Annotated in this window: 48 protein-coding genes and 1 pseudogene (1 of these 49 running past the window's edge); 34 read left to right on the forward strand and 15 right to left on the reverse strand. The window is 71.8% G+C overall.

What is annotated here, in order from left to right; all coding sequences use genetic code 11:
• The first annotated feature begins 277 nt into the window (after positions 1-277).
• Both AB0B33_RS27630 and AB0B33_RS27635 read left to right on the forward strand, forming a co-directional pair.
• Positions 278-1,075 (forward strand): alpha/beta fold hydrolase, encoded by a 798-nt coding sequence (locus AB0B33_RS27630; protein ID WP_360776996.1) that lies wholly within the window; start codon positions 278-280, stop codon positions 1,073-1,075.
• Entirely contained in the window at positions 1,072-1,830 is a 759-nt protein-coding gene (locus AB0B33_RS27635) for an SDR family oxidoreductase (protein ID WP_360776998.1), read from the forward strand. Before AB0B33_RS27630 ends, AB0B33_RS27635 begins: the two co-directional genes overlap by 4 nt.
• On the opposite strand, the gene AB0B33_RS27640 is transcribed toward AB0B33_RS27635, so the two are convergent.
• Positions 1,815-3,350 (reverse strand): transposase, encoded by a 1,536-nt coding sequence (locus AB0B33_RS27640; protein WP_360777352.1) that lies wholly within the window; start codon positions 3,348-3,350, stop codon positions 1,815-1,817. The two genes, AB0B33_RS27635 and AB0B33_RS27640, sit on opposite strands and share 16 nt — an antisense overlap.
• A gap of 153 nt (positions 3,351-3,503) precedes the next feature.
• Between AB0B33_RS27640 and AB0B33_RS27645 the strand changes: the two genes are divergently transcribed.
• The 5 genes from AB0B33_RS27645 (at position 3,504) to AB0B33_RS27665 (ending at position 10,246) form a co-directional block, all read left to right on the forward strand.
• Positions 3,504-6,101 carry a bifunctional FO biosynthesis protein CofGH gene (locus AB0B33_RS27645; protein WP_360777000.1) on the forward strand — a complete coding sequence of 866 codons (2,598 nt, stop codon included), beginning with the start codon at positions 3,504-3,506 and terminating at the stop codon, positions 6,099-6,101.
• A 44-nt stretch (positions 6,102-6,145) separates the two neighbouring features.
• Positions 6,146-6,679, forward strand: coding sequence for a DUF4232 domain-containing protein (locus AB0B33_RS27650; RefSeq protein WP_360777002.1), 534 nt, complete (start codon positions 6,146-6,148; stop codon positions 6,677-6,679).
• Between the two features lie 111 nt (positions 6,680-6,790).
• A complete protein-coding gene (locus AB0B33_RS27655; protein ID WP_360777004.1) occupies positions 6,791-7,645 on the forward strand; it encodes an arpA protein in 855 nt (284 codons plus the stop codon).
• Positions 7,646-7,664: 19 nt separating this feature from the next.
• Positions 7,665-8,486, forward strand: a complete 822-nt coding sequence (locus AB0B33_RS27660) for a class I SAM-dependent methyltransferase (protein WP_360777006.1) — start codon at positions 7,665-7,667, stop codon at positions 8,484-8,486.
• Positions 8,483-10,246 (forward strand): choline/carnitine O-acyltransferase, encoded by a 1,764-nt coding sequence (locus AB0B33_RS27665; protein WP_360777008.1) that lies wholly within the window; start codon positions 8,483-8,485, stop codon positions 10,244-10,246. The genes AB0B33_RS27660 and AB0B33_RS27665 overlap by 4 nt, the downstream gene beginning before the upstream one ends.
• Here the strand turns inward: AB0B33_RS27665 and AB0B33_RS27670 are convergent.
• Together AB0B33_RS27670 and AB0B33_RS27675 are read right to left on the reverse strand one after the other, a co-directional pair.
• Positions 10,232-11,155: an alpha/beta hydrolase fold domain-containing protein gene (locus tag AB0B33_RS27670; RefSeq protein ID WP_360777010.1), complete on the reverse strand. Its 924-nt coding sequence runs from the start codon at positions 11,153-11,155 to the stop codon at positions 10,232-10,234. The genes AB0B33_RS27665 and AB0B33_RS27670 overlap by 15 nt on opposite strands.
• On the reverse strand, positions 11,152-11,934 hold the full coding sequence (locus AB0B33_RS27675) for a methyltransferase domain-containing protein (RefSeq protein WP_360777012.1): 783 nt from the start codon (positions 11,932-11,934) through the stop codon (positions 11,152-11,154). Before AB0B33_RS27675 ends, AB0B33_RS27670 begins: the two co-directional genes overlap by 4 nt.
• Before the next feature lie 198 nt (positions 11,935-12,132).
• Between AB0B33_RS27675 and AB0B33_RS27680 the strand changes: the two genes are divergently transcribed.
• The 10 genes from AB0B33_RS27680 (at position 12,133) to AB0B33_RS27725 (ending at position 25,914) form a co-directional block, all read left to right on the forward strand.
• Complete coding sequence (locus tag AB0B33_RS27680) at positions 12,133-14,415, forward strand: discoidin domain-containing protein (RefSeq protein WP_360777014.1); 2,283 nt, start codon at positions 12,133-12,135, stop codon at positions 14,413-14,415.
• Positions 14,416-14,427: 12 nt separating this feature from the next.
• Positions 14,428-16,602: a discoidin domain-containing protein gene (locus AB0B33_RS27685; protein ID WP_360777016.1), complete on the forward strand. Its 2,175-nt coding sequence runs from the start codon at positions 14,428-14,430 to the stop codon at positions 16,600-16,602.
• Positions 16,603-16,704: 102 nt separating this feature from the next.
• Entirely contained in the window at positions 16,705-17,379 is a 675-nt protein-coding gene (locus AB0B33_RS27690; RefSeq protein WP_247020179.1) for a response regulator transcription factor, read from the forward strand.
• Entirely contained in the window at positions 17,376-18,770 is a 1,395-nt protein-coding gene (locus AB0B33_RS27695) for a HAMP domain-containing sensor histidine kinase (protein ID WP_360777018.1), read from the forward strand. Before AB0B33_RS27690 ends, AB0B33_RS27695 begins: the two co-directional genes overlap by 4 nt.
• Before the next feature lie 285 nt (positions 18,771-19,055).
• Positions 19,056-19,397, forward strand: coding sequence for a hypothetical protein (locus AB0B33_RS27700; RefSeq protein ID WP_360777020.1), 342 nt, complete (start codon positions 19,056-19,058; stop codon positions 19,395-19,397).
• 488 nt (positions 19,398-19,885) lie between these two features.
• A complete protein-coding gene (locus AB0B33_RS27705; protein WP_247020175.1) occupies positions 19,886-20,893 on the forward strand; it encodes a LacI family DNA-binding transcriptional regulator in 1,008 nt (335 codons plus the stop codon).
• Between the two features lie 217 nt (positions 20,894-21,110).
• A complete protein-coding gene (locus AB0B33_RS27710; RefSeq protein ID WP_360777022.1) occupies positions 21,111-22,487 on the forward strand; it encodes an extracellular solute-binding protein in 1,377 nt (458 codons plus the stop codon).
• On the forward strand, positions 22,465-23,439 hold the full coding sequence (locus tag AB0B33_RS27715) for a sugar ABC transporter permease (protein ID WP_360777024.1): 975 nt from the start codon (positions 22,465-22,467) through the stop codon (positions 23,437-23,439). The genes AB0B33_RS27710 and AB0B33_RS27715 overlap by 23 nt, the downstream gene beginning before the upstream one ends.
• Positions 23,436-24,305, forward strand: coding sequence for a carbohydrate ABC transporter permease (locus AB0B33_RS27720; protein WP_247020169.1), 870 nt, complete (start codon positions 23,436-23,438; stop codon positions 24,303-24,305). Before AB0B33_RS27715 ends, AB0B33_RS27720 begins: the two co-directional genes overlap by 4 nt.
• Before the next feature lie 31 nt (positions 24,306-24,336).
• The gene (locus tag AB0B33_RS27725; RefSeq protein ID WP_360777027.1) at positions 24,337-25,914 is read left to right on the forward strand and encodes a glycoside hydrolase family 13 protein; all 1,578 of its coding nucleotides are present in this window, start codon (positions 24,337-24,339) and stop codon (positions 25,912-25,914) included.
• On the opposite strand, the gene AB0B33_RS27730 is transcribed toward AB0B33_RS27725, so the two are convergent.
• A complete protein-coding gene (locus AB0B33_RS27730; RefSeq protein WP_247020165.1) occupies positions 25,911-27,245 on the reverse strand; it encodes a hypothetical protein in 1,335 nt (444 codons plus the stop codon). The genes AB0B33_RS27725 and AB0B33_RS27730 overlap by 4 nt on opposite strands.
• A 104-nt stretch (positions 27,246-27,349) precedes the next feature.
• On the opposite strand from AB0B33_RS27730, the gene AB0B33_RS27735 reads away from it, so the two are divergent.
• Positions 27,350-28,798 (forward strand): ABC transporter substrate-binding protein, encoded by a 1,449-nt coding sequence (locus AB0B33_RS27735; protein WP_360777029.1) that lies wholly within the window; start codon positions 27,350-27,352, stop codon positions 28,796-28,798.
• Positions 28,795-29,406 (forward strand): amino acid transporter, encoded by a 612-nt coding sequence (locus AB0B33_RS27740; protein ID WP_360777031.1) that lies wholly within the window; start codon positions 28,795-28,797, stop codon positions 29,404-29,406. The genes AB0B33_RS27735 and AB0B33_RS27740 overlap by 4 nt, the downstream gene beginning before the upstream one ends.
• Here the strand turns inward: AB0B33_RS27740 and AB0B33_RS27745 are convergent.
• Positions 29,372-30,250 carry a LysR family transcriptional regulator gene (locus AB0B33_RS27745; RefSeq protein ID WP_360777032.1) on the reverse strand — a complete coding sequence of 293 codons (879 nt, stop codon included), beginning with the start codon at positions 30,248-30,250 and terminating at the stop codon, positions 29,372-29,374. The two genes, AB0B33_RS27740 and AB0B33_RS27745, sit on opposite strands and share 35 nt — an antisense overlap.
• A 70-nt stretch (positions 30,251-30,320) precedes the next feature.
• Here AB0B33_RS27745 and AB0B33_RS27750 point away from each other — a divergent pair.
• Positions 30,321-31,339 (forward strand): annotated as a pseudogene (locus AB0B33_RS27750) (SDR family oxidoreductase).
• On the opposite strand, the gene AB0B33_RS27755 reads toward AB0B33_RS27750, so the two are convergent.
• Complete coding sequence (locus AB0B33_RS27755; RefSeq protein WP_360777034.1) at positions 31,294-34,266, reverse strand: NACHT domain-containing protein; 2,973 nt, start codon at positions 34,264-34,266, stop codon at positions 31,294-31,296. The pseudogene AB0B33_RS27750 and the gene AB0B33_RS27755 overlap by 46 nt on opposite strands.
• A gap of 95 nt (positions 34,267-34,361) precedes the next feature.
• Positions 34,362-35,096 carry an SDR family oxidoreductase gene (locus AB0B33_RS27760; protein ID WP_247020154.1) on the reverse strand — a complete coding sequence of 245 codons (735 nt, stop codon included), beginning with the start codon at positions 35,094-35,096 and terminating at the stop codon, positions 34,362-34,364.
• A 21-nt stretch (positions 35,097-35,117) separates the two neighbouring features.
• Here AB0B33_RS27760 and AB0B33_RS27765 point away from each other — a divergent pair, with 21 nt between their 5' ends.
• Positions 35,118-35,747: a class I SAM-dependent methyltransferase gene (locus AB0B33_RS27765; protein WP_360777037.1), complete on the forward strand. Its 630-nt coding sequence runs from the start codon at positions 35,118-35,120 to the stop codon at positions 35,745-35,747.
• 44 nt (positions 35,748-35,791) lie between these two features.
• Here the strand turns inward: AB0B33_RS27765 and AB0B33_RS27770 are convergent, their stop codons facing one another.
• From AB0B33_RS27770 to AB0B33_RS27790, 5 genes are all read right to left on the reverse strand, one after another.
• On the reverse strand, positions 35,792-37,696 hold the full coding sequence (locus AB0B33_RS27770; protein WP_360777039.1) for a S8 family serine peptidase: 1,905 nt from the start codon (positions 37,694-37,696) through the stop codon (positions 35,792-35,794).
• A 51-nt stretch (positions 37,697-37,747) separates the two neighbouring features.
• Entirely contained in the window at positions 37,748-38,446 is a 699-nt protein-coding gene (locus tag AB0B33_RS27775) for a nucleotidyltransferase family protein (RefSeq protein ID WP_360777041.1), read from the reverse strand.
• Complete coding sequence (lpdA, locus tag AB0B33_RS27780) at positions 38,335-39,726, reverse strand: dihydrolipoyl dehydrogenase (protein WP_360777354.1); 1,392 nt, start codon at positions 39,724-39,726, stop codon at positions 38,335-38,337. Before lpdA ends, AB0B33_RS27775 begins: the two co-directional genes overlap by 112 nt.
• Before the next feature lie 49 nt (positions 39,727-39,775).
• Positions 39,776-40,540, reverse strand: a complete 765-nt coding sequence (locus AB0B33_RS27785; RefSeq protein WP_247020144.1) for a lysophospholipid acyltransferase family protein — start codon at positions 40,538-40,540, stop codon at positions 39,776-39,778.
• A 77-nt stretch (positions 40,541-40,617) separates the two neighbouring features.
• Entirely contained in the window at positions 40,618-41,022 is a 405-nt protein-coding gene (locus AB0B33_RS27790) for a nitroreductase family deazaflavin-dependent oxidoreductase (RefSeq protein WP_247020142.1), read from the reverse strand.
• Between the two features lie 216 nt (positions 41,023-41,238).
• On the opposite strand from AB0B33_RS27790, the gene AB0B33_RS27795 reads away from it, so the two are divergent.
• From AB0B33_RS27795 to AB0B33_RS27840, 10 genes are all read left to right on the forward strand, one after another.
• Positions 41,239-42,279 carry a LacI family DNA-binding transcriptional regulator gene (locus tag AB0B33_RS27795; protein WP_247020140.1) on the forward strand — a complete coding sequence of 347 codons (1,041 nt, stop codon included), beginning with the start codon at positions 41,239-41,241 and terminating at the stop codon, positions 42,277-42,279.
• A gap of 83 nt (positions 42,280-42,362) precedes the next feature.
• Entirely contained in the window at positions 42,363-43,496 is a 1,134-nt protein-coding gene (locus AB0B33_RS27800) for a dihydrodipicolinate synthase family protein (RefSeq protein WP_360777044.1), read from the forward strand.
• The gene (locus AB0B33_RS27805) at positions 43,496-44,308 is read left to right on the forward strand and encodes a sugar phosphate isomerase/epimerase family protein (protein ID WP_360777046.1); all 813 of its coding nucleotides are present in this window, start codon (positions 43,496-43,498) and stop codon (positions 44,306-44,308) included. The genes AB0B33_RS27800 and AB0B33_RS27805 overlap by 1 nt, the downstream gene beginning before the upstream one ends.
• A 183-nt stretch (positions 44,309-44,491) precedes the next feature.
• Positions 44,492-45,166: an IclR family transcriptional regulator gene (locus AB0B33_RS27810; RefSeq protein ID WP_360777048.1), complete on the forward strand. Its 675-nt coding sequence runs from the start codon at positions 44,492-44,494 to the stop codon at positions 45,164-45,166.
• A 47-nt stretch (positions 45,167-45,213) separates the two neighbouring features.
• Positions 45,214-45,924, forward strand: coding sequence for a response regulator transcription factor (locus AB0B33_RS27815; protein ID WP_360777050.1), 711 nt, complete (start codon positions 45,214-45,216; stop codon positions 45,922-45,924).
• 2 nt (positions 45,925-45,926) lie between these two features.
• A complete protein-coding gene (locus AB0B33_RS27820) occupies positions 45,927-47,246 on the forward strand; it encodes a HAMP domain-containing sensor histidine kinase (protein ID WP_360777052.1) in 1,320 nt (439 codons plus the stop codon).
• Positions 47,247-47,320: 74 nt separating this feature from the next.
• The gene (locus AB0B33_RS27825) at positions 47,321-48,712 is read left to right on the forward strand and encodes an amino acid permease (RefSeq protein WP_360777054.1); all 1,392 of its coding nucleotides are present in this window, start codon (positions 47,321-47,323) and stop codon (positions 48,710-48,712) included.
• Positions 48,709-49,464: a carbon-nitrogen hydrolase family protein gene (locus tag AB0B33_RS27830; protein ID WP_360777056.1), complete on the forward strand. Its 756-nt coding sequence runs from the start codon at positions 48,709-48,711 to the stop codon at positions 49,462-49,464. Before AB0B33_RS27825 ends, AB0B33_RS27830 begins: the two co-directional genes overlap by 4 nt.
• On the forward strand, positions 49,461-51,152 hold the full coding sequence (locus AB0B33_RS27835) for an NAD(P)/FAD-dependent oxidoreductase (RefSeq protein WP_360777058.1): 1,692 nt from the start codon (positions 49,461-49,463) through the stop codon (positions 51,150-51,152). Before AB0B33_RS27830 ends, AB0B33_RS27835 begins: the two co-directional genes overlap by 4 nt.
• A 405-nt stretch (positions 51,153-51,557) precedes the next feature.
• Positions 51,558-52,205, forward strand: a complete 648-nt coding sequence (locus AB0B33_RS27840) for a TetR/AcrR family transcriptional regulator (RefSeq protein ID WP_247020126.1) — start codon at positions 51,558-51,560, stop codon at positions 52,203-52,205.
• 115 nt (positions 52,206-52,320) lie between these two features.
• On the opposite strand, the gene AB0B33_RS27845 is transcribed toward AB0B33_RS27840, so the two are convergent.
• Positions 52,321-53,046: a TetR family transcriptional regulator gene (locus AB0B33_RS27845; protein WP_247020125.1), complete on the reverse strand. Its 726-nt coding sequence runs from the start codon at positions 53,044-53,046 to the stop codon at positions 52,321-52,323.
• A 67-nt stretch (positions 53,047-53,113) separates the two neighbouring features.
• On the opposite strand from AB0B33_RS27845, the gene AB0B33_RS27850 reads away from it, so the two are divergent.
• Complete coding sequence (locus AB0B33_RS27850; RefSeq protein ID WP_360777060.1) at positions 53,114-53,980, forward strand: alpha/beta hydrolase; 867 nt, start codon at positions 53,114-53,116, stop codon at positions 53,978-53,980.
• A gap of 81 nt (positions 53,981-54,061) precedes the next feature.
• Positions 54,062-54,451, forward strand: a complete 390-nt coding sequence (locus AB0B33_RS27855; protein WP_360777062.1) for a hypothetical protein — start codon at positions 54,062-54,064, stop codon at positions 54,449-54,451.
• Positions 54,452-54,952: 501 nt separating this feature from the next.
• Here AB0B33_RS27855 and AB0B33_RS27860 read toward each other — a convergent pair.
• A complete protein-coding gene (locus tag AB0B33_RS27860) occupies positions 54,953-56,194 on the reverse strand; it encodes a helix-turn-helix domain-containing protein (RefSeq protein WP_247020122.1) in 1,242 nt (413 codons plus the stop codon).
• Between the two features lie 111 nt (positions 56,195-56,305).
• Between AB0B33_RS27860 and AB0B33_RS27865 the strand changes: the two genes are divergently transcribed.
• Complete coding sequence (locus AB0B33_RS27865; RefSeq protein ID WP_360777356.1) at positions 56,306-57,148, forward strand: SGNH/GDSL hydrolase family protein; 843 nt, start codon at positions 56,306-56,308, stop codon at positions 57,146-57,148.
• 107 nt (positions 57,149-57,255) lie between these two features.
• Here AB0B33_RS27865 and AB0B33_RS27870 read toward each other — a convergent pair whose 3' ends face one another.
• A protein-coding gene (locus AB0B33_RS27870; protein WP_360777064.1) for a pyridoxamine 5'-phosphate oxidase family protein crosses the window boundary here: on the reverse strand, positions 57,256-57,671 show its 3' portion. Its footprint extends 103 nt past the window's final position; the window shows 416 of its 519 coding nt (coding positions 104-519); the start codon falls outside the window, past its right edge; its stop codon occupies positions 57,256-57,258.

A 57,671-nucleotide genomic window follows, 5' to 3' on the forward strand; every position in this document is an offset into this window, starting at 1 on the left:
TTTTTGGTGGGACACCCACTCAATCGCTTTCCGCGAGAGCTTGGTTCGTGTCCCGGTGGCCACCCGGTTTCCCTGGCGACTTGGAGAACTTTACATGCCCCGAAAGGGCCCGAAACAGGGGGGTCCCTTAACAAGATCAGCGCAGGTCAGACCCCGTGACGGACCCCGTCCGCGGCCCAGTCTGCCCCGAACCGCCCGCGAGCGCCAGGGAAAAACATTGCTCCGAGTACATTGCACCGTATTGCACCGCGCCAGTGCTCCGCTTAGCGTCGGCCGCATGAACCTCGCGCACGACGACCTCGGCCCGCGGGACGGCCGTCCGGTCCTGCTGGTCCACGGCCACCCCTTCGACCGCTCCCTGTGGCGGCCCCAAGCGGAGTACCTGGCCGAGCGGGGCCACCGGGTCGTGACCCCCGACCTCCGCGGCTACGGCGAGAGCAAGACCAGCGGGACCACCGGCACCAAGACCGGCCTCGACGTCTTCGCGGACGACCTCGTCGAGCTGGCCGACCACCTCGGGCTGGACCGCTTCGTGCTCGGCGGCCTCTCCATGGGCGGCCAGATCGTCATGCAGCTCGTCGAGGACCACCCCGACCGGGTCGAGGCCCTCCTCTTGGCCGACACCTTCGCCGGCCTCGACACCCCCGAGGTCAAGCAGGCGCGCATCGACACCGCCGCGAGGATCCTCGAAGAGGGGATGGCCGCCTACGCCGACGAGCTCCTCCCCAAGATGATCTCGAAGCGGACCCGCGCGACCAGGCCGGACGTCGAAGCGCACGTCCGGCGGATGATGCGCGACGCTCCCGCGGGAGGAGCCGCGGCCGCGCTGCGCGGACGTGCCGAGCGCCCCGACTACACGCCGACGCTCACCCATGTAGGAGTCCCCACCCTGGTCGTCGTCGGCAGCGAGGACGAGTTCACCCCCGTCGCCGACGCCGAGCTCATCCACCGGGAGGTGGCGGATTCGACCCTGGTGGTGATCGAAGGCGCGGGCCACCTGCCTAACCTGGAGCGCGAGACCGAGTTCGACGACGCCCTCAGTGCGTTCCTGACCGGAAAAAGGTTCACCCCATGACCCAGCAGACCGTGTTCGTGACCGGCGCGAGCGCCGGCTTCGGTGCCGCCATCGCGCGCCGGTTCGTCGCCGAGGGCGCCCGCGTGATCGCCGTCGCCCGCAGCGGGGACAAGCTCGAGAAGCTCGCCGGCGAGCTCGGCGACGCCGTCCTGCCGGTGCCCCTCGACGTCAGCGACCCCGAGGCCGTGAAGACCGTCGTCGAGCAGCTCCCGGAGGACTGGCGGGAGATCGACGTCCTGGTCAACAACGCCGGCCTGGCGAAGGGCCTCGAGCCCGCCCACCAGGCCCACCTCGAGGACTGGGACCAGATGATCGCGACCAACGTCCGCGGCCTCACGCACGTCACGCGCGCGGTGCTGCCCGGGATGGTCGAGCGCGGCCGCGGCCACGTGATCAACATCGGCTCGATCGCCGGCACCTACCCCTACCCCGGCGGCAACGTCTACGGCGCGACCAAGGCGTTCGTCCACCAGTTCAGCCTCAACCTGCGCAGCGACCTGCACGGCACCGGCGTCCGCGTGACGAACGTCGAGCCCGGCATGGTCGGCGGCACGGACTTCTCGAAGGTCCGCTTCGACGGCGACGCGGCCAAGGCCGGCAAGGTGTACGAGGGCACCACGCCGCTGACCGCGGAGGACGTCGCCGAGTCCGTCTTCTGGGCGGCCGGCCAGCCTGCGCACGTGAACATCAACGTCATCGAGCTGATGCCGGTGGTGCAGAGCTTCTCCGCGCTGCAGATCTACCGCGAGAGCTGAAAGAGGTCGGCCAGCGCCTGCTGCTCCGGGTCCAGCTCGGTCAGCAGGCGCTTCGCGCGTGGCCGCCCGCCGGTGGACGGGTAGCGCAGCGTCAGCTCGCCGATGCCGGCCAGCCGGTCGAGCAGCTCCCGGACCGACAGGTTCATGCCCGCCCGGTCCGCCTCCCGGCGCATCAGGTGGGTCACCATCGCCGCCAGCACCGACACCAGGCCGTGGGCCGCGATCCGCGCGCGCGTCCACTCCCAGCGCGGGGTCGGGCCGGTGAGCGCGGGCCCGGTCAGCCAGCGGAACGTCGACTCCAGGTGAGTGCGGGCGCGGTAGGCCGTGACGACGTCGCCGACCGGCCAGTCCCGGTCGGTGACCAGCACCTGCTTGCCGAAGAACTCGTCGTCCAGCCGGGCCAGGGCGGCGGCGTCGATCCGCCGTTCCACCCGGATCTCGCCGGGCCGGGTGCCGCTGAGCACGGCGGTGAGGACGCGTTCGATGCGCCGGCCCCGCGTGACCCGGCCGATTTCGGCGTGCACCTGCGCGCGGTCGCCGCGGTGGGTGCCGGCGGCCAGCGCCGCGGCCAGGCCGTCCAGCTCGCGGGTGGTGGTGGCCAGCTCGTCGGCGAACGCCCGGGACTGGGCCGCGTGCAGGGTCGCCGAGTGGGTCAGGATCACCCGGCGGCGGACCCCGTCGACCACCGCGTGCGTGTCCAGTGCGGTAAGCCCGGCGAACCGCTCGGGGTCGACGCGCTTGCGGGCGGACGCGGGCTGCGTCAGCAGTTCCGGGTGGTCGGTCAGCGGCAGCGAGCCGACGAACCCGCTGCGGGAACCGAGGTCGAGCTGCGCGGCCTGCCCGGCGTGGAAGACCAGCGTCGCCGGGCCCAGCTCGCCGGTCAGCGCGGCGAACGTCGGGGCGTTGTCGCGGCGGTACAGCCGCGAGGCCAGCGGGATGGCGCCGTCGCGGGTGACGCGCAGCCCCACGCCAGCGAGCACCTCGCGGCAGGCCGAGGGCAGCGTGCAGTCCGCGGGGGCGAACACGGCGAACTGCGGGACGTCGACGGCGAGAGCCTCGTGGTCGTCGAGCGTCTCGAGGACGGCGGTGGAAACGGTCTCCTCGATGCCCGCGATCCGCTGCGGGGTCAGGCGTTCGAGCGCCCGCCACAGACCATCCACTGTGGACAACTGGACCAGGTCCGCGGCCGGGCTCGCCGCCCACCACTGCCCGATCGGCGTCTCCGGCGCGGTCGCGCGGTGCAGCACCGCGACCGCGAGGCTCAGCCCCAGCGAGGGTTTCGACCGCACGACGTCGTCGACGCGGCGGACGAAGTCCAGCCGGGACAGCGTCGCCCACACCGCCGCGACGTCGCCGTACGTCCGGTGCGAAGCCGCGGCCGGTTCGCCGCCCGGGACGGCCCGGGCGATCTCGTCGGCCGTGCCGAGGTAGCGCTGGGTGACCACCCGGGGCTTGCCGTCGACGCGGGCGGACTCCGCCAGGTAGTAGTACGTCCGGCCGCCGATCTTCTTGCCGACCACAGATGCCACCCTTTAGGTAATACACCTCCGGCCGGTGATCGACAACCCGCCCGGCGCGCTGACCTGCGACGACGATCACGTGCTTCGATCGGGTGAGCCAGGTGCGGAACGCACACTGGCTGGTCGCGCGAGGACGGTCCTAGCGTGGGTGGAATGGGACCCGAACCCGACGCCACCACCCCGACCGCCTCCGCGATGCGCCGCGCGCTCGCCCGGGCGCGTGACGGGAAGACACTCGACGTAGCCGAGGCGGCCGTCCTGCTGCACGCCCGCGGCGAAGACCTGGGGAAGCTTTCCGAGTACGCGTCGCGCATCCGCGACGCCGGCCTGGCCGAAGCCGGGCGCGCCGGCATCATCACCTACAGCCGCAAGGTGTTCATCCCGCTGACCCGGCTGTGCCGCGACCGCTGCGGCTACTGCACGTTCGTCACGGTGCCGGGCCGGCTCGAATCGCCGTTCCTCTCGCCCGACGAGGTCCTCGACATCGCCCGCAAGGGCGCGGAGATGGGCTGCAAGGAGGCCCTCTTCACCCTCGGCGACCGCCCCGAGGACCGCTGGAAGGCCGCCCGCGACTGGCTGGACGCGCACGGCTACGACGACACGCTCAGCTACGTCCGCGCGATGGCCATCCGCGTCCTCGAAGAGACCGGCCTGCTGCCGCACCTCAACCCGGGCGTGCTGACCTGGCAGGACTTCCAGCGGCTCAAGCCGGTCGCGCCGTCGATGGGCATGATGCTCGAGACGACCGCGACCCGGCTGTGGAGCGAGAAGGGCGGCCCGCACTACGGCTCCCCGGACAAGGATCCGGCCGTCCGGCTGCGGGTGCTCGAAGACGCCGGGCGCAGCAGCGTCCCGTTCACCACCGGTGTCCTCATCGGCATCGGAGAGACGTTCGAGGAGCGCGCGGACGCGCTGTTCGAGATCCGCAAGGTCGCCAAGACCTACGGCGGCATCCAGGAAGTCATCGTGCAGAACTTCCGGGCCAAACCGGACACGAAGATGCGCGCGACCCCGGACGCCGACCTCGAAGAGCTGGCCGCGAACATCGCGGTCGCGCGGCTGGTGCTCGGCCCGAAGATGCGCATCCAGGCGCCGCCGAACCTGATCGGCAGCCAGTACGACCTGATGATCCGCGCCGGCATCGACGACTGGGGCGGCGTCTCGCCGCTGACCCCGGACCACGTCAACCCGGAACGCGCGTGGCCGCAGATCGACGAGCTCGCCCGGCGCACCGAGAAGGCCGGCTTCGACCTCAAGGAACGGCTCACCATCTACCCGGAGTACGTCAAGGCCGGCGAGCCGTGGCTGGACCCGCGGATCACGCGGCACGTCGCCGCGCTCGTCGACCACGAAACCGGGATGGCCCGCGAAGGCGCCATGCCGGTCGGCATCCCGTGGCAGGAGCCGGACGGCGGCTGGCAGGAGTCCGGGCGCACCGACCTGCACACCGAGATCGACACCACCGGCCGCACCGAAGACCGCCGCAGCGACTTCGACTCCGTCTACGGGGACTGGAAGGAGATCGGCGACCGGATCAAGACCGGGCCGCAGAAGTTCGACTCCACCGTCCTGGAAGCCTTGCGCAGTGCGGAAAAGGACCCGGCCGGGCTCTCCGACGACGCCGCGCTCGCGCTGCTGTCGGCCGAAGGCAAGGAACTGGACGCGTTCACGAAGCTCGCCGACGACCTGCGGCGGGAGACGGTCGGTGACGACGTCACCTTCGTCGTCACGCGGAACATCAACTTCACGAACGTCTGCTACACGGGCTGCCGCTTCTGCGCCTTCGCCCAGCGTCGCACCGACGCCGACGCGTACACGCTCTCGCTGGAGCAGGTCGGCGACCGCGTCGACGAGGCGTGGGCCGCGGGCGCGACCGAGATCTGCATGCAGGGCGGCATCCACCCGGACCTGCCCGGCACCGCGTACTTCGACCTCGCGGCCGAGGTCAAGCGCCGTCAGCCGGACATCCACCTGCACTCCTACAGCCCGATGGAGGTCGTGAACGGCGCTTCGCGGACCAACCTGTCCCTTCGCGACTGGCTGATCGCGGCGAAGGAGTCCGGCGTGGACTCGCTGCCGGGCACGGCGGCGGAGATCCTCGACGACGACGTCCGCTGGGTGCTCACCAAGGGCAAGCTGCCGACGTCGGAGTGGATCAAGGTCGTCACGACCGCGCACGAAGTCGGGCTGCCGACGACGTCGACGATGATGTACGGCCACGTCGACACGCCGGCGCACTGGGTCGCGCACCTCAAGCTGCTCGCGCGGCTGCAGCGCGAAGGCCTGGAGAAGCACGGCAAGCGCGGGTTCAGCGAGTTCGTGCTGCTGCCGTTCATCCACCAGAGCTCGCCGATCTACCTCGCCGGGCTGGCCCGCCCGGGCGCGACGCAGAACGAGAACCGGGCGGTGCACGCACTGTCCCGGCTGCTGCTGCACGGCATGATCGACAACATCCAGAGCTCCTGGGTGAAGCTCGGCACCGAGGGCAGCCGCGCGGTGCTGCGGGGCGGTGTCAACGACATCGGCGGCACGCTGATGGAGGAGACGATCAGCCGGATGGCCGGCGCGTCGAACGGTTCGTACAAGACGATCAGCGACATGCGCGAGCTGGTCGAACCACTGGGCCGCCCGCTGGTGCAGCGCACCACGGGCTACGGCCGCCCCTCGGCCGAGCGGCTCGCCGCGGCGGAGGCTTCGGACGGGGTGGCGACGGCGGTGCGCAAGCCGCTGCTGCCGCTGCTGACCCCGTGAGGTGGCGGGCGCCGGGTGACCGGCGCCCGCTATCGTTCCGGCGCATGGGGGTTTCTCGCATCGTGCCGCTTTTCGTCCTCGCGCTCCTGGCCGGCTGCGCCAGTCCGCCGCCGCCCGCTCCGGTGCCCACAGTGACGCCGAGCCCGAGCCCGACGTACGCGCCGCCGCCGTCGAGCGGGCTGTCCCTTTCGGTCGGACCGGTCGAAGCCGGGCTGGGGCACCGCGCGAGCGTGCTGACGCTGACCAACCGGGACACCGCGCCGCGGAAGGTCACCGGCTACCCGGACCTGAAGGTGCTGGCGGGTGACGGAACGGCCCTGGACGTCAAGGTCGAGCACGGCACTTCGTACTTCGCGCGCGACCTCGGGCCGCAGGACCTGACCGTCCAACCGGGCGCGAAGGTGGTGGCCGTGCTCGCCTGGTCGGCCACCGTCACTTCCGGCGACACGCGCACGGGCGCGGCGATCTCGGTGGTCCCGGTCCCTGGCGAACCTGAGCAAAAGCAGCCCCTCGACACCGATCTGGGCACCACGGACACCGTCACGCTCAGTTCGTGGGCCACCGAAATCGGCGGCTGATGACCTTGTGTCACCGCTCACAAACCCCCGGGTGACCGCCTGGGATCTGTGCTAACTCTTTCCTTCACGACCAGGGCAAGCACCGAAGCTTCACCTGCCGGAAGGACTTCGATGAGCACCTCCGTGGACACACTGGGCATGGTCGACACCGAGCGCTACCCCCTCACCGATCCGGGAAGCGCCGCCTGGCGGGAAATCGTCGAGCGCACGCGCGCGGACCTGGCCGAAGCCGGCTGCAGCGTGCTGGCCGACTTCGTCCGGCCGGAACTGCGGGAAGTCCTGCGCACCGAGTGCGCCGAACTCGAACCGCACGCGTACACGAAGATCGAAAAGGTCAACGCCTACAACACCGCGATCGGCGAACCGCTGCCGGCGGACCACCCCGGCCGGACGATCATGGAACGCGGCAACGCCTTCGTCGCCCGTGACCGGATCCCCGCGTCGTCGATCATCGACCGGCTCTACACCAGCCCGCTGTTCCAGCGGTTCGTCGCCGACTGCTTCGGCCTGCCGGAACTGCACGAGCTGGCCGACCCGCTGGCCGGGCTGACGATCAACGTGATCGCGCCCGGCCGCGCGCACCCGTGGCACTTCGACACGAACGCCTACACCGTCAGCATGCTGACGCAGGTCCCGGACGCGGGCGGCACCTTCGAGTTCTGCCCGGACATCCGGTCCACCGTCGACGAAAACTTCCCCGCGGTGCGGGCGGTCCTGGCCGGTGACACCCGCCTGGTGCGGCGGCTGGAGCTCCGCCCGGGCGACCTCCAATTGTTCAAAGGGCGCTTCGCCTTGCACCGGGTCAGTACGGTGGAGGGCGCGATCGCGCGGCATTCCGCGATCTTCGCCTACAGCGAGCGACCGGGGGTGATCGGCAGCGCGGAGCGGACCAGGCAGCTGTTCGGCCGGACCCTGCCCGCGCACCTCACCGGGAGCGCCGTTCGCGGCGACGAACTGCTCGACTGAGAGATCAGGAGCCTGGCCCGTGGCCTTCGACTCGACCGGCAAGATCTCGTTCGACCACATCTACACCGCGCCCGACCCGCGCCCGTTCTTCGGGACGCTGCGGCGCGTCGATTACCGCATCCCCCAGCTCGCGAAGCCGTACTTCGCGAAGCTGATCGCCGAACACCCCGCGGAGCGCCCGACCGTGCTCGACGTCGGCTGCTCCTACGGCGTCAGCGCGGCGCTCCGGCGGTGTGACGCCACGATGGACGACCTCTTCGCCCACTACACCGACCCGGCCGTGACCGCGCTGGACCACGCGTCGCTGATCGAGGCGGACCGGGCCCGGATCGTCGGCGACGGCGGCGCGCGGTTCTACGGTCTCGACGCGTCGGCGCCCGCGCTCGAGTACGCGCTTTCCACCGGGTTCCTCGACGAGGCGATCCACGCCGACCTCGAGCGCGAAGACCCGGACAGCACGCAGCGGAAGCTCCTCGACGACGTCGACCTCGTGATCTCCACCGGCTGCGTCGGCTACGTCACCGAGAAGACGATCTCGCGGATCGCGCGCGGCGCGCGGCCGTGGATGGCGCACTTCGTGCTGCGGATGTTCTCCTACGACCCGGTCGCCGAGAGCCTGGCCGAGCTGGGCTACGAGACCGCCGAGGTCGGCGGGGTGTTCCGGCAGCGGCGGTTCGCCTCCGCCGAGGAGCAGACGCAGATCCTCGACACCCTCGACGCCGCCGGCGTCGACCCCGCCGGGCTCGAGTCCGAAGGGTGGCTCTACGCCCGGTTGTTCGTTTCCCGTCCCGAAGGCGCGGCCGCACTGGCCGCCGCGCTCGAACCCCGCGAAGAAGGATGATCGTGAGCAGTCCGGACTGGTCCACCCGCACCTTCGGCAACGAGGAGCGGCTCCCCCGCGTCCCCGTGCCCACGCTGGAGGACAGCGGCCGCCGCTTCCTCGAGTGGTGCGCCCCGCTGCTGACCCCGGACGAACTCGCGGAGACCGAAGCGGCCGTCGCGGAGTTCCTGGCGCCGGGCAGCCCGGCGCACGAGCTGCAGGCCGCGCTCGAGGAGTACGACCGGTCCCCCGGCGTGCACAGCTGGCTCGACACGTTCTGGCCGTACCGCTACCTCGGCCGCCGCGACCGGATCGCGCTCAACGCCAACTTCTTCTTCCTGTTCCAGGACTCCCCGCTGGGCCAGGTGGAGCGCGCGGCCGAGCTGACCGCGTCCGCCGTGGACTACAAGCTGAAGCTCGACGAGGAGCAGGTGCCGCCGGTGCTGCTGCGCGGCACACCGCAGTCGATGGTGCAGCACAAGTACCTGTTCTCGGCGACGCGCATCCCGGGCCAGGTGCTGGACACCGCGCGCACGCCGTACCGCGAAGGCTGGGAAGGACCTTCGCGGGAGCGGCACATCGTCGTGTTCCACCACGACACCCCGTTCCGGATGGAGGTCATCGGCGGGGACGGCCGCCCGTACTCGCCGGCGCAGCTGGCGGAAACGCTGCGGGCGATCCTCAAGGACGACCACGTGGCCGAAGTTCCTCCCGGGCACTTCACCACGAAGGCGCGTGCGGACTGGGCGGATTCGCGGACCGCGTTGCTCGACGCGGGCAACGCGGCCGCGCTGGAGACGATCGAGACCGCGTTGTTCTGCCTGTGCCTGGACGATTTCGCGCCGTCGGACACGCTGGAGGCGAGTGACCGGCTGCTGTACGGCGACAACCGCTGGTACGACAAGGCCGTGTCGCTGATCGTCTTCGAGGACGGCACCGCGGGGATCAACGTCGAGCACTGCGAACTCGACGGCACCACGATCCTCGGCTTCACCGACGCGCTGCTGAGCGGTTCGCGGGCGGAGCGGGAGCCGGCTTCGGGCGTCCCCGGTTACGAGCCGGTCGACTTCACGCTGACCGACTCCCTCCGCGAAGACGCGCTGGCGGCCGGGATCGCCTTCCGGGCGTACGCGGACGCCACGGCGACGCAGACGGTGTCGTTCGGCTTCGGGGCCGACCGGGCCAAGGAGCTCGGGATGTCGCCGGACGCGTTCGCGCAGATGGCGTACCAGCTGGCGCACCGCCGCGCGAAGGGCCTGACGGGGGCGACGTACGAGTCGATCGCCACCCGGCAGTTCCGCAACGGCCGCACCGAGGCGATGCGGGTCGTCACGCCGGAGGTGGTGCGCTTCGCCGACGTCCTGACCGACCCGGCCGCGTCCGCCGAGGAGAAGCGCTCGGCGTTCCGCGCGGCGGCGGCCAAGCACGTCGCGCGTGCGAAGGAGTGCCAGGCCGGGGACGCGCCCGAGCAGCACCTGTGGGAGCTGCAGCTGATCGGGAAACGGCGCGGGGACACCTCGGAGCCGGCGCTGTACTCCTCACCGGGCTGGCTGAAGACCCGCGACGACTACCTGAGCACGAGCTCGGCGCCGTCGGTCAACATCCAGTACTTCGGGTTCGGCTCGACGAGCCCGCAGTGCATCGGCATCGCGTACGTGCTGCTGCCGGACCGCTGGAACATCTACCTGAGCACCCCGAAGCACGTGTCGGCGGAGATGCACCGCTTCGCCGGCGAACTGGCGGTCGCGGTGCGGGAGCTGCAGGAGCTACTGGCCGAGTAGGCGGTGCAGCCAGGTCAGCCGGGCGGCTCGGGCCGCCCGGCTGATCGCCGCCTTCGGGGCCAACGAGGCGAAGCCGTGGAAGCCGCCCGGCCACACGTGGAGCTCGGCCTCGCCGCCCGCCTGCCAGAGGCGGGACGCGTACGCCACCACCTCGTCGCGGAACGTCTCCGCCGTGCCGACGTCCAGGAACGCCGGGGGCAGGCCGGACAGGTCCTCGGCGCGGGCCGCGGCCGCGTACGGCGGGACGTCGGCGGTGCCGCGGCGGTCGCCGAGGTAGGCCGTCCAGCCGACGTTGTTCGCCGTGCGGTCCCACAGACCGCGGCCGTCGAGGTCGATCGCCGACGGCGTGTCGTTGCGGTCGTCCAGCATCGGGCAGAGCAGCAGCTGGCCGGCCAGCGCCGGGCCGCCGCGGTCGCGGGCCAGCAGCGCCGTCGCCGCCGCGAGGCCGCCGCCCGCGCTGATGCCGCCGGCGACCAACCGGCCCGGGACGTTCTCGGCGGTCCAGCGGAGTCCGGCGTAGCAGTCCTCGACCGGCGCCGGGTACGGGTGCTCCGGCGCCAGCCGGTACCCCGGGGAGACGACGGTCAGGTTCGCTTCGCCCGCCCAGTCCAGCAGGTTCGGCACGTCCGAGCCGAGGTGGCTGCCCACGATCGTGCCGCCGCCGTGGACGTAGTACAGGACGCCCGCGCTCGCAGCCGGCGCCAGCACCAGCAGCGGGACGTCGCCCGCGTGCTCCTCCGAGACGCGGTACGCCGGGTACGCGGCCGCCAGCTCCGCCACGGTCTTGTGCTCCACGGCGTTCAGCTCGCGGCGGCCCGGGATGTCGGCCGGCGAAGCCAGCGGCGGGCGCAGGGCCCGGAGCGCTTCGACGATCGGCGCGAGCTCCGGGTCGAACGGCGGTGGCGTCATGCCGTCGGGTCCGAGACGACGAGCACCAGCGAACCGTCGAACGTCGGCTGCTCGCGAAGCTTGCCGTAGCGGCGGTCCCAGGTGCCGTCGTCGAGGTCGTGCTGCAGTTCCGCGGCGAAGCGGTGGTGCACGCGGTCGTCGACGAAGCTCCACGCCGAGCACGACAGCCGCGCGCCCGGGTCCAGCAGCCGTTCGGGCCGCGCGTAGTAGGCCTCGTTGAAGCCGTCGGTGCAGTCGCTCGGGATGGGCACGCCGATGATCGACGTGTGCCCGCCCAGCCCGTCGGCGATGTCGTCGACCGACGGGTAGCGCCGGGCCTCGGTTTCGATCACCTCGGGCGCGTAGTCGAGCAGCCAGAACCGCCGCAGCAGGGCCGGGTCGCACGTCAGGACGGCGACCGGGCCGCGGGTCACGCGGCGCACCTCCTTCAGCCCGGCCCAGAGGTCGTTCCACTGGTGCACGCTGAACGTGCTCATCGCGCCTTCGAACGCGCGGTCCGGGAACGGCAGCTTTTCGGCGACGGCGTCCACCGCGGGCGGCAGGCCCGGCGGCCGCTGCGCGCGCATCGACGCCGACGGCTCGACCGCGGTCACTTCCCGGTCTTCCGGCTCGTACGCCCCGGCGCCCGCACCGACGTTGAGCACGGTCCGCGCGTCGCCCAGCGCGTCGAGGAGGTACTGGCCGATCCGGGGGTCCGGCTTGCGGTAATCGGTGTACACGCCACCGATCGCGCCGTAATCCGCGTCCCCTGCGCTGCCGTCGGCACGTCGCTGGCTCATGCCCAGAAACTATCAGCGCGGCCCGACGTCGGGGGCGTTGCTCCGCGGGGTGCAACCGAACGTCGGGCATCCGGCGCAGTCGTCACTTCCTGTCGCAAACTTGCGTAAGTTCGTTCAACTATTGCGATTTCTTGTCCAGGATTCGTATGATCCCGGTCACAGAGGTCCCCACCTGCTGCGGAAAGGCCAGTGCCGCCCATGTCCCTCAGCTCTGTCTTCAGCGCGCCCAAAAGTGCTTTCACAGCGCGGTACGGCGCGCTAGCCGCCGCCGTGATCGCCGCCGCCGGGCTCACCATCGCCGCCGCACCCGCGGAAAGCACGGCGCTCGCCGCCGGCCGCGGTGCCACCGTTCCCTTCCTCGAACAGGAAGCCGAAAACGCCGCGACGAACGGGTCGGTCATCGGCCCGAACCGCGCCGCCGGCACGCTCGCCGGCGAAGCGTCCGGCCGGAAGGCGGTCACGCTCTCCGGCCAGGGCCAGTACGTCGAGTTCACGCTCACCGCGCCGGCCAATTCGATCGATTTCCGCTACAGCGTCCCGGATGCCGCGAACGGGACGATCTCGCTCTACGTCGGCGGCACCCACAACCGGGACATCGCGCTGACGTCGAAGTGGGCCTGGTACTACGGCTCCTACCCGTTCACCAACAACCCGGGTGACGGGCACGCGCACCACTTCTACGACGAAACCCGCGCGCTGCTCGGCACGTCGTACCCGGCCGGCACCAAGATCAAGCTGCAGGTCGACGCGGGCGACGTCACCCCGGCGACGATCGACCTCGCGGACTTCGAACAGGTCGGCGCCGCGGCGACGCGGCCGGCGAACTCGGTGTCCGTCACCGATTACGGCGCCACCGCGGGCGACACGAGCGACGACGCCGGCGCGTTCGACTCCGCCGTGGCCGCGGCGAAGAGCCAGGGCAAGGAGGTCTGGATCCCGTCCGGCACCTTCACCCTCGGCCACCACGTCACCGTCGACCAGGTGACGATCCGCGGCGCCGGGCCGTGGTACTCGGTGCTCACCGGCCCGCGCGCCGGGATCTTCGGCAAGGGCGAACCGGCGAGCTGCGGGACGTCGACCTACCCCGGCAACGCGGCCGTGCCCGGTACGAGCAGCGCCGTGAAGCTCTACGACTTCGCGATCATCGGCCAGGTCGACGCCCGCGTCGACTGCGACCAGTCCAACGCCGTCGGCGGTGCGCTGGGCGGCGGCTCGGTCGTGCAGAACCTGTGGCTGCAGCACACGAAGGTCGGGCTGTGGCTGGACGGCCCGTTCGACGGGCTCACCGTGTCCGGCAACCGGATCCTCGACCAGACCGCCGACGGGCTGAACCTGCACCAGGGCATCAGCAACGTGACCGTGACGAACAACTTCCTGCGCAACACCGGCGACGACGGCCTCGCGATGTGGTCCGAGCACGACGCCGACCACCACAACACGTTCTCTTTCAACACCGTGCTGCTGCCGATCCTCGCCAACAACATCGCGATCTACGGCGGGCACGACAACACCGTGTCCGACAACGTGGTGGCGGACAACCAGGACCAGGGCGGCGGCCTCCACATCGCCAACCGGTTCAGCGCGGTGCCGCTCTCGGGGACGACGACGGTCGCGCGCAACACCGCGATCCGCACCGGCGTGCTCGACTCGAACTGGCAGTTCGGCGTGGGTGCGCTGTGGTTCGACGGCCGCGACTCGGCCATCACCGGCCGCGTCGACGTCACCGACCTCGACCTGCAGGACAACAACTACGAGGCCATCCAGTTCATCGACAGCGCCACCACCGACGTGCACTTCACGAACGTCCGGATCACCGGGGCCGGCACGTTCGCCTGGCAGATCCAGGCCAAGCCGGCCGGGTCGGTGAAGAACGTCGTCGCGACCGGGGTCGGCCGGGCCGGCGTCTACAACTGCATGGGCCCGGACGCGATGGCGGGCCTGGCCGACCAGGGCGGGAACTCGGGCTGGACGACGACGTTCTGCGGCTCGTGGCCGACGCCGGTGTACGGCTCGGACAACGGCGGCACGACGACCACCCCGCCGCCGACCACGACCCCGCCGACCACCACCACGACGCCGACCCAGCCGGGCGGGAACCTGGCGCTGCACAAGAGCGTCACCGCTTCCGGCTCGCAGGGCGGCTTCCCGCCGGCCAACGCCGTCGACGGCGACGCGAACTCCTACTGGGAGAGCGCGAACAACGCGTTCCCGCAGACGCTGACCGTCGACTTCGGTGCCACCGTCGGCGTTTCGCGGCTGGTGCTGAAGCTGCCGCCGTCCTCGGCGTGGGGCACGCGCACGCAGACGATCTCGGTCGATGGCGTCAAGGCCGCCGCGGGCTACACGTTCAACCCCGCCTCGGGCAACACCGCGACCATCACCTTCCCGGCGACGTCGGCGCGCACCCTGCGCCTGACCTTCACCGGCAACACCGGCTGGCCCGCCGGGCAGCTGTCCGAACTCGAAGCCTATTCGTCCTGAGAGGTGCTGACGATGTCCCGCATTCCGGCTCTCCTCGCCGTGGCGCTCGCCGCGTCCGGCCTGACCGTGCTTTCCGGCGCCACCCCCGCCGCCGCGGCCACCTGCCCGACGACCGCTTCCGGCGGCGCGAGCGTGCCGTTCCGGACCGTCGAAGCCGAATGTTCGGCGACGAACGGCTCGGCAATCGGCCCCGACTACACGCAAGGCAGCATCGCCTCGGAAGCCTCCGGGCGGCAGGCCGTGCGCATCACGACCGGCCAGTACGTCGAGTTCACGCTGCCCGCGGCGGCCAACGCGATCAACGTCCACTACAACCTGCCCGACGGTTCGTCCGGCCGGCTTTCGGTCTCGGTCAACGGGTCCAAGCTCGCACTGCCGGTGACGTCGCGCTACACCTATGTGGACACCGGCTTCATCACGGGCTCGAAGACGCACCACTTCTTCGACGACGCCCGCGTGCTGCTCGGGCAGAACCTGGCGGCGGGCGCGAAGGTCCGGGTGCAGGCCGACTCCGGTGACGTCGGGCAGGCCACCATCGACCTCGCCGACTTCGAGCAGGTCGGCGGCGCGGGCACGAAGCCGTCCGCCGCGCTGTCGGTGACCGACTACGGCGCCACGGCGAACGACTCGTCGGACGACTCACAGGCGTTCCGCAACGGTTTGTCCGCGGCGCGCTCGCAGGGTAAGGAGCTGTGGATTCCGCAGGGCCGGTTCGAGATCGGCTCGGCGCTGCAGATCGACCAGACCACCGTCCGCGGCGCGGGCCCGTGGTACACGGTGTTGCACGGCAACAACATCTTCAACAACGGCAGCGCGTCCGGCAACATCAAGCTGTACGACTTCGCGGTCTTCGGTGACGTGACCGAGCGCAACGACGGCAGCCCGGACAACGCGTTCCACGGCGTCCTGGGCAACGGCTCGGTCGTCAGCGGGTTGTGGATCCAGGACACCAAGTGCGGGCTGTGGCTGATGAACGGCGCGTCCTCGAACCTCACCATCGAGAACAACCGCATCCTCGACACCCAGGCCGACGGCGTGAACTTCGACGGCGCCGTCACGAACTCGACGTTGCGCAACAACTACCTGCGCAACAACGGCGACGACGGCCTCGCGCTGTGGTCCAACGGCCAGGCCGACTCGGGCAACTCGCTGCTGAACAACACCGTCGTGCAGCCGAACCTGGCCAACGGCATCGCGTTGTACGGCGGCTCGAACAACACGGTGAGCGGCAACCTCGTCCAGGACACCAACGCGCTCGGCGGCGGCTACCTGGTCGCGAACCGGTTCAACTCGGTGCCGCTCGGCGGCACGGTGACGCTGTCGGCAAACACCGCGCTGCGGGCCGGGGCGCTCGACCCGAACTGGCAGTTCGGCGTCGGCGCGCTGTGGTTCGACGCGCGTGACCAGGCGATCACCGGCGTGACGATCCGGGTCACCGGGTTCACCGCGATCCAGAGCCCGTACGAGGCGATCCAGTTCATCGACGGCAACGGGCAGGGCAAGCAGATCCAGGGCATCACGATCGACGGCGTTTCGGTGCAGGGCGCCGGCACGTTCGTGGCGCAGTCGCAGACGCAGGGGTCGGTGTCGATCAGCAACCTCAGCGCGTCCGGCGTCGGCGTGACCGGGACGTACAACTGCCCCTACCCGGCGTCGATCCCGAAGATGACGTTCGGCGGGTCCGGCAACAGCGGCTGGACCGGCACCTGGAGCGACTGCTCGACCTGGCCCGCGCCGAACTCGGGCCCGCCGCAGCCGCCGCAGTCCGGTACGAACATCGCGAAGGGCAAAGCGATCAGCGCGTCGGCGTCGCAGGGCGGGTTCCCGCCGTCGAACGCCAACGACGGCACCACCGCCAGCTACTGGGAGAGCGCGAACAACGCGTTCCCGCAGACGCTGACGGTGGACCTGGGCGCCGCGGCGTCGATCAACAAAGTGACGCTTCGCCTGCCGCCGTCGTCGGCGTGGGGCGCGCGGACGGAGACGGTGACGATCTCCGGCAGCACCGACGGCGGCTCGTACACGACGCTGGTGGGTTCGCGCGGCTACGCGTTCGACCCGGCTTCCGGCAACACGGCGTCGGCCTCCTTCACGGCGACGTCGCAGCGGTTCGTGCGGCTGACGTTCACCGGCAACACCGGCTGGCCCGCGGGTCAGGTGGCCGAATTCGAGGTGGCCGCCGCCTAGTGTGACGAAACGGCACGGCGGCTCGACGGTTCCGCACGGAACCGCCGGGTCGCCGGCCGGCCTGCATTAACCTCGCCCGGGAGATCGTCCAGGGGAGGACCGGTGCCGCGTTTGCTGCTCGTCGAAGACGACCGAGCCCTGGCCGAAGCGCTTTCACTGGCCTTGCGCGCGCTGGGCCACGACGTCGTCCACGCCCCCACCGGCGAGCACGCGCTCACCGCGCTGGCCGACGCCGAGTTCGTCCTCCTCGACGTCATGCTGCCGGGCATGGACGGGTTCGAGGTCTGCCGCCGGATCCGGGCCCGCAGCCGGCTGCCGATCGTGCTGCTGACCGCGCGCGGCGACCCGATCGACGTCGTCGCCGGGCTCGAATGCGGCGCCGACGACTACGTGGTGAAACCGGCGGAACCCCGCGTGCTCGACGCGCGGATCAAGGCGATCGGCCGCCGGGCGCGCGCCACCGCCCCGGGGAACGGCGTGCTGCGCGTCGGCGGGCTGGAGATCGACCCCGCCGCGATGAGCGTCAGCCGCGACGGCGAGGAACTGGCGCTCACCGCCACCGAAATCCGGCTGCTCGTCGAGTTCGGCGAGCACCCCGACCAGGTCCTGAGCCGGCAGGTGCTGCTCAAGCGCGTCTGGGACTACGGCTACGTCGGCGACTCGCGGATCGTCGACGCGGCCGTCGCGCGGCTGCGGGCCAAGGTCGAGGACGACCCCGCGAACCCGGTGCTGCTGCGCACGGTCCGCGGCCTCGGCTACCGGCTGGTGACCAAGTGAAGCTCCCGGCCGTCAGCCTCCGGACCCGGATCGTCGCCGCGATCGTCGGGGTGACCACCACGGCGACGGCGGTCATGGCGTACTCGGCGTACCAGGTGCAGGCGGACGAGGCACTGGGCCGGTTCGCCGTCTCGGCCGTGGCCGGCGCGGCCGCCGACCGGCAGCTGCTCCAGGAGTTCTCGAAGGTCGGCACCGACGGGTGGCTCGACCGCATCCGGATCGGCCTCGACCCCGACTGGGCGGTGGTGACCGAGCGGCCCGGCGGCCCGCTCGAAGTCGTGCGGACCGCCGACGGGCCCATCCCGGTGCCGGACAAGCTCGCGATGCTGGGGCCCGTGCGGGCGGGCCTGTTCGAACAGCGGGGGCCCGAGCGGTTCGGGACCGCCTACGCGCGGGTGCCGGGAACCGGCCGGAAGGTGTTCGTGGTCAACGCGAACCTGCCCGTCCCCGGCTACCACCTCGTGCAGTTCTTCGACTTCAGCCAGTTCGACGACGACCTGACCGGACTGCGCTGGAAGCTCGTCCGCACCGCGCTCGCGGTCAGCGTGCTCGGGGCCGGGGCCGCGCTGCTGATCGGACGGCGGATCCGGCGTCCGATCAAGGCGTTGTCCGCGGCGGCGGACGAACTCGGCGCGGGCGCGCTGGGAACACGGGTGCCGGTCACGGGCCGGGACGAAGTCGCCGCGCTCGCCGAGTCGTTCAACGCGATGGCCGCGCGGCTCGGCGCGTCGATCGACGAGCTGCACGCGAAGGACCGCCAGCAGCAGCGGTTCGTCGCCGACGTCGCCCACGACCTGCGCACGCCGCTCGCTTCGATGATCGCCACGGTGGACACCCTCGACCACGCCGAGCCCGCCACCCGCACCCGCGCCGCCGAAATCCTCGGCACGCAGGCCCGGCGGCTCGCGAAGCTCGTCGAAGACCTCCTCGAGATCGCGCGGTTCGACGCCGGGAAGGCCGACCTGCGGGTCGCGCCGGTGGACCTGGCCGACCTGGTCGCCGACGCCGCCGGGGTCACCGGGGTCGAAGCCGCCGTGACGGCCGCCGGTGACGTCACCGTCGTCGCCGATCCGCGGCGGGTGCACACCGTCGTGGCGAACCTGCTGAGCAACGCCGTCCGGCACGGGACCGCGCCGGTCACGGTCACCCTCGACGGCACCGGCGACGACGTCGTCGTGCGCGTCGCCGACGCCGGCCCGGGGGTGCCGGCGGACCTGCTGCCGGTGTTGTTCGACCGGTTCACCCGCGGCGACCACGCGCGTCGGGCGACCGACGGCAGTGGGCTCGGGCTGGCGATCGCGCGGGAGAACGTGCTGGCGCACGGCGGCTCGCTCACGGCGCACAACGACGGCGGCGCCGTGTTCACCGTGCGGCTGCCCAGGGGCGGCTGACTCGCGGCCAGCTCGCGCGGGTGCCGGGCGTCGAAGTACGGCAGCGGCAGGTACGCGAGCAGCACCGCGGTCACGAGCAACGGGAGCGGGCGCAGCGCCGGGCTCAGCCACAGCACCACGGCGAGGTTGGTGACCAGCAGGAACCCCCAGCGCGCCCAGTCCCAGCCGGCGAAGGCCAGCAACGCCGGTGCCGCCACGGCCGCGACAGCGAGCGCGTCGAGGCGTTGCAGCAGGGCGCCGGCCACGACGACGGCGAGGATCGGGGCCAGGTGCAGCAGGACTGCGGTGACCGAATACAGCTGCCAGCTCTGGCTCTGGGTGCGTTCGAACAGGGCGAGCGCGTCGGCTCGCGGGGTGAAGTCCGCGGTGGCGAGCGCCATTTCGAGCCGGCCGACGGCGCCGGGGCTCGACGCGGGAAGCATCAGCACGGCGAGTTCCGCCACGACCGGGGTCACGAGCAGCTTCGCCGTGCTCCGCACCGAGGACTGCCGCAGCAGCACGAGCGCGAACACGGGTAGCACGGTGAGCGCCGCGATCTCGTGGGTGAACACCGCGGCCGTGAGCAGCCCGGACGCCACCGCGGGGCGGCGCGGCAGCTGCCACAGCGCGGCGAAGAGCAGCAGGTAGAGGGCCTGGTCGAAGTAGCCGGCCTCGTGGAAGAGGAAGCCGCCGGACGGCAGGAGCAGCCAGCCGATCACGAGGAGCCGGTGGCCGGGCTGCCGGGCGCGGGCGAACGCGACGGCGGCCACGACGAGCACCGCGGCGAGAACAGCGAACGCCGCGGCCGCGAACACCCAGTACGCGTACCCGGTCGCGAGGGCGAGCGGGTGGAGCAGGGTGCCGACGAGGAACCGGCGGTGGAAGCCGTCGGTCAGGGAGACGGCTTCGAGCGTCACGGCCCAGTCGCCCGGCAGCCGGAAGCCGCGGTGGGCCGCCAGTGCCAGGGCGAGCGCGAAGAGGGTGGTGAGCCCGCGCGTCGTGGTGCCGCGGTCGAGGGTGCTGGTCACGATCGCCAAGCTAGGAACGGGATGTGCGCGCTTCGCCACTGTCGATCACCGGCTCGGCACGGTTCCGCACGTCGTACTTTTGCACTCGGTTGCTGTAAAGTTTCACCCATGACGCGTCGTCTTGCCGAAGTCGCCCGCCAGGTCGGGGTCAGCGAAGCCACGGTCAGCCGGGTGCTCAACGGCCGGTCCGGGGTGTCCGCCAGCACCCGTGCCGCCGTGCTCACCGCGCTGGACGTGATGGGGTACGAACGGCCCACCCAGCTGCGCGGCGAGCGCGCCCGGCTGGTCGGGCTGGTGCTACCGGAGCTGCAGAACCCGATCTTCCCGGCACTGGCCGAGATCATGGGCAACGCCCTCGCCCAGCAGGGCTTCACGCCGGTCCTCTGCACGCGCACCGCGGGCGGGGTGTCCGAGGCGGAGTACGTCGAGCTGCTCCTGCAGCAGCAGGTGTCGGGCGTGGTGTTCGCCGGCGGCCTGTACGCGCAGGCGGACGCGGTCCACTCGCACTACCACCACCTGGTCGAGCGCCGCCTCCCGACGGTCCTGATCAACGCGGCGGTCGAGCACCTCGGCCTGCCGCAGGTTTCGTGCGACGACGCCGTGGCCGTGGAGCAGGTCGTCGGGCACCTGAGTTCGCTGGGGCACGAGAAGATCGGCCTGGTACTGGGCCCGTCGGACCACGTGCCGTCGCAGCGCAAGCTCGCGGCGTTCCAGTCGTACGCGGCGAAGCTGGGCTTGCCGGTGCTGGACGAGCTGGTCGAGCACGGGATGTTTTCCATCGAGGGCGGCCACGCGGCGGCGGCCCGCCTGTACCCGCGCGGCGCCACGGCGGTGCTGTGCGCGAGCGACCTGCTGGCGCTGGGCGCGGTCCGCGCGGCCCGACGGCAGGGGCTGTCGGTGCCGGACGACATCTCGGTGGTGGGCTACGACGACTCGGCGTTGATGAACTGCACCGACCCGCCCCTGACGACCACCCGCCAGCCGATCGAGGCGATGGGCCGCGCGGTGGTGGAGCTGCTGGTCAAGCGCATCAACGGCGGCGAGGTGGCGGCGGAGGAACTGCTGTTCGCGCCGGAACTGGTGGTCCGCGGCTCGACAGCCCGCCGCACCACCTGACCCCACCCCAAGCCTCATTCGGCTGAGCGGCGGGTTTCGCACCCGTCGCTCACTTTTTCGTGCCCGCGGCACGGCCCGGCGCCCTGTCGGGCACCAGCCATCCGCAGCCTGTTCGTAACTTGCAACTTCTCGTCGTCTTATTGCGTCGATCTGGTCCATCCCTTTATGGTGACCGCAATCACGTGACAGCCGTCGCGACCCCGAGAAGAGGCTTGAGATGAGCAGTCCCTGGTCCCGAACCGTCTCCCGCCGGATGTTGTGCCTGCTCACCGCGGGCGGCCTGGCGCTGACCCTGGCCGCCTGCGGTGACGGCGACAACGCCGCTCAGACCGGCGGCAAGGTGAAGATCACGGTCACCGGGCAGCCGCCGACCAGCCAGCCGTTCGAGCGCAGCGTCTTCGACGCGGACGTCAAGGAGTTCGAGGCTTCCCACCCGAACATCGACATCGATCCGCACGAAGGCTTCATGGACCCGAAGACCTTCTCGGCGAAGCTCGCCGGCGGCCAGCTGGAAGACGTCTACTACGTCTACTTCACCGACCCGGCGCAGATCATCGCGCGCCACCAAGCAGCCGACATCACCGAAGCCGCGAAGAGCGTCCCGCACATCAACGACATCAAGCCGGAACTGCTCGACAACTTCCGGGACGCGAGCGGCAAGCTCTACGGCCTGCCGACGATGAACTACACGATGGGCCTGCTCTACAGCAAGCCGCTGTTCCAGAAGGCCGGGCTCGACCCGAACAAGCCGCCGCAGACCTGGGACGAGGTCCGTGACGCCGCGAAGAAGATCTCCGCGCTGGGCAACGGGGTCGTCGGGTACGCCGACTACAGCAAGAACAACCAGGGCGGCTGGCACCTGACCGGCTGGCTGTACTCGATGGGCGGCGACATCGCCCGCAAGGACGGCGACAAGTGGGTCGCCGACTTCGACAACGACAAGGGCAAGAAGGCCCTCCAGTACCTGCACGACATGCGCTGGACCGACAACTCCATGGGCGCCAAGCAGCTCCTCGAAGCCACCGACGTGCAGCGGATGATGGGCTCCGGCCAGCTCGGCATGTACATGGCCGCCCCGGACAACGTGCCGGTGCTGGTCAAGCAGTTCAACGGCAAGTACGAGGACTACGGCATCGCGGGCATGCCCGGCGGCGAGGGCACCCTCCTCGGCGGCGAGGGCTACATGGTCAACCCGAAGGCCTCGCCGGAGAAGATCAAGGCCGGCCTCGAGTGGATCCAGTGGAAGTACCTCAACCCGGACCGCTTCGAGAAGCACATCCAGCAGTACGTCGACGGCAAGCAGCCGGTCGGCCTGCCCGCCGAGCCGACCCCCGACGTCTGGACCGGCTCGGTCCGCGAGCAGCAGCTGGCGCTGAAGGCCAAGTACGCCAACGTTCCCGCGCAGAACTTCCAGTCCTACGTGGACACCACGAGCAAGATCAAGGGCAGCATCGAGCCGCCGAACGCGCAGCAGATCTACGCCGCCCTCGACAGCGTGATGCAGGCGGTGCTGACCGACCAGAACGCGAACATCGACCAGCAGCTCTCGTCCGCCGCGTCGAAGGTCAACAGTGTCCTCGCCCAGGTCAAGTAGCCTCCTCGCCTGGCCCGCGACGTCCTCGTCGCGGGCCGGGCGCCCGGCCGTCTCGCAGGAAGACCGCCGCCGCACCAGGCTCAAGCGCAAGATCAAGGAAAACCTCACCGCGTACGGCCTGCTGTGCGCCGCGCTCGTGGTGTTCGCGCTCTTTTCCTGGTACCCCATCGTGCGCGGCGTGCTGCTGAGCTTCCAGCAGGTCGACTTCGTCAACGCGCCGACGTGGGTCGGGTTCGACAACTTCGCGAAGCTGTTCGACGACCCGCTGTTCGGCGTCGCCTGGCGCAACACGCTGCTGTTCACCGGGCTCGCGCTGGTCTTCGGGTTCGCCGTCCCGTTCCTCACGGCCGTGCTGCTCAACGAAATCCGGCACGCGAAGGCGTTCTTCCGGCTCGCCGTCTACCTCCCGGTGATGCTGCCGCCGGTCGTCACGGCGCTGATGTGGAAGTGGTTCTACGACCCGGGTCCCGGCCTGTTCAACTCCGCGCTCGGCGCGGTCGGCCTGCCCGGCGGCCAGTGGCTCGACTCGTCCGGCACGGCGATGCTGTCGCTGGTCTTCGTCTCGACGTGGGCCAACATGGGCAGCACCACGCTGATCTACCTGGCCGCGCTCGGCACGATCCCCGGCGAGCTCTACGAAGCCGCCGAACTCGACGGCGCCGGGCTGTGGAAACGCCTGCGGCACGTGACTTTCCCGCAGACGCGGTTCGTCCTGCTCGTGCTCTTGCTGCTGCAGATCGTCGCGACCATGCAGGTGTTCACCGAGCCGTACGTGATGACCGGCGGCGGCCCGGACGACTCGACGGTCACCGTGCTCCTGCTGCTCTACCGCTACGCCTTCGTCTACAACGACTTCGGCGCGGCGAGCGCGATGAGCCTGCTGCTGTTCGTGGCGCTGGGCGTGTTCTCGGCGTGGTACGTCCGGCTGACGCGGAAGGCGGACCAGTCATGAGGACCCTCGTCTCCCCGTCCGCGCTGCGCAGCCCGCGCGGCAAAGTCGTCTACGGCGTCGTTTTCGCTTGCACGCTCGCGATCTTCATCCTGGCCTTCATGTTCCCGCTCTACTGGGCGATCACGGGCGCGCTGAAGTCACCTCAGGAACTGGCCGCGACGCCGGCGACGCTCGTCCCGCACGAGTGGCACCCGGAAACCTTTGCCGACGCGTGGAGCCAGCTGAGCCTGGGCAAGTACTTCCTCAACACGCTCGTCGTCGCCGGCGGCGCGTGGCTGGCGCAGCTGGCCATCGACGTCCCGGCCGCGTTCGCGCTGTCGAAGCTGCGGCCCAAGTTCGGCAACGTCGTGCTCGGGCTGATGCTGGCCACGCTGATGCTCCCCGCGACGGCGCTGCTCGTCCCGACGTACGTGACGGTGACGGACCTGCCGCTGCTGCACCTCAACCTGATCAACTCGCCGACGGCGGTCTGGCTGCCCGCGGCGGCGAACGCGTTCAACATCTACCTGCTGAAGCGGTTCTTCGACCAGATCCCCGACGAGCTCATCGAAGCGGCGCGCATCGACGGCGCCGGGCCGGTGCGCACGCTCTGGCGGATCATCCTGCCGATCTCGCGGCCGATCCTGGCCGTGGTTTCGATCCTCGCGGTCGTCACCGCGTGGAAGGACTTCATCTGGCCGCTGCTGGTGTTCCCGGACACCGAAAAGCAGACGCTCTCGGTGATGCTGCAACGGGTGGCGATCGACATGCCGCTCAACGTGCTCGTCGCCGGGATGGTGCTGGCCAGTCTGCCGATGGTGGCGCTGTTCCTGGCGTTCCAGCGGCAGATCCTCGCCGGGCTGACCGCCGGCAGCATCAAGGGCTGAGGCCTTCCCAACAACAAGGAGGGGCACTTACGTGACCGACAAGACCGGCTGGTGGCGGAGCGCGGCCATCTACCAGGTGTACATCCGCAGCTTCGCGGACGGCAACGGCGACGGCGTCGGCGACCTCGCCGGTGTCCGCGCCCGGCTGGACCACCTGGCCGACCTGGGGATCGACGCGATCTGGTTCACCCCGTGGTACCCGTCCCCGATGGACGACGGCGGCTACGACGTCGCCGACTTCCGCGACATCGAGCCGCTCTTCGGCACGCTCGACGAGGCCGAGGAGCTCATCGCCGAAGCGCACGCGCGGGACATCCGGGTGATCATCGACATCGTGCCCAACCACTGCTCCGACGAGCACCGCTGGTTCCAGGCCGCGCTGGCCGCGGGCCCGGGATCGCCGGAGCGGCAACGGTTCTGGTTCCGCCCCGGCCGCGGCCCGGACGGCAGCGAGCCACCGAACAACTGGAGGTCGCGCTTCGGCGGCTCCGCGTGGACGCGCGTGCCGGACGGCGAGTGGTACCTGCACCTCTACAGCTCGCGCCAGCCCGACTTCAACTGGGACAACCCGGAAATCCGCACGGAGTTCGAGGACGTGCTGCGGTTCTGGTTCGACCGCGGGGTCGACGGCTTCCGCATCGACGTCGCCGACGGGCTGGTCAAGGACCCGCACCTGCCCGACGTGGAGGAAGGCGACGAGACGCCGTTCTCCGACCAGGAGGGCCTGCACGAGATCTACCGCTCGTGGCGCAAGATCGTCGACAGCTACCCGGGCGAGCGGGTGCTGGTCGGCGAGATGTGGCTGGAGGACATGTCCCGAGCGGCGCGCTACCTGCGCCGCGACGAGCTGCACTCGGCGTTCAACTTCGACTTCCTGGTCTGCCCGTGGGACAGCAAGCGCTTCCGCGACGTCATCGACCGGACGCTGAAGGCGCACGAGGAGGTCGGCGCGCCGGCCGCGTGGGTGCTGTCGAACCACGACGTCACGCGGCACGTCACGCGCTACGGCCGGGAAGGCGACACCGGGTTCAGCTTCGCGAACCGGCTGCACGAGCTCCCGGTGGACCGCGAGCTGGGCACCCGGCGGGCCCGGGCGGCGGCGCTGCTGACGCTGGCCCTGCCCGGCGGGCTGTACGTCTACCAGGGCGAGGAGCTGGGGCTCTGGGAGGTCCTGGACATCCCCGACGAGCTGCGTCAGGACCCGGTGTGGGCCCGCACGAACGGCACCGACCCCGGTCGCGACGGCTGCCGCGTACCGATCCCGTGGTCGGGCTCCGAAGCGCCGTTCGGCTTCGGCGCCGGGGGCGCGTGGCTCCCCCAGCCCGCCGAGTGGCGGGACTACACGGCGGAAGCGGAGGCGGCGGACCCGGCGTCGATGCTGGCGCTGTACCGCAACGGGCTGCGGCTCCGGCGGGATCTCCCCACCGGCTCGCCGGAGTGGCTCGACCTCGGTGAAGGGGTGCTGGCGTTCCGGCTCGGGACGGGGTTCACGTTCGCGCTGAACTTCTCGGACACGCCGATCCCGCTCCCCGCCGGGGAGATCCTGCTGGCCAGCGGGCCGGCCGGCGGCGAACTGCCGACCGACACCGCTGTCTGGCTGAAGTCCTAACGGGTGAGCTGCAGGACGTCTACGCCGCGGGCGTTGTCCGCGACGTAGACGTACTTGCCGTGCCAGTACGGGGCCCACGCGCTCGCGTCGCCCGGCCGGTAGTACGCGATCTGCCGCGGGTTCGTCGGGTCACTGACGTCGAGGAACCGGGTGCCCTGCGCGTAGAACGACTGCACCAGGATCTTGCCGCGGACGTCGAAGTAGTGCGCGGAACAGTCGTCGGACGCCGGGTCGCTGCCCTCCTGGCCGTTGACGCCCCAGGTGCCGACGCTCTCCAGGCGGAACGGCTTCTCCGGCGTCGAGCGCCAGCCTTCGCCGTGGTAGGAGCCCTTCAGCGACGAGATCGTCAGGACGCCGTCGCCCGCGCAGCCGTCGACGAAGTTCTCCTCCGTCGCGTAGATCAGGTCCTGGCCGCGCCAGGCGCCGTCACCGACGCGGTGGCCGGCCGGGTGGAAGCTGTTGTGCATGAACCGGGACGGCGCCGCCGTCTCGGCGATGCCGCCGCCGGCGTACGGGATCGGCTCGTGCGCGGTCGCGCGGTGGACCTTGTTCGTCAGCGGGTCGCGGTGCACGCCGTCGGTCCAGTACCCGCGCACGCCGCCGCGGCCGGACACCCAGGCCACGCCGTTGTCGTCCACCTGGACGTCGTGCACGTAGTCGGTCTTGCCGTCGTTGCGGGCCAGCTCGATGGGCTGCGGGTTCACCTTCGGGTGCCGCGGGTCGCGGATGTCGGTGACCCAGATCGGGCGGCCGCCCCAGTCCGCGGGCTGGTCGTCGGCCTTCGCCGGGCCGCCGGTCCAGAGGTAGCGGCAGCCGTCGACGCAGCTGGTGGTGTGCCCGGCGGGCACCTTGACGTAGCTGAGGATCGCCGGGGCCTCGGGCTTCGAGACGTCGACGACGTAGATGCCGGACTCGCCGGTGTGCGTGGTGCCGCCGTACGCGCGCGGGTCGCGGGAGAGGAAGACCAGCTTGCGGTTCTGGTCGACCTCGGTGTCCTCGGTCTCCCACAGCCCCGGCAGGCTGACCTGGCCGACCAGCTTCGGCGCGGCCGGGTTCTTCGTCAGGTCGTAGACCTTCAGCCCGAACTCGCCGGACACGACCATGACGTCGCGGCGGCCGTAGTCGAGGAAGTTGATCGAGATGGCGCCGGCGGCGTCGGGGACGTTGCCGACGGACTTGACGTTCTTGATCGCCCCGGGATCGCCCAGCGTGCGGGCGGCGGGGGTGGCCGGTTTGTCGTCCTCGCCGCAGGCGGCGGCCGGGAGCCCGGTCGCGACCAGCGTGGCGCTGACGGTGACGGCGGCGAAGCACGACCGCAACCAGGTGCGCACGCGAAACCTCCCAGAACGCTCGGAGCGTGACCACGGGAACGGTACGACGGAGATCAACCGGACACAACCGTCTTTTGTTGGCTCTTGACTGGTAGGACTGGCGCATGCGCTTGCTCGTCCTGTTCGCCGTCCTCGCCCTCGCCGTCACGGGCTGCTCCGGCACCGACCCCGCGCGCCCCGGCGTGCTGTCCGTCGGCATCCGGGAGCCGGCGACGCTGCTGCCCGCGGACCTCGCCGACCAGGCGGGCCGGCTGGTGACCGGGGCGCTGTGGACCCCGCTGGCCGACTACGACGCGGCGTCGGGCAAGCTCACCCCGCGCGCGGCCGAGTCGATCGAGAGCACCGACCGCGTGCACTGGACGGTCAAGCTGCGGCCCGCGACCTTCCACGACGACACGCCGGTGACCGCACAGTCCTATGTGGACACCTGGCGGGCGGTCGCCGCGGCGCACTGGGTGTCCACGCCGGTGTTCACGAAGCTGTTGCGCGCCCGCGAAATCACCGCGCCCGCGCCGGACACGATCACGCTGACGCTCGACCGCCCGTCCGGCCAGGTCCCGGCCCTGCTTTCGGCGCCGGGCCTGGTGCCGCTGCCGGCGTCGGTGCTCGCTTCCCGCGACTGGAACGGCTTCGCCAAGGCCCCGGTCGGCAACGGCCCGTACCGCCTGGACGGCGGCTGGCACCCGGGTTCGGGCGGCACGCTCAAGCGCGTCGGGCCCGGGAAGGCCGAGGAGATCGAGCTGCGGGTCGGCGAACCGGGCGCCCAGTACGACGCGGTCAAGGCGGGCACGCTCGACCTGGCGACCGAGGTCCCCGGCGAGAAGCACGAAGCCATGCACACCGACTTCGGCGACGACCACCACGCGACCTGGGCCCTCCCGCAGGCGGGCTACCTGGCGTTCCCGGTGGCGAACCCGCGGTTTTCCGACGCGACGGTCCGCCACGGCTTCGCTTTGGGCGTGGACCGCGCGGCGCTGGAGGCGGGCCCGCTGGCGCACCAGGTCGACCCGGCGAAGGCCCTGCTGCCCCCGGCGGACGCCCCGGGTGACCGGTCCGGCACCTGCCGCCCGTGCAGCTACGACGCGGCGGCGGGCAAGGCCCTGTTGAAGCAGGCGGCCTTCCCGGGCGGTGCGACCGTCTACTTCGGACCGGGCGCGGAGGCGTGGACCCGGACCCTGGTCGTCGGACTCCACAAAGCGCTGGACGTTTCCGTGACGGCACAGGCGGCCCCGAACACCGGACCGCTCGACGGGCCGTCCACCGTGGACGTCAAACTGGCGACGGCGAGCCCGTACGAGCTGCTGTCCCAGCTGGCTGCGGAATCGGGGTACACCGACGAGGTCTTCACGCAGAACCTGGCACTGGCCGACGCCGCGGCGACCCCGGAGGAGGCGGGCGAGCTGTACCGGCTGGCGGAGAACCAGCTGCTGCGGGACCTGCCGGTGGCGCCGCTGTGGTCGGGCCACGGCCACGCGGTCTGGTCCTCGCGCGTCCACGACGTGACGACGACGCCGTTCACCGGCCCGGTGCTGACGGGGATCGCGGTCTCGTGACCTGGGACCCGGCCACCCCGGCCGAGGTGGCGGTGCTGTTCGCCTCCGCCGGCGTCCCGTGGTGGATCGCGGGTGGTTACGCGATCGAGCTGGCGGTGGGACACGCGTTCCGCGCGCACGCCGACGTCGACGTCCTGTTCCTCCGCCGCGACCAGGCGGCGGTGCAGGCGGCGCTGCCGTCGTGGGAGTGGTGGGCGGCCGACCCGCCGGGCACGCTCCGGCCGTGGCTGCCCGGCGAGGTCCTGCCCCCGGGCGTCGACGACGTCTGGTGCCGCCCGGGACCGTCGGCACCGTGGCGGATCCAGATCATGCTCGACGAGACCGAGGGCGACGAGTGGATCTCCCGCCGGAACCCGGCCGTGCGGCGGCCGGTGTCCCGGCTGGGCGCGGTCTCGGCGGGCGGAATTCCCTACCTGGCCCCGGAAGTGCAGTTGCTGGCCAAGGCGCGTGACACCCGGCCCAAGGACGAGCGGGACTTCACAGCGGCCCTGCCGGTGCTCGACACGGCTCAGCGGCGCTGGCTCGCAGCCGCCCTGGCGCCGGACCACCCCTGGCAGGACCGCCTCCAGGCGGCTAGACCGTCGCGTGCTCGGCGAGGGTCTCGATGAACGCGCTGGTCAGCGGGTCCGGCACCCCGCGCGTGTACGCCACCAGCGTCCTCCGCACCGGCACGCTCGGCCGCAGCACCCGGCCGTCGAAGCGCGGTGGCAGCACGTTCGCCGGGACCAGTGCCGGGCCCAAGCCCGCCGCCGCCAGGATCGGGGCCGCTGCCGTCTGCTCGGTGCGGACCGCCGCGCGGGGGCGGAAGCCCGCCGCCGCGCAGGTCGCGTCCACCAGTTCCGCGAGGCCGTTGCCCGGGGCGTAGTGCACCCACGCGCAGTCCGCGAGCGTCGCCAGGTCGACCACGCCGGTCTCGTCGTCCTCCGAAGCGCCGTCCGCGGGCAGCACGACGACGAACTCCTCCACGCCCAGCTCCCGCACCGGCCCGGTCCAGCCGGCCGGCCGCGGGCCGAGCGCGACGTCGGCCTCGCCCGCGGCCATCGCTTCGCGCAGCTCGTCGGCGTGCCGGAACTCGATCAGCCGGACGTCGACCTCGGGCCGGTCGCGCCGCCACACGCGCAACGCGGGCGGCAGCACGCCGAGGCTGACCGAGTACAGCGTCGCGACCTGCAGTTCGCCCGCCGTCGTCCCGGACGCGAGGCGGGCGGCGCAGCGCGCGCGTTCGGCGTCGGCCAGCGCCGCCCGCGCGTGCGGGAGCATCGCCCGCCCCATCGGCGTGAGCCGGACCGCGCGCGGCAGCCGTTCGAGCAACGGCCCGCCGAGACCGCGTTCGAGCGCCCGCATCTGGTGCGACAACGCCGGCTGCGTCACGTGCAGCTGCTCGGCGGCGCGGGTGAACGAGCCGGTGTCGACCACCGTGACCAGGTACTCCAGCTGCCGCAGGCTTGTCATGAACTCAGCTTATCGACATGGTGACGAGGATGCCTTGGACTTATCTCCGGCGCGGGGACAGCCTGGAACCATGAAGCGCAAGACAGCCCTGGTCGCCGGGGCCAACGGGATCATCGGCCGCACCCTCGTCGAGCACCTGCGGGCGGACGGCGGCTGGGACGTCACCGGCCTCGCCCGCCGCGGCGGGCCGGGCACGATCGCCGTCGACCTGCTGGACGCGGCCGAGACCCGGGCGAAGCTCAGCGGGCTCGACGCCACGACCCACCTCTTCTACGCCGCCTACCAGGACAAACCGACGTGGGCCGAGCTGGTCCCGCCGAACCTGGCGATGCTGACCAACCTCGTCGACGCGGCGGAAGCGGCCGCGCCCGGCCTCGAGCACGTCAGCCTGATGCAGGGCTACAAGGTCTACGGCGCGCACCTCGGCCCGTTCAAGACCCCGGCGCGCGAGACCGACGCGGGGCACCTGCCGCCGGAGTTCAACGTCGACCAGCAGCAGTTCCTCGAACGCCGCGCGGGCTCGTGGACGTGGTCGGAGTCCGCCCCTCGGTGGTCGGCGGCACGGCGCTGGGCAACCCGATGAACCTGGCGCTGGTGATCGCGGTGTACGCGTCGATTTCGAAGGAACTGGGCGTGCCGCTGCGCTTCCCGGGCAAGCCGGGCGCGTACGACAGCCTCCTGGAGATGACGGACGCGGGCCTCCTGGCCTCGGCGACGACCTGGGCGACGAACCACCAGGGCGCCTTCAACATCGCGAACGGCGACCTGTTCCGCTGGCGCGAACTGTGGCCGAAACTGGCGGCGTACTTCGGTCTGGAGGTCGCCCCGCCGCTGCGGATGTCCCTCGTGGACGTCATGGCCGACAAAGCTCCACTGTGGACGTCCATGGCCACCCGCCACGGCCTTTCGTCGTCCTACGCCGACGTTTCCTCGTCCTGGGCGTTCGCCGACTTCGTGTTCGGCTGGGACTACGACGTGTTCGCGGACACGTCCAAGTCCCGGCGGGCGGGCTTCGGAGAGTACGTCGAGACGGAGCAGATGTTCTACCGGCTGTTCGACGAGTTCCGGAAGGCGCGCGTGATCCCCTGACCCGCTTCCCGCCCGGAGATCACCGTCGAGCGGACCCGCAGGACGCTCTCGTCCAGGCTGCGCAGGTCGCGGAACGGGTTCGCGATCTCGCGCTCCCGGCGGCCGAGCAGCCGCACGAGGCCGGTGGTGACGACCGTCAGGACGAACGCCGCCGTCGCCAGGACGGGCGCGCCGAGCCAGTCCACCAGGGTCGTCACCGCGTACGCCAGCACCCCGGGCAGGGACAGCACGAGGAAGAACCCGGCGAGGACGGTCATCCGCTGGACTTCACCGAAGCGGAAGAAGAGGCCGGTGAGCAGGAAACCCAGTGCGGCCAGTGCGGTGGCCCACCCCTCCCACGGCGCGGTCCAGGGCCACCAGCCGAACGCCGAGCCGGTCGCCCGCGTCACGCCCAGCAGGTAGGGCCCGGCCAGCAGGACCACGAGGGCGACGGACGCCACGGGCCGGAGCACGACCGGCGCCTTCAGGTCCTCGTCGAAGGTCCGCCACTGGCTTTCGTCGGCGCGGAACCCGGGCCTGGACAGCTTCACCACCAGCCGCACCAGGACGGTGGTGGGCAGCGTGGCCAGCAGGCTCCGGTAACCGACGCCCACCCCGGCCCGCTCGAACAGGGCCAGCGCGAGCCGGCGCGCCTGTCCTTCGTCCCGCTCGTGGATCTCCGCGAGTGCTTCACCGTTCCCGGTGTGGTCCCGGACCCCGACGCCGAGCGAGCGTGCGACGCGCCCGACTTCGAGGTCGAGCCCGGCCAGCGCCGCCGGGTCGTACTGCCGGGACGCGCCCCGGACGCCGATCGGCATGGCGAGCCGCGGGTCCACCCGGCCGACGTCGTCCGGCATCCGCGCCCCGGTGCGGTCGTCGATCAGGTAGCCGACCCGGCCCATGAGCTCGGCGAGGTGCCCGGTTCCCGCCGTGCGGAAGGGCGCCCACAGCCAGTCGTACCACTCGCCCGCCGGGTTCCCGGTCTCCGCGCGCGACAGCTCGTCTTCGACGTCCGGGCTGCGCACCAGCACGGCCAGCCGCCACGCGGCCCGGACGGCGACGTCGCTTTCGTCCCACAGCAGCTCGGCCAAGGCCACGCCCGCCGACGCCGTCCCGATGGCGGCGATGTCGTCGACGGCGGCGGTCGAGCCGGTCCCGGCGCGCTCGGCCAGCACCGGCAGCGCGAGCTCCCCCGTCGACCGCAGGGCCACGCGCGCCGCGGGGGCCCACGTCGCCAGGTCGCTGAGCGTCTCGACCGCCGGCCGCAGCCGGGTGGCGGCCAGCGCGAGCATCGCGGGCACGTGCCGCTGCAGCGCGGCCCGGGTGAGGCGGGTGCGCAGCGCCGTCCCGCGCGGTCCCGGGTCGGCCGCGACCGCGCCCAGCGCGGCCACGACCACGGGGTCGGGCTCGGCACCGGGCAGCGTCGCCTCGAAGTGCCGCAGCACCGCCCTGGCCAGCGTCTCGTCGATCTGGCGCGCCTCGGCCAGGCATTCGAGCGCCAGGAGCTTGCCGCGCCGGTCGCCGGCGAAGATCCGCTCGACGACCGGCGTGCAGTCGCGGTTGGCGCCACCGCACCAGAGCTTGACCGTCTCGCGCCACCGGCCGGGGTTCTCCTCGTACAGCGCCAGCAACCGCTCGGGGCTGTCCGCCAGCTCCATCGCGGCCAGGTACTCCTGCAGCGTCAGGTGCGGGAACTCGTAGAGGAGGTTGCCTTCGTCCACCCGCACCAGCAACCCGCTGCGGTCGACGATCTCCTCGAGCATCGGGGCCGCGTGCGCCACCTCCAGGTTGAACCTGGTGAGCACCCGGGTGATGGTGGCGAGCAGCTCGTCCTCCGGCACGGTCCGCCGGTCGGTCCCCGGCGCCATCGCGCCCTGGGCCCGCACCGCGATGGCCCGCAGCGCCATCTGCTTGTGGCCGGCCTTGTAGGTGGCGAGGCCGCGGGTACGCCCCAGCTCGGAGTCGCGCCGCAGCAGGTGCTGCACCGCCAGTTCGTAGAACTCCGCGCGCGAGCCCGGCAGCACCGGCCCGATCCCGGGATCCGCGTCGTGCAGCGAGGCGATCATCGTGAGCAGCAGCGGGGTCCGGGCCAGCAGCAGGATGGGCGGGCTCGCCCGCAGTCCGGCCATCATCTGCTCGACCTCGAACCGCGTGTCGCGACCGGCCCGTTTCGAGGTGAACCACAGCCGGAGGAACCGGCGGATGGCGGCGTCGTCGAAACCGGCCACCCGCACCTCGTGATCGAAGTCCGGCCGCAGTTCGGAATCGTAGACCGCCGCCCGGCAGGTGACGACGATCTGGCACTTCGGCCATTTTTCGGCGAACGCCTTCAGCTGTTGCGTGACTTCGGCCCGCCGGTCGGTCACGATTTCGTCGAAACCGTCGAAGAACACGCTCAGCAGGCCGTCCGCCAGCGCGCGGTCCAGGAACCGTTCCGGTTTCTTCACGCCACCCCGCCCGAGCGCGGCCACGACGAGGTCCCGCGGGCTCTCCTCGCCGCGGTTCCGGCGGAACAGTTCGACGAACACGGGGACGCGCTCGAAATCGGCGGGCCGGTCGGCCCACTTCACCATGGAATACTTCAGCAGCATGGATTTCCCGGCCCCGGCCGGGCCGAGGACGACGGTCCGGCCGCGGTCCCGGATGCTGCCGTAGATGTCTTCGCGGCGCCCGTCCACCTCGCTCTGGAGCGGGACGTAGACCTCGCTGACCGTCACCTTGGTGGTGGCCAGGAAACCGAGCGCGTGGCTGTCGAACGTCGCTTTGACGCCACCGGCGTACCGCCGCAGTTCGCGCCTGGTCAGCGTCCGGCGCCGGCTGCGGAACACGGCGGGCCAGAAACGCTGCCCGAGGTGTTTGACCCCTTCACCGACGAATTGCTTCGCCAGAAAACCGGCGAAGGCGAAAACGAGCGCCATGACTACGGCGTAGGTCAGCTGAGCAGGCACTTCGGCCCCTCGTGATCGGTATCGGCCCTCCGGTTTACCAACCGGGCTCCGCCGCCGTCGACCCGCGGGGCCGCCGCTTCACCTGAATGTCGGCATCACCCGCGGCCGATGAACGGCATCGTCGTCGCCGTGACGGTGAGGAACTGGACGTTCGCGTCCAGCGGCAGGCCCGCCATGTACCGCACCGCGTCGGCCACGTGCCGGACGTCGAACGTCGGCTCCGCGACGACCCGGCCGTCGGCCTGGGGAATGCCCGCCGCCATGCGTTCGGTCATCTCGGTGGCCGCGTTGCCGATGTCGATCTGGCCGCAGGCGACGTTCCATGCGCGCCCGTCGAGCGAAATCGACCGGGTCAGGCCGGTGACGGCGTGCTTGGTCGCGGTGTAGGCGACGCTCGCCGGGCGCGGCACGTGCGCGGAGATGGAGCCGTTGTTGACGATCCGGCCGCCGCGCGGGTCCTGGTCGCGCATGAGGCGCACCGCCTGCCGGGCGCACAGGAACATCCCGGTCAGGTTGACGTCGACGGTCCGCTTCCAGTCCTCGACGGACAGGTCGGCGATCGTCCCGGCCGCACCGATGCCCGCGTTGTTGACGAGCAGGTCGAGCCGCCCCCACTCGTCGCGGACGGCGTCGAAGAGCGCGGCGGCGGAAGCCTCGTCGGCGACGTCGGTGGGCACGACGAGGGCACCTTCGAAGCCCGCGGCGGTCTCCTCGAGCGCGGCGGACCGGCGTCCGGCCAGCGCGACCCGGTAACCGTCTTCGAGCAGCGCCCGCGCCACCGCCCGGCCGATCCCCGATCCGGCGCCGGTGACCACTGCCGTCTTCGCCATCACTGCTCCTAGACTGCGCGCATGGGACTTCGCGAGGGTTTCCAAGCCGGGCTGGCCCGGCAACTCGGCCACCCTAGCGGCCTGCGGGGCCGGGTCGTCGGCGCGATGCTGAACCGCCGGAACCGCGAGGCGGTGGTGAAGGCGGTCGACGCGCTGGAGCTGTCCGGCGACGAATCCGCGCTCGACATCGGGTTCGGCGGCGGGCTGGGCCTCGGCCTGCTGCTGCGGAAAACCGCCACGGTGCAGGGCGTCGAGATTTCGAAGACCATGCTCGCCCGGGCGGGCACGACCTTCCGGCGGGAGATCGCGGCGGGGCGGCTGGTGCTGTCCGAGGGTCCGATGACCGCCCTGCCCCTGGCGGACGGCACGGTCGACGCGATCGTCACGACCAACACGGTCTACTTCGTGGACGACCTCGAGCGGGCCTTCGCGGAAGTCGCGCGCGTCCTCGCGCCCGGTGGCCGGTTCGTGCTGGGCGTCGGCGACCCGGACCTGATGGGGCGGGCCCGGATGCTGACGGACAACGGCTTCCGGCTCCGCCCGGTGGCCGAACTCGAAGCGGCGTCGGCCGCGGCGGGACTGGGCCTGCTCCGGCACGAACGGATCGAGCGCGGCCCGTTCCGCTTCCACCTGCTGGTCACCGGGAAATGACGCAGCGGGGCCCGGCGCGCGCCGGGCCCCGCTGAATTCGGTGCTTACTTGGGCTGGACACCCAGCGCGGCCAGGGCCGGGCCGGCCATGATCACGCCGGTGCCGGTCACCGTGTCGAAGCCGGGCGCGCCCAGGTCGATCGCCGAGGACACCAGCGCCGAGCGGATCTGCGCCGGGGTCGCCGTCGGCTTGCCCGAGAGCAGCAGGGCCGCGATCGCCGCCGCGTGCGGGGCCGCCGCCGACGTCCCGAAGAACGGCTGGAAGCCGGTCACCGAGGTCGCCACGCCGTCCGCTGCCGTGATGTCCGGCTTGTTCCGGGTCGTGCCGCCGGTCGAGGAGACGTTGCCCGGGGTGATCGCCGTGCCGTCGGCGTTGTAGAAGAGCTTGCGCTTGCCGTCGGAGGAGAAGCGCTCCCACTTGCTCGACGCGCTGAACAGGCCCGGGTACGGGCCGGCCGGGTTGGCCGGGTCACCGGTCTCCAGCGGACGGCCGAACGCCGGTCCGGCCGGGGCCGCCGCGACGCTGAAGGCGTTCGCCGCCGCCGAGTGACCGTTCGTGACACCGTTGGTGCTGAACGCCTTCAGCGAGCCCGAGGCCACGAAGCGGCCGCGGATGACGTTCAGCGCGATGAACCGGTCGGCGCCGCTGTACTTGACGACCGCGACCTTGTAGCCCGAGCCGGTGGCCGGCACGTTCGCGATCTCGTACGGGTTCTGCGAGCCGGACTGGCCGTTCTCGCTGGAGGCCACGACGCTGCCCGCCGAGTTCAGGATGAACAGGTCGTAGTCGTTGGCGGACTTGCCCCACGGGTCGGACCAGAACAGCGTCACCGGCTTGCCGAGCGAGCCGGCCGAAAGCGCGTCGAAGTTCTGCGTGGTGCTGCTCGGGTCGAAGTCGTGCGGGGTCCCGGTGACGCCGCTGATCTTCGTCGGGGACGCGCGGAAGTCGCCTTCGTAGTACCCGCTGGTGCCGTCGGTCGCGTTGCCGGAGTTGCCGGCCGAGGAGAAGTACAGGACGCCGGCCGCGGTCACGTCGTTGACCGCCTGCGCGACCTGCGTGTCCTGGAACGGCGACTCGTCGAAGTAGGAGACGTCGTCGACGATGATCTGGCACTTGCCGGTGGTGCGCAGCGCGCGGATGTTCGCGGCGAAGCTGGCTTCACTGGTGAACGCGGTGGCGAAGCCGAGGGTCGCGTTCGGCGCGAGGTCGTGGATGATCTCGAGCATCGCGGTGCCCTCGTCGCCGCTGCCCTTCTGCCCGGACAGCACGTCCACGGCGGGCAGTTCACCGGCGCTCTGCGACTTCGCGAGCGAGTCGACGCCGTCGGAGAGCACGCACACCTTGGTGCCGGACCCGCTCACGCCGTAGGTCGTACGGGCGGCGTCGGCACCGTGCGCTTTGTCCCCTTCGGACACCTGCGTCGCGGCGGCGGCCTGCGCGGCGACAGCCTGCCGCAGATCGCGGTTGCCGGGCTCGCTCCAGGTGGTGGCCTGCGCGGCGGGCTTCACCTCGGCGACGTCGCCACGCCCGGCGATGGTGTCCACAGCGGACAGCGGCAAATCGGCCCGGACCGCCCCGTCCGGCGCGGTGTAACGCACGGTGCCACCGGCCGCCCGCACGGCGCCGGCAACGCCGTTGCCGTGGGCAGCGATGTCGACCGCGACGGTGCCGGCCCCACTGACCCCGACGCCGGAGCGGTAGTCGGGCAGCTTCGCGGCGAGCGACCGGTCAGCCCGCAACCGCTTCTCGACGACCAGCTGGCTCGATTGCTTGCGCTCCGCGGGGCTCAGGCTCTTCTTGATGCTCTGCAGGGCACTGATCCCGGCCTCGGTGCGCGCGGCAGCCGCGTCCACCGTGGACGGCTGCGCTGCCGAGACGCCCGTCGTCAGCAGCAACGCGCCGACCGTCAGCGGAGCCGCGTGCGCGGCAACCCGGCTGAATCTCACCATCGATGTCTCCCTGTGATCCTCGGTCACTCGACCGGGTGTAATGGGGAGAATCTAAGGAGTGACCGAGCGAGGAACCACCGACCAAAGTCTGGATCGCACGGACGTCCACATCCTGGAACGGGCAGGAAAACGTGAGACGATTTCGGGCCACCGGCTCCGCCACCGAGCAACCTTCCGTTCGCAAGCCTCGCAGGGGGCAAGCACGGGATTCGGCCGCACGACCATCGCGAAGAGGTCATCGAGCCCGTGGGGAGCGTAGAAGTGCCAACTGCCGCCGGGTTCGAGCCGGACCCCGACACACGAGCAGACGGCCACGAAGGCATCGATCGCGGCCTCGGTAGTCGTGAAGGGCGGGCAGGCCACACCGAACTTGGCTTCGTACCAGAGATGCACCCGGGCTTCGTCGCGCACTTCGACGTCGACACCGAGGTCCGCGAACGTTTCGGCGGCGGCCCGGATGACCCGGTCCTCACCCTCCCAGCTCAGATCGGCCGCTCCAACGCCACCACACCCCGCCCAGACCCCCGCCGCCCCGATCCGAAGCCGCCCACACGGCCGGCGCGGCGGGTCAAGGCACGCTTTCCCGCCTTGACGCGTCGCGCCGGCCGTAGTGACAATGAAAAATCGGGCGAACCGAATCACATATTGATCATGTGCCCAGCAAGCCCATGAACAGCTTCCTTGACCGCTTCCCCCAGCGTCGGGTGCGCGTGCACGTTCCGAGCCACCTCGTGAACAGTCAAATCCCACTGCTGAGCCAAAGTGAGCTCCGGCAGCAACTCGGTGACATCCGGCCCGATGAGGTGCCCGCCGATCAGCTCTCCGTGCTCACCATCACTGATCAGCTTCACGAACCCACCGGCGTCGCCCAACCCCTGAGCCTTCCCGTTGGCCGTGAAGGGGAACTTGGCCACCCGGACGTCGAACCCCTTCTCCCGGGCCTGCGCCTCGGTCCACCCGAAACTGGCGATCTGCGGCTGGCAGTAGGTCGCCCGCGGGATCATCGGGAAGTCGAGCTCCATCGTCTCCGCACCGGCGATGGTCTCCGCGGCCACCACCCCCATCGACTCGGATGCGTGCGCCAGCATCAACTTCGCCGTCACATCACCGATGGCGAAGATGTGCGGCACGTTCGTCCGCCCACGCCCATCGACAGCGATCGCGCCCCGCTCAGTCAGCGCGACACCCGTCTTGTCCAGCCCGTAACCCTCGACCCGGGGCTGGAACCCGATCGCCTGCAGCACCTTGTCCGCGGTCAGAACCCGCTGCCCGTCCTTCTCGGACGAAACAGTCACCTCGACCGAAGAACCCGAATCGTCGATCGACTCCACCCGGGTCGACGTCAGCACCTTGATCCCGAGCTTCCGATACCGCCGGAGGAGCTCAGCCGACACCTCGGCATCCTCCAACGGCACCATCCGATCGAGGAACTCGACGATCGTGACGTCGACGCCGTAGTTGTGCAGCACGTAAGCGAACTCGACGCCGATCGCGCCGGCCCCGGCGATGATGATGCTCGAAGGCAGCTCACTGGACAGGATCTGCTCTTCGTAGGTCACGACCCGCGAGCTGCGCGAAGTCCCCGGCAGCAACCGGGTTGTCGCCCCCGTGGCGATGATGCAGTGCTCGAAGGTGATCTGCGAGCCGTTCACCTCGAGCGTGTGATCGTCGAGGAACGTCCCGTGCCCGTCGAACTCGGTGATCTTGTTCTTCTTCATCAAGAAGTGCACGCCCTTGACGCGCCCGTCGGCGACCTTCCGGCTCCGCTCGTAAGCAGCCGTGTAGTCGACCCGGATCGGGCTGTCGGACGAAATCCCGAACGCCGCGGCCTCCTGCGTCACCACGTGCGCCAGTTCGGCGTTGCGCAGGAGAGCCTTCGACGGGATGCACCCGACGTTCAGGCAGACCCCGCCCCAGTACTTCTCCTCGACCACCGCGACGCTGAGCCCCAGCTGCGTCGCGCGGATCCCCGCGACGTAACCGCCGACCCCGGCCCCCAGCACGACGACATCAAAGTGTTGTGCACTCATACACCAGAAACTACCCCTACGGGCAGGACCGGGCGGGGTGACGCGGACCTCAGGCCGCGAGCGGCCGCCGCTCACCGCGGATGGACTCCAGCAGGGTCGTCACCTCGCCCATGATGCGAGCCGTCGCCTCCTCCAGCACCTCGCGGGTGAGCGGCCGGTCGCGTAGGTCGGACAGGTCGACCGGCGGCCCGGCGACGAGCTCGACGGTCTTGCGCGGCAGCCCGCGGGGGAACCACGCGGTCGACGGCAGCAGGTGGTGGGTGCCCCAGTTGGCCACCGGGATCACCGGCGCGCCGGTCTCCAGCGCGGCGCGGACGAGGCCGGTCTTGCCGCGCATCGGCCAGCCGTCCGGGTCCTTCGAGAACGTGCCCTCCGGGAAGACCGCCACGCACTCGCCCGCCCGCACGGACGCCACCAGGTCGCGGTAGGCCTCCGCGGCCGTCGCCGCGCCGCGGTAGACCGGGATGTGGCGGCCCGAACGCATCACGCGGCCGACCACCGGCAGGTTCCACAGCGACGCCTTCGCCAGGTAGCGCGGCACGCGGCCGGCGGCGAGGCAGAACGCGGTGAGCGTGGTCGGGTCGGCGAAGGACAGGTGGTTCGACGCCACCAGCACGCCGCCGGTCTTCGGGATGTGGCGGGAGCCCCGCACGCGGAAGCGGGTGGTCTGGGCGAGGAACTGCCAGACCACCTCGATCGCGAAGCTGTACCAGGCGCCACGGCCGGCGCGGGCGAAGCGCCGGCCGTAGGCGATCATCTGGCGTCGGGTGAGCAGCTCACCCTCGAGGTCCAGGGCGGTCCAGCGGTCGTTCATGAGTGTCATTCGTAGCCCACGACCGCCCGGTTCGGCCCCGGCGCGCGCCGAACGCGGCGCAGATCACAGCAACGATTTCACCGGCGTTCGAGCACGACCACCGGGATCTCACGGTCGGTCTTCTTCGCGTACTCGTTGTAGTCCGGCCAGACGGCGGCCAGCTTCTCCCACAGCTTCGCGCGCTCCTCGCCCTCGGCCGTGCGGGCGGTCGCGGTGAACTTGTCCGCCTTGACCTGGACGCCGACCTCGGGGGTCTCGACGAGGTTGAAGTACCAGCCGGGGTGGTTCGGCGCGCCGCCCTTGGAGGCCACGATCACCGGGTTTCCGTCGACTTCCTGGTAGATCAGGGCGAATTTGCGCTCCTGGCCGGTCTTGCGGCCCTTCGTGGTCAGCACGAGCGTCGGGACGCCTTCCTTCCACTCGTGCCCGACCTCCCCGTCGGTCTCCTCGTAGCGGCGGACGTGCTCGTCACCGAACAGCATGCGTGGTTCCTTTCGCGGTCATCGGCAGTGGCGGGCTCACCACTTGAAGGTTCTCCTTGTTTGCAACACACGTACCGCGGCCGATCTTCCCCGCCGGTTTCACTCGAATGGGTCAGGTCCCCCGAGCAGCGGCTTCTCCGGAGACACCCTCCTCCCAGTAGATTGCACCGACCGAGCACGCGGAGACACCCGAAACCGATCTTGGAGGAGCCAGCCATGAAGGCCCGGCCGCACGTGACACTGGAAGACGTGGCACGCAGCGCGAACGTCTCGCTCGCGACGGCGTCGCGGGTGCTCAACGGCACCGCGTCCGTCCGCGCCGACCTGCGGGAGCGGGTGTCCGCCGCCGCGGCCGAGCTGGCTTACGCCCCGAACGCGCACGCGCAGGCCCTCGCCGGCGGCACGCACCGCACGGTCGGCGTGATCTGCCACGACGTCAGCGACCCCTACTTCGCGGCGATCGCCGGTGGCGTGATGCGGGTGGCGACCGACAACGGGCTGCTGGTGATGCTGGCCGGCACGTTCCGCGACCCCGACCGCGAGGTCGCCTACGTCTCGACGCTGCGCGCGCAGCGGGCGGCGGCGATCCTGCTGATCGGCTCGGCGTTCGAGGACCGGACGTGGGAACGCGCGATGGCCGCCGAGCTCGAGCCCTACCGCCGCGGCGGCGGGCAGGTCGCGGCGGTCAGCCGCCACCGCGGGCTCAAGATCGACACCGTGCAGCCGGACAACAAGGGCGGCGCGGCGGCGCTGGCCGACGCGCTCGTCGGCCTCGGCCACAAGCGGTTCGCGGTGCTCGCGGGCCCGCGGCAGCTGAGCACGGTCATCGACCGGCTGGCCGGGTTCAGCGACGGGCTCGCCGCGCACGGCATCACGTTGCGCGAGGACGACGTCGTCGAGGCCGCCTTCACCCGCGACGGCGGCTACGAGGCGACCAAGAAGCTGCTCGCCGGCCGCAAGCGCAAGCTGCCGACCTGCGTCTTCGCCGTCACCGACGTGATGGCGATCGGCGCGCTGACGGCGTTGCGCGAGGAGGGCCTCTCCGTGCCGGGCGACATCTCGGTGGCCGGCTTCGACGACATCCCGGTCGTCCGCGACCTCGCCCCGGCGCTGACCACCGTGCGGCTGCCGCTGGAAGAGCTCGGCGAGCGGGCGATGGACCTGGCGATCAAGGGCTCCGCCGGCACCCGGCCGCGGACGGTCCGGCTCTCCGGCGAAGTCGTCCTGCGCGAAAGCACCGGACGCCCCAAGCGCTGACCCGGTCGGGCCTTGTCGTGCTCCGGCGCAGGCCCTACCGTGGATTCGGGAAAGCGCTTTCTGAGTCCCTGGGAGGTCCCCCGATGCTCGTGCTCCCGGTTCCCGGCGGCGGGCTGCTGGACTGGACGCCGTCCGGGCCGCCGTGTCCCGGGCCGTCGGGAACGCCGCTGTCGTCGAGGATCGCCTACGCCGCCGCGCACGTCGTGGCGGACGCGCTCGCCGCCGAGCCGGACACCGTCGACTGGGACACGACGCTCGCCTTCCGCGAGCACCTCTGGTCGTGCGGCCTCGGCGTCGCGGAGGCGATGGACACCGCGCAGCGCGGGATGGGCCTGGATTGGCCGGCCACCCGAGAGCTCGTGACGCGCACCGGCGCGGCCGCGGCCGGACGGCGGTGGTGCGCCGGCGTCGGCACCGACCAGCTGCCACCGGGGCCGGCGACCGTCGCGTCCATTGTGGACGCCTGGCGCGAGCAGCTGGACCTGGTCGGCGGCGCGGGCGCGATCCCGGTCGTGATGGCCAGCCGGGCGCTCGCCGCCGCGGCCACCGGGCCGGACGACTACCACGCCGCGTACGGGAAGCTGCTGTCCGACGCGGGCGGGCCGGTGCTGCTGCACTGGCTGGGCGAGCAGTTCGACCCGGCGCTGGCCGGCTACTGGGGCCACGACGACGTCCGCGCGGCCGCCCGCGAGCTGGCGGCGCTGTGCACCGAGCACGCCGGCACGATCGCCGGGGTCAAGGTTTCGGTGCTGGACGCCGAGGTGGAGACCGAATTCCGGCGCACCCTGCCCGCGGGCGTCGCCTGCTACACCGGGGACGACTTCAACTACCCCGAACTCATCGCGGGCGACGAGGCCGGCCACAGCGAAGCCCTGCTCGGCATCTTCGACGCGATCGCCCCGGTGGCCGCGGCGGGGCTGCGCCGGCTGGACGACGGCGACCCGGCCGGCTTCCGCGCCGCGCTCGACCCGACCGTGCCGCTGTCGCGCGAAATCTTCCGCGCGCCGACCCGGCACTACAAGACCGGCGTCGTCTTCCTGGCGTACCTGAACGGGCACCAGCGGCACTTCCGGATGATCGCCGGGCAGGAATCCGCGCGCACGATCACGCACCTGGCGACGTTGCTGCGCCTGGCCGACGAGGCGGGCGCGCTGGCCGACCCCGACCTGGCCGTCGCCCGGATGCGGCCGCTGCTGCTGGCCGCCGGGGTGGCGTGATGGACGAGCGGCTCAGCCTCAACCAGATCACCACCAAGTCCTGGACGCTGCCCGAAGCGGTGGCGGGCTGCGCGGCGGCGGGCGTCGGCTGGATCGGGCTGTGGCGGGACAAGGTCGCGGAAACCGGCGTCGACGAAACCGCGCGGCTGCTCAAGGAGTACGGCGTCCGGGTTTCTTCGCTGTGCCGCGGCGGTTTCTTCACCGGCGTGACCCCGGAAGGGTCCCCTGTGGACGGTGTGGCCCAGACCCGCGAGGCGATCGACGAAGCCGCCGCGCTCGGCGCCGGCGTGCTCGTGCTGGTGGTCGGCGGCATCGCGGGCAACGACCTGGCCGCGTCCCGCCGGCGCGTCGCGGACGCCGTGGGCGAACTGGCGCCGTACGCGGGCGAGCGCGGCGTGCGGCTCGGCTTGGAGCCGCTGCACCCGATGCAGTGCGCGGACCGGTCGGTGCTGTCCACTGTGGACCAGGCACTGGCGATCGCGGCCGAGCACCCGGCCGAGCAGGTGGGCGTGATCGTGGACGAGTTCCACGTCTGGTGGGACCCGCGCATCGAGGAGTCGATCGCCGCGGCGGCGGGTCGGATCGCCGGGTTCCACGTGTGCGACGTCCTGGTGCCGCTCCCCGACCCGCTGCTGGGCCGAGCGCTGCCGGGGAACGGCCCGATCGACCACCGCCACCTGCGCACCTGCGTCGAAGCGGCGGGGTACGACGGGCCGATCGAGGTCGAAGTGTTCAACGCGCAGCTGTGGGCCCGCCCGGGGGCGGAGGTACTGGCCGAGACGATCGCGGCCTTCGAGCGACACGTGGCCTGACTCCCGGCAGCCGGTGACATCCGAACATCATGAACGACCCTTTCACGACGTCCAGCGACATGAACGACCCTTTCATCACATCCCGGACCCGGTCGAACACCGCAGCCTTCGAGCGACACGTGGCCTGAGGTGTCCACGGCGCGGTACGCTTGGTCCGTCCAGCGGACTTGGGGAGGTCGCGCGATGACGACGGAACACCAGACCGGCGACGAGGGCGCCGTCCGGAGTGTGCTGCGCGCCTTCGACCTGCTCGCTCTCTTCACCGAACGCCGCCGGACGTGGGCGGTCAAGGATCTCACCGCGGCCAGCGGCCTGGCGAAGACGACCGTGCTGCGGCTCGTCGCCACCTGTGAACAGCGCGGCCTGCTCTGGACGCGGCCCGACGGGCGGGTCACCGTCGGACCCGGGATGCTGCGGTGGGCGCAGCTGGCGAACACCGCGTGGCAGCTGCCCGAACCGGTCCGCCAGGTGCTGCGCGACCTCGCGCTGGAGTGCCGCGAAACCGTCAACCTCTACGTCCGCAGCACGTCGGTGCTGGTCTGCGTGGCCCAGCAGGAGGGGCCGCTGGCCATCCGGCACGTCGGGCGGGTCGGGGACGAGCTGCCGCTCGGGTGCGGGGCCGCCGGGCGGGTGCTCGACGGGGCCGAGGGGGCCGCCGTCAGCCACGGGGAGCCCGAGGCGGGTGCGTCCAGCGTCGCCGCGCCGGTGCGCGACGGGGACGGGCGGGTGCTCGCGGCGCTCGCGGTGACCGGTCCCACCAGCCGGTTCGACGCGGCCGAAGTCGCTGCGTTTACCGAAGCCGTCTCCGGGGCTTCGCTGCGGATATCGCAGATCGGCCTCGGGACCCGGACGGAATAGGCCACAGTCGTCCGGATTCCGGCAGGACGTTGGTTAGGCTGCCCGGCATGCCGAACCTGCTGGTGGTGGAAGACGACGCGGCGATCGGCAGCGTGCTCGAATCGACCCTGCGGCTGCACGGTTACCAGGTGTGCTGGCGCCGTGACGGGCGGACCGCACTGCAGGCCGCCGAAGCCGGTGAGTTCGACCTCGTGCTGCTCGACCTCGGCCTGCCCGACCTGGACGGCGTCGAGGTCTGCCGCCGGCTGCGGAGCGCGCTGCCCGCCGCCGTGCTGGTCATCCTCACCGCCCGGCAGGAGGAGATGGACGTCGTCGTCGGCCTCGACGCCGGTGCCGACGACTACCTCACCAAGCCGATCCGGCTGGGCGAGCTGCTGGCCAGGGTGCGCGCGCACCTGCGCCGCGGCGCGCCCGCCGGGGCCCGGCCGCCGGTGACCATCGGCGAGCTGACCGTCGACATCGCCGGCCGCCGCGCCACCCTGCACGGCCGCGAGGTCGTGCTGCGCGCGAAGGAGTTCGACCTGCTGGCGCGGCTGGCCGAGCAGCCCGGCGTCGCGGTCAGCCGCGAGACGCTGATGGCCGAGGTCTGGGACGCGCACTGGTACGGCTCGACGAAGACCCTCGACGTGCACATCGCGGCGGTGCGCCGCAAGCTCGCGTCGGTCGCCGGGCCCGACGCCGAGGTGCCCCGGATCGCCACCCTCCGCGGTCACGGCTACCGCCTGGAGGACCCGGCCCGGTCCGCGGCCGAAGGCTAGCCGTGCGCCGCCGGATCATCTCGCTGACCGTGCTCGCCGCGCTGGTCGCGACCGTGCTGTTCGCGCTGCCGCTCGGCATCGCGGTGATGCAGTACTACCGCGACGACACCAAGGCCGACCTGGAGCGGGCCGCGGACGCCGCCGCGCTCGCCGTCTCCGAGGACCTGAGCGCCGGCCGGACGCCGGTCGTCCCGCCCCTCGTCGAAGACGACGACGAGGTCGGCGGCGCCGTCGGCGTCTACAGCCCGGACGGGCGGCTGCTCGCCGGGCACGGCCCCGCGGTCGGCGGCCCGGTCGAGCGGCACGCGGCGAGCGCCACCGTCGACGTCGTGATCGACCGCGAAGGCGACGAAGTGGCGCTGGCGATCCCGGTCCTCAGCGGCGCCCGGGTGACCGGGGTGGTCCGCGCCGCGCTGCCGATGTCGGAGCTGCGGCTGCGGGTGGTGCTCACCTGGCTCGGCATGGCCGTGCTCGCGATCGCGGCGATCGGCGTGAGCTGGCTGCTGGCCCGGCGGGCGACGACCCGGCTGGTGCGGCCCCTCGAGGAGCTGGCCGCGGCCGCCGGGCGGCTCGGCGACGGCGACTTCACCGCCCGCTCCCCCCGCGCGGGCATCGCCGAGATCGACCAGGTCGGCGAAGCACTCGACGCCACGGCGACGCGCATCGGCGAGACGCTGGAGCGCGAGCGCGCGTTCTCGGCGGAGGCGTCGCACCAGCTGCGCAACCCGCTGACCGGCCTGCGCCTGCAGCTCGAAGCCGCGCTGGAAACGCCCTCGGCCGACCCGTACGCGGCGATCCGCGCCGGGATCGCCTCGACCGATCGGCTGGAACGCACCATCGAGGACCTGCTGGCGCTGGGCCGCGAACGCCGGGCCCCGCGCGCGGAACTCGACCTCGACGCGCTCCTCGGCGAAGTCCGCGAGGCCGGCGAGGCCCTGCTCGACCCGCGCGGACGGGCGCTGCGGATCACCCGCCAGGACCCGCCGCCGGCCCGGGTGGCGGCGGCCGCGGTCCGCCAGGTGCTCGGCGTCCTGCTCGACAACGCGGCGACGCACGGGCGCGGCACGGTCACCGTCGTGGCCCGCGACGCCGGCGACGCACTGGCCATCGACGTCGCCGACGAAGGCCCTGACCTGGGCGAAACCGACCCGTTCGCGACCGCGCCGAGCGATCACGGGATCGGCCTGCGGCTGGCCCGCAGCCTCGCCGAGGCAGAAGGCGGCCGGCTCCGGCTGAGCCGTCCCGCCCCGCCCACGTTCACCCTGCTCCTGCCCGCCGCCGAGCAGAACGAATCGCCACGATCCGCGCATCCTGTGCAATGAATCACCTGTGATTCATCTGTACGCGCAATGTAGTCCTGTTTTGCCCGCCGGAAACGGCAGATACGGTCGTCGGCATGACTCTGCGAGCCGCGACGGTGCGGCGGAAACCGGTCGCCGACTTCGTCGCCGAAGGTGATCATGGCACGTTGAAGCGGTCGCTCGGCCTCGGGCAGCTCACCACGCTCAGCATCGGGGCGACGCTGGGCAGCGGGATCTTCGTCGTGCTCGGCGAAGCGGTCCCGGTGGCGGGGCCGGCCGTGGTGCTGTCGTTCGTGCTCGCGGGGATCACCGCGCTGTTCTCGGCGCTCTCCTACGCCGAGCTCGCCGGCATGATCCCGCTGTCGGGTTCGTCGTACTCCTACGCCTACGCCACCCTCGGCGAGCTCGTCGCGTGGGTCTGCGGCTGGTGCCTGATCCTCGAGTACGGCGTCTCGGTGGCGTCGGTGGCCGTCGGCTGGGGTCAGTACGTCAACGAGCTGCTGCGGCTGGCGTTCGGCTTCACCATCCCGGACGCGCTGAGCCAGCCGCCGGGTTCGGGCGGGATCGTCAACGTGCCCGCCATCGTCGTCGTGCTCCTCGCGATGGTCCTGCTGCTGTCGGGCGCGAAGGAGAGCGCGCGGGCCAACACGATCATGGTCGTGGTCAAGATCGGCACGCTGGTGCTGTTCTGCGCGATCGCGTTCACCGCGGTGCGGGCGAAGAACTTCACGCCGTTCCTGCCGCTCGGGCTGGCCGGCATGAGCGCCGGCGGGGCCAAGCTCTTCTTCTCCTACATCGGGTTCGACGCCGCCTCGACCGCCGGCGAGGAGGCGAAGAACCCGCAGCGCGACCTGCCGCGGGCGATCCTGCTCTCGCTCGGCATCGTCACCGTGCTGTACTGCCTGGTCGCCGTGGCCGCGGTCGGCGCGCTGCCGTGGCAGGAGTTCGACGGCCAGGAAGCCGCGCTCTCGCACGTCCTCGGCGTCGTGTCGGACAACCCGCTCTGGGCCGCGCTGCTGGCCGTCGGCGCGATCGTGGCCATCTCCAGCGTCGTGCTGACCGTCCTCTACGGACAGACGCGCATCCTGTTCGCGATGTCCCGCGACGGCCTGGTGCCGGGCGTGCTGTCCAAAGTAGACGCAAAGAGCGGCTCGCCGCGGGTCAACACCCTGGTGGTTTCGGGTTTCGTCGCCGTGCTGGCCGCGTTCATCCCGCTGGGCAAGCTGGCCGACGCGACCAGCATCGGCACGCTGTTCGCGTTCGGGCTGGTGAACGTCGCCGTGGTGCTGCTGCGCCGCCGCCAGCCGGACCGGCCGCGCTCGTTCCGCGTGCCGTTCTCGCCGGTGACGCCGATCCTCGGCGTGCTGTGCTGCGCGTACATGATGCTCAGCCTCGACGGCGCCACCTGGGTCGTCTTCGGCGGCTGGATGGCGCTCGGCCTGGTCCTCTACTTCGGTTACGGCATCCGGAAGTCGAGGCTGGCATGAGGGTCGCGATCCACCAGGGCGCGTTCGCCGACCTCCCGGAAGTCCTCGCCCGCACCGACGCCGAGCTCGTCGTCACGGCCGAAATGGCCACCACGGGCTACCACATCGGCGCGCGCACGCACGAACTCGCCGAGCCGGCCGACGGGCCCACCGCGCGACGGATGTCCGCGCTGGCCGGGGAAACCGGCGTCGCACTCGCTTACGGCTATCCCGAATCCGACGGCGAACACGTCTTCAACAGCGTCCAGCTCGTCGACGCGACCGGGCGGCGGCTGGCGAACTACCGCAAGACCCACCTGTTCGGCGACCTCGACAAGGCGTGGTTCACCCCGGGCGGCGAAGCCGTGGTGCAGGCCGACCTCGGCGGCGTCCGGATCGGGCTGCTGATCTGCTACGACGTCGAATTCCCGGAGCTGGTGCGGGCGCACGCGCTCGCCGGCACCGAACTGCTGGTCGTGCCGACCGCGCTGATGAGCCCGTACGAGCTGGTCGCCGACACGCTCGTGCCCGCGCGGGCCTACGAAAGCCAGCTGTTCGTCGCCTACGCGAACCGCTGCGACACCGAGCGGGAGCTGACCTACTGCGGCCGCTCCTGCGTGGCCGCCCCGACGGGGGAAGTCCTGGCGCGCGCCGGGTCCGGGCCGGAGCTGGTCCACGCCGACGTCACGCGGGAGGCGCTCGCCGCGTCCCGCCTGGAGAACACCCACCTGGCCGACCGACGGCCCGAACTGTACCGGGGAACCACCGCATGACCTCCGCCGTCCCGACCGCGATCCACCACGAAGAACCGCCGGGCCGCCCGATCACGATGTTCGGCCCCGACTTCCCGTTCGCCTACGACGACTACCTCGCCCACCCGGCCGGGCTGGGCTCGGTGCCCGCGGAACGGCACGGCACCGAGGTCGCGGTGATCGGCGGCGGCCTTTCCGGCATCGTCACCGCGTACGAGCTGATGAAGCTGGGCTTGCGGCCGGTGGTGTACGAAATCGACGAGCTCGGCGGGCGGCTGCGCACGGTCCGGTTCCCCGGCTGCCCGGACGACGTCGTCGCGGAGATGGGCGCGATGCGCTTCCCGCCGGCGTCGACCGCGCTGTACCACTACATCGACAAGGTCGGGCTCGAAACGGTCCCGTTCCCGAACCCGCTGGCGCCCGGGACGCCGAGCACGGTCGTGGACCTGAAAGGACAGAGCCACTACGCGCGGACGCCCGCGGACCTGCCCGCCGTGTACGGCGAAGTCACCGCGGCGTGGGACCGCACGCTCGCCGACCACGCGTCGTTCGCCGAGATGCAGACGGCGATCCGCGACCGGGACGCGAAGACGATCAAGCGGCTGTGGAACGAACTCGTGCCGCGGCTGGACAACCAGACGTTCTACGGCTTCCTCTGCGACTCGCCCGCGTTCGCTTCCTTCCGCCACCGCGAGATCTTCGGCCAGGTCGGCTTCGGCACCGGCGGCTGGGACACCGACTTCCCCAACTCCATCCTGGAAATCCTGCGCGTCGTCTACACGGGAGCCGACGACGAGCACCGCAGCATCGTCGGCGGCAGCAGGCAGCTCCCCTTGCGGCTGTGGGAACACGCTCCCGAGGAGATCGCTTTCTGGCCGGCGGGCACGAGCCTCGGCTCCCTCCACGGCGGACGCCCGCAGCCCGGCGTCGCGCGGCTGCACCGCACCGCGCCGGACAACATCACGGTGACCGACACCGAAGGCCACATCCGGACGTTCCCCGCGGCGGTGTTCACCGCGCAGAGCTGGATGCTGCTGTCCAAGATCGAATGCGACGCGGAGCTGTTCCCGATCGACCACTGGACGGCGATCGAGCGCACGCACTACATGGCGTCGTCGAAGGTGTTCGTCCCGGTCGACCGCCCGTTCTGGCTGGACACCGACCCGGCGACCGGCCGCGACGCGATGAGCATGACGCTCACCGACCGGATGCCCCGCGGCACGTACCTGCTCGGCGACGACCCGGACTCGCCGGCGGTCATCTGCCTGTCGTACACGTGGGCCGACGACTCGCTGAAGTGGCTGCCGCTTTCGGTGTCCGAGCGCGTCGAGGTGATGCTGCAGTCCCTGCGCGAGATCTACCCGGGCGTCGACGTCCGCCGGCACATCATCGGCGACCCGGTGACCGTGTCGTGGGAGGCGGAACCGCACTTCATGGGCGCGTTCAAGGCCAACCTGCCCGGCCACTACCGCTACCAGCACCGGCTGTTCACGCACTTCGTACAGGAGCCGCTGGCGCCCCGCCACCGCGGCCTGTTCCTGGCGGGCGACGACGTCTCGTGGACGGCGGGCTGGGCGGAGGGCGCGGTGCAGACGGCGCTGAACGCGGTGTGGGGCGTCCTGCACCACTTCGGCGGGGCGACCGATCCGGCGAACCCGGGGCCGGGGGACCTCTTCGAGGACCTCGCGCCGATCACGCTGCCGGACTGAGCGTGCCCCTTTTTCCGGCACTGGTTCCGGCTGCCGGCGCCGGTTGCGGCTCCGCTTGCCGGGGCCGGGTGGAGGTCGCGAATGACTCATTCGCGACCTCCACCGCCCCAATGAGTCATTCGTGGCACCCCGGCGAGCCGAACGACACCCTCCCGATCACGCTGCCGAACCGGGCGTACCCCGATGGTGCAGACGGGAACGAGACGTTTCCTCCCGCAGGATCTCGGCGAAGTCAGGGGCCGGTGAGCACGCCCCAGCTTCCGGCTCCGGCTCCGACTGGTGCCGCGAGCCGAACAGCACCCTCCCGATCACGCTCCCGGACCGGCCGTGCCCCGATCGTGGCACCGTGTCCGGGAACGTGCGGACTGGGCTGCCCGGCGCAACCGGGCGTGCGACGATGGGGCCATGAACACCGAGCCGGCGCCGAGATGGCGAAGACTGGAACCGGACGAACGGAAGGAACAGATCTACGCCTGCGCCGCGCGGCTGTTCGGGGAACGCCCGTATTCCGAAGTGTCCACTTCGGACATCGCCGCGGCGGCGGGGGTCGCGCGCGGGCTGATCAACCACTACTTCGGCACGAAACGCGAGCTGTACCTGGAAATCATCCGGCGCGCGCTGACCGTGCCGCGGCTGGCTGTCGAGATCCTGCCGGACGGGCCGCTCGAACTGCGGGCCGACGTCGCCATCGAGTGGTTCCTCGACATGGTCACCAGCCAGGAGCGGATGTGGCTGGCCGCGATCGCGCCCGAGGGCATCGGGCGTGACCTCGAAGTGGAACGGATCCTCGAGGAGGCCGACCGCGAATCCGCCGACCGCGTGCTCGAGGCCGTCGGGCTGTCCAGCGAGAGCGACCACGGGCCGGAGCTGAACGCGCTCGTGCGCGCGTTCGGCGGGATGGTGAAGGCGGCCGGGCGGGAATGGCTCGTGCGCGGATCACTCACCCGGGACCAGGTGCACCTGCTGCTGTCGAAGTCGCTCGTCACGCTCGTCGGCGAAGTCTTCCCGGCGATCCGGGCGGTGCCACCGTCGCCGCGCCACGGTCGCGAATAGACCGAAGCCCCCGACGCCACGAGGGGGAGGAGGGCGCCAGGGGCTTCGGGTCGATGGGCGAACCACCGACGCACGTCCACGGTACGCCGGGGCACTGTCAAGTCGCTGTCAACCCTCAGTTGTCCGCTTCGCGCAGTTCGTCCAGGCGGTGGGCGAGCCCGTCGAGGCACCGGCCGACCGCGTAGTCGTACAGCTGGGCGTAGTAGCCCGCGGCGAGGTCGGGGTCGCCCATCAGGTCGTGCATCGCGGACCCCAGCTCGGCCATCCCCGGCAGGTCGGCCCGCTCGCGGTAGGCCGCGTACGCCTCGGTGTTGTCGATCCGCAGGGCGAGCGCGCCGTCGCGGTCGTCCTCCATCGCGACGAACTGGCACGCGGTCATCAGCAGCAGGTTGTAGGCCAGCACGCTCTCGCGGCCGAACCCCGCCTGCAGCAGCACGCCGATGCCGGCGTCGATGCTGCGCGTGGCCGCCTTGACCGACGGGCCGAAGAGGGCGAGCCGCCGCGCGCAGCCCGGGTAGGTCCGCAGCAGCGCGCGCAGGCTGCCCAGCAGCTCGGTGAACCACTCCGCCCACGGGAGCCGCTCTTCGGGCAGCTCCAGCAGGCCGACGACCCGGTCGACGACGGCGTTCACCACGGCGTCGCGGTCGCCGACGTGGTGGTAGATGACCGCCGGGTAGGCCTCGACCGCGCGGGCGAGCTCCCGCAGCGTCCAGTTGTCGAGGCCGCGCTCGGCGGTCAGGGCCGTGGCCGCGGAGATGATGCGCTCGGCGGTGAGCGCGGGCAGACCCGCCGCGGCCCGCGACCGGGGGCGCTGGCCGGTGCCCGAGGATGAGGGAGGCATGGGGCGTAACGGTAACCGCACCGCCCGTGCCGGTGCCAGGTTCGAACGGGTACGGCAGGATCGGGGCATGCCACGCGCACAGGCCAACGGGCTCGAGCTCGAGTACGACACCTTCGGCGACCCGGCGGCCCCGCCGCTGGTCCTGGTGATGGGCCTCGGCGCCCAGATGATCACCTGGGAGGACGGCTTCTGCGAGCTGCTGGCCGGCCGCGGGTTCTTCGTCGTGCGCTACGACAACCGCGACGTCGGGCTCTCCACCTGGCTCGACCACCTGCCCGCGCCGGACCTGGCCGCGCTCGCGGCCGGCGACCTGGCGACCGCGCCGTACCTGCTGTCCGACCTGGCCGACGACGCCGTCGGGCTCTTCGACGCGCTCGGCATCGAGCGCGCGCACGTCGTCGGCGCGTCGATGGGCGGGATGGTCGTGCAGCAGCTGGCCATCGACCACCCGGACCGGCTGCTGTCCGTCACGTCCATCATGTCGACCACCGGCGACCCCGCCGTCGGCCAGGCCGAGCCGTGGGCGCTCGGGCTGCTGGCGCGGCCGCCGGCTTCGACCCGCGAGCAGGCGCTGGCCGACAGCGTCGACGGCTACCGGCGGCTCGGCTCCCCCGGTTACCCGGACGACGAGGCGTTCCTGCTGGCCAAGGCCACGCTGCACTACGACCGCGCCCGCCACCCGGTGGGCACGCTCCGCCACGCGGCCGCGGTGGTGGCTTCCGGCGACCGCACGGCGGGCCTGCGCGCGGTCCGGCTGCCGGCAATGGTCATCCACGGCGACGCCGACCCGCTGATCAACGTCAGCGGCGGCAAGGCGACGGCGGCGGCGATCCCGGGCGCGGAGCTGCTCGTCATCCCGGGCATGGGCCACAACCTGCCGCGCGCGGTCTGGCCGGAGATCGCCGAGGCGATCGGGCGCGTGACGGGTCAATAGCGCGTCAAGATCCGGGGCCGGGCTGTAGGGAACGCGTCCTGGCTCATGGTGCCGCCCCGCGCCGGCGGTCTTACTGGGGTCATGACAGGTGGCTTCGGGTTCCCGTTCGGGTGCGCGGCCGCGGTCGTCGCGGTGGTGCTGGCGGACGTGGCCGGCGCGACCCGGTTCCCGTGGTACGCGCTGGTGACGCTGGGTGCGGTGGTGCTCTCGACGGCGGTGTGGAGCACGGCCGCCGCCGCGATCGGGGTCGCGGCGGTGGCGTGGGCGCTGGACTCGGGGTTCGTGCTCGGCCGCACCGGCGAGCTGCGCTTCGACGCGGCTTCGGCGCTGGCGGCGGGCGTGCTGGGTGCGGCGGTGGCGGCGGGCGTCCTGGCCCGCGCCGGGCTGCGGCCGGTGGCGGTGCGGGTGCCGTCGCCGCGTCGGTCGGCGGAGATTCCCGCGCATCGGCCGCACTTGACCGGCGTGGGGTGAGTGCCCGTCAGTTCTCACGCGGTGGCGACGCTCGCCGAGCCGCGAGGATCCGGGGCAAGCCCGCGGGGTGACCCGGAGCGGTGCCTTGCCGAGAGTCGCGCATCCGACCGCCGACGGGCCGAACTCGCTCAGTCCCCGCGCGGCAACGACGCCCGCCGAGCCGCGAGGGCCGCGATGATGCGCGGCAGGCCCGCCGGGTGGAGGGGGTCGATGCCCGTCAGGTCGCGGACCCTTCCCTGGCAGTGGGCCGAGCCCGCTCAGTCCCCACCCGGCAACGACGCTCGCCGAGCAGCGATGATTCGGGGCAAGCCCGCCGGATGCCCCGGAGCGGTATCCGCCGAGAGTCACGGACCCATCCGCCGGCGACGGCCCGAGTCCGCACGCGCCAGCAAAACTCACCGAACCGCGAAAGCCGCGACGACCCGAGGCAAGCCCGCCGGACGCCCCGGAACGGTATCCGCCGAGAAGCCACGCACCCGACCACCGACGGGCCGAACCCGCTCACTCCCCACGCGGCAACGACGCCCGCCGAGCAGCGAGGGCCGCGATGATCCGCGGCAAGCCAGCCGGGTGGAGGGGGTCGATGCCCGTCAGGTCGCGGACCTTCCGCAGGCGGTAGTCGACCGTGTTGGGGTGGACGTGCAGGCGGGTTGCCGTGCGGCGGCGGTTCGTGTCCAGCTCGAGGTACGCCTGCAGCGTCTCCAGCAGTTCCGGGTGCGGCTCCAGGGGGGCGAGCACCGCGGCCAGGCGGTCGCGCGCCGCGCCCGGGCGGGTCAGCTGGTACTCCACCAGGACGTCGTCGAGGCGGTACAGGCCCGGCTCGCGGCCGAACCAGCGCAGCACGTCCAGCACCTCCGCCGTCCGCGCGGCCACCACCCGGACCTCCGCCGGCGCCGCCGTTTCGGCCGCCGCCAGGACGTCGACGCCCGCCGCGCGGCCGGCCGCGTCGAGGACCGCGTGCCGGCCCGCGAGCTCCGTCAGCCGGCCGGCCAATGGCAGCAGGACCAGCCCGCCCGGGCCGTCCAGGGACGCCAGCACGCCGTCGCCGCAGGCGTGTTCGAACGCGGCGAGGAACCGGCGCAGCTTGCGGCGGACGGCGATCTCCGCGTCCACGCCCGGCGACCCCTCGTCGGCGTGCGGCCCCAGCTCGACGCTCAGCACCAGGTACCGCGCCGGCAGCGTGATCCCGGCGCTGCGGGCGACGACGTCGACCGGGCCGCCGTCGGCCAGCACCGACAGCAGCGTGCGCCGCGCCGTGTGCTCCTGCCCGACCTTCGTGCGCAGCTCCTCCAGGTAGCCGCGGGTGACGGCAGCGGTGACCGCGCCGACCCACGCCAGCACCCGGTCGGCCACTTCGAGCAGGTCGGCGACGTCCGCGCCGTCCGCTTCGGCCGAGCCGACGGCGAAGATCTCCCGCGCGCCGACGTGGTAGGCGTTGAGCACGGCCTCGAGCGGGAAGCCCTCCTCGGCGCGGCGCACCGCGGACGCGCCGATCTGCCGCAGCTCGGCGTCGTTGAGCTCGCGGTCCTCGCGCAGGCTCCGCGCGAACGCCCGCACGGCCTGCCGGGTGATGCCCGCGATGTCGCCGGCCAGCTCCTCGACCGGCAGCCGGCGGTAGTCCGCGACCTCGGCCTGGATGCGCGTCAGCACCCGCGCGATCAGCTCGGGCTCGTCCCGGGTCAGCCGCTCGTGCACCCGCTGCCCGCCGAGGGCCAGGTCCGCGCCGGTTTTGTGCTCCGTCACAACCGATCCCCTCGTTCTCTGCCCGGATTCCCAGTCAATCCGGCCACCCGCGGTGCCGATGGTGTCACGGAGACCAGCCATCGGCACAACGTCAAGGAGGACGGCGTGCGAGTGAGGACAACGGCGTTCATCACGATCATGGTCACCGCGCTGGCGATCACGACGGCGGGCACCGCGGCCGCCGCCGCCGGCGGCGAGTACGTGGCGCTCGGGGACTCGGCCGCGGCCGGACCGCTGATCCTGCCCCCGGATCTGTCGTCCCCGGGCTGCCTCCGGTCGCTCGCGAACTACCCGCACGTCGCCGCGAAGCAGCTCGGCGTCCCGCTGAAGGACGTCACGTGCTCCGGGGCGACGACCGCGGACATGTACGCCCCGCAGTCGACGGAGACCGGCGCGGTCCCGCCGCAGCTCGACGCGCTGAACGCGGCCACGAAGACGGTCACGGTGACCATCGGCGGCAACGACGTCGGCCTGGTCGGCGCGGCGACGAGCTGCATCAACCTGCTGCCCGGCATCAACCCGGACTGCGTCGACAGGTACACGGCGGGCGGGCACGACCAGCTGGCCGAGAAGATCGCGGCGTTCGAGCCGACGTGGGGAGCGCTGCTGGACGCGATCCACGCGGAGGCCCCGGACGCGGCCGTCTTCGTCGCGGGCTACGGCACGTACCTGCCGCACAACGGGTGCTGGCCGATCGCGCCACTGACCCCGCGCGACGCGAACTACATCCAGGGCAGCATCGACAAGACGAACGCGGCGCTGGCCCGGCAGGCCGCGGCGCACAACGCGCGGTACGTCGACATCCGGACGCCCTCGATCGGCCACGACGTCTGCAAGCTGCCGGGCGTGAAGTGGTTCGAGAGCGTGATCCCGACCTCGGTGGCGGCTCCGCTGCACCCGAACGCGACCGGCATGCGCCACATCGGCGCGACGGTGGCCGCGGCGATCGGCTGAGGACCTGCCCGGCGCCGGCCGCTCTGTCCACGGAGGTTCGGCCGGGTGGGTCGTGAGTGTTCAGGGGGGTTCTGACCCTCCTGAACACTCACGACCAGCCGCGGCGATCAGCGGCCGAAATCCCAGCGGCTCGCGCCGTACGGCTCGGCGCACGCGACGCCGATCGCCCGGGTCGGCACCAGCCGGTACAGGAACCACGGGGCCGGGCCGGCGCTCGGGGCCATGAACGGCGCGTCGAACCCCCCTTCGGTCACCTGCGCCGGCCAGCCGCCCTCGCGATAGGCGGCCGCCACCCGCTCGAGCGTCGCCGGGTCGGCGACCGGCTCGGCCTCGCCCTCCACCGTCAGGTCGAGGCCCTTCAGGCGCACCGAAACACTGCACGCCGGGTTCGCCGCCAGGTTGCGGGCGCGGACGGTACCGGGTCCGCTCACGAAGTACAGCGTCTCGTCGACCCAGATCGCGCCCACGCCGGCGGAATGCGGCCGGCCGTCGGGGCGGACGGTCCCGACGAAGAACGTCAGGT

It is taken from the genome of Amycolatopsis sp. NPDC049159 (assembly GCF_040648295.1).
Taxonomy (GTDB): Bacteria; Actinomycetota; Actinomycetes; order Mycobacteriales; family Pseudonocardiaceae; genus Amycolatopsis; species Amycolatopsis pretoriensis_A.

What these genes read in the sequence shown, in the direction of transcription:
- AB0B33_RS27795 (WP_247020140.1), top strand. Translation starts at nt 41,239, where the DNA reads ATGAAGGCCCGGCCGCACGTGACACTGGAAGACGTGGCACGCAGCGCG.
- AB0B33_RS27645 (WP_360777000.1), top strand. Translation starts at nt 3,504, where the DNA reads ATGGGACCCGAACCCGACGCCACCACCCCGACCGCCTCCGCGATGCGC.
- AB0B33_RS27850 (WP_360777060.1), top strand. Translation starts at nt 53,114, where the DNA reads ATGCCACGCGCACAGGCCAACGGGCTCGAGCTCGAGTACGACACCTTC.
- AB0B33_RS27670 (WP_360777010.1), bottom strand. Translation starts at nt 11,155, where the DNA reads ATGACGCCACCGCCGTTCGACCCGGAGCTCGCGCCGATCGTCGAAGCG.
- AB0B33_RS27635 (WP_360776998.1), top strand. Translation starts at nt 1,072, where the DNA reads ATGACCCAGCAGACCGTGTTCGTGACCGGCGCGAGCGCCGGCTTCGGT.
- AB0B33_RS27845 (WP_247020125.1), bottom strand. Translation starts at nt 53,046, where the DNA reads ATGCCTCCCTCATCCTCGGGCACCGGCCAGCGCCCCCGGTCGCGGGCC.
- AB0B33_RS27835 (WP_360777058.1), top strand. Translation starts at nt 49,461, where the DNA reads ATGACCTCCGCCGTCCCGACCGCGATCCACCACGAAGAACCGCCGGGC.
- AB0B33_RS27760 (WP_247020154.1), bottom strand. Translation starts at nt 35,096, where the DNA reads ATGGCGAAGACGGCAGTGGTCACCGGCGCCGGATCGGGGATCGGCCGG.
- AB0B33_RS27630 (WP_360776996.1), top strand. Translation starts at nt 278, where the DNA reads ATGAACCTCGCGCACGACGACCTCGGCCCGCGGGACGGCCGTCCGGTC.
- AB0B33_RS27655 (WP_360777004.1), top strand. Translation starts at nt 6,791, where the DNA reads ATGAGCACCTCCGTGGACACACTGGGCATGGTCGACACCGAGCGCTAC.
- AB0B33_RS27665 (WP_360777008.1), top strand. Translation starts at nt 8,483, where the DNA reads ATGATCGTGAGCAGTCCGGACTGGTCCACCCGCACCTTCGGCAACGAG.
- AB0B33_RS27800 (WP_360777044.1), top strand. Translation starts at nt 42,363, where the DNA reads ATGCTCGTGCTCCCGGTTCCCGGCGGCGGGCTGCTGGACTGGACGCCG.
- AB0B33_RS27825 (WP_360777054.1), top strand. Translation starts at nt 47,321, where the DNA reads ATGACTCTGCGAGCCGCGACGGTGCGGCGGAAACCGGTCGCCGACTTC.
- AB0B33_RS27790 (WP_247020142.1), bottom strand. Translation starts at nt 41,022, where the DNA reads ATGCTGTTCGGTGACGAGCACGTCCGCCGCTACGAGGAGACCGACGGG.
- AB0B33_RS27770 (WP_360777039.1), bottom strand. Translation starts at nt 37,696, where the DNA reads ATGGTGAGATTCAGCCGGGTTGCCGCGCACGCGGCTCCGCTGACGGTC.
- AB0B33_RS27735 (WP_360777029.1), top strand. Translation starts at nt 27,350, where the DNA reads ATGCGCTTGCTCGTCCTGTTCGCCGTCCTCGCCCTCGCCGTCACGGGC.
- AB0B33_RS27685 (WP_360777016.1), top strand. Translation starts at nt 14,428, where the DNA reads ATGTCCCGCATTCCGGCTCTCCTCGCCGTGGCGCTCGCCGCGTCCGGC.
- AB0B33_RS27720 (WP_247020169.1), top strand. Translation starts at nt 23,436, where the DNA reads ATGAGGACCCTCGTCTCCCCGTCCGCGCTGCGCAGCCCGCGCGGCAAA.
- AB0B33_RS27810 (WP_360777048.1), top strand. Translation starts at nt 44,492, where the DNA reads ATGACGACGGAACACCAGACCGGCGACGAGGGCGCCGTCCGGAGTGTG.
- AB0B33_RS27840 (WP_247020126.1), top strand. Translation starts at nt 51,558, where the DNA reads ATGAACACCGAGCCGGCGCCGAGATGGCGAAGACTGGAACCGGACGAA.
- AB0B33_RS27815 (WP_360777050.1), top strand. Translation starts at nt 45,214, where the DNA reads ATGCCGAACCTGCTGGTGGTGGAAGACGACGCGGCGATCGGCAGCGTG.
- AB0B33_RS27675 (WP_360777012.1), bottom strand. Translation starts at nt 11,934, where the DNA reads ATGAGCCAGCGACGTGCCGACGGCAGCGCAGGGGACGCGGATTACGGC.
- AB0B33_RS27805 (WP_360777046.1), top strand. Translation starts at nt 43,496, where the DNA reads ATGGACGAGCGGCTCAGCCTCAACCAGATCACCACCAAGTCCTGGACG.
- AB0B33_RS27650 (WP_360777002.1), top strand. Translation starts at nt 6,146, where the DNA reads ATGGGGGTTTCTCGCATCGTGCCGCTTTTCGTCCTCGCGCTCCTGGCC.
- AB0B33_RS27745 (WP_360777032.1), bottom strand. Translation starts at nt 30,250, where the DNA reads ATGACAAGCCTGCGGCAGCTGGAGTACCTGGTCACGGTGGTCGACACC.
- AB0B33_RS27710 (WP_360777022.1), top strand. Translation starts at nt 21,111, where the DNA reads ATGAGCAGTCCCTGGTCCCGAACCGTCTCCCGCCGGATGTTGTGCCTG.
- AB0B33_RS27830 (WP_360777056.1), top strand. Translation starts at nt 48,709, where the DNA reads ATGAGGGTCGCGATCCACCAGGGCGCGTTCGCCGACCTCCCGGAAGTC.
- AB0B33_RS27680 (WP_360777014.1), top strand. Translation starts at nt 12,133, where the DNA reads ATGTCCCTCAGCTCTGTCTTCAGCGCGCCCAAAAGTGCTTTCACAGCG.
- AB0B33_RS27785 (WP_247020144.1), bottom strand. Translation starts at nt 40,540, where the DNA reads ATGAACGACCGCTGGACCGCCCTGGACCTCGAGGGTGAGCTGCTCACC.
- AB0B33_RS27705 (WP_247020175.1), top strand. Translation starts at nt 19,886, where the DNA reads ATGACGCGTCGTCTTGCCGAAGTCGCCCGCCAGGTCGGGGTCAGCGAA.
- AB0B33_RS27855 (WP_360777062.1), top strand. Translation starts at nt 54,062, where the DNA reads ATGACAGGTGGCTTCGGGTTCCCGTTCGGGTGCGCGGCCGCGGTCGTC.
- AB0B33_RS27765 (WP_360777037.1), top strand. Translation starts at nt 35,118, where the DNA reads ATGGGACTTCGCGAGGGTTTCCAAGCCGGGCTGGCCCGGCAACTCGGC.
- lpdA (WP_360777354.1), bottom strand. Translation starts at nt 39,726, where the DNA reads ATGAGTGCACAACACTTTGATGTCGTCGTGCTGGGGGCCGGGGTCGGC.